The 55,242-nt window shown below is 39.6% G+C and carries 45 protein-coding genes, 11 tRNA genes and 5 pseudogenes (1 of these 61 cut by a window edge); 38 read left to right on the forward strand and 23 right to left on the reverse strand.

All coding sequences use genetic code 11. The features are described from left to right. The 9 genes from BG00_RS09300 to lolB all read right to left on the reverse strand — a co-directional run. Positions 1-17, reverse strand: a tRNA-Gln gene (locus BG00_RS09300) (it extends 58 nt beyond the left edge of the window). Positions 18-56: 39 nt separating this feature from the next. Further along, positions 57-141: transfer RNA gene (locus BG00_RS09305), tRNA-Leu, on the reverse strand. Positions 142-290: 149 nt separating this feature from the next. Beyond that, positions 291-367 (reverse strand) — tRNA-Met (locus BG00_RS09310). A gap of 321 nt (positions 368-688) precedes the next feature. After that, positions 689-1,780 carry a redox-regulated ATPase YchF gene (gene ychF / locus BG00_RS09315; protein ID WP_036982063.1) on the reverse strand — a complete coding sequence of 364 codons (1,092 nt, stop codon included), beginning with the start codon at positions 1,778-1,780 and terminating at the stop codon, positions 689-691. Positions 1,781-1,833: 53 nt separating this feature from the next. Then, a complete protein-coding gene (pth, locus tag BG00_RS09320; protein WP_008467968.1) occupies positions 1,834-2,418 on the reverse strand; it encodes an aminoacyl-tRNA hydrolase in 585 nt (194 codons plus the stop codon). Positions 2,419-2,436: 18 nt separating this feature from the next. Beyond that, positions 2,437-3,051 carry a 50S ribosomal protein L25/general stress protein Ctc gene (locus tag BG00_RS09325; protein WP_013465331.1) on the reverse strand — a complete coding sequence of 205 codons (615 nt, stop codon included), beginning with the start codon at positions 3,049-3,051 and terminating at the stop codon, positions 2,437-2,439. A gap of 149 nt (positions 3,052-3,200) precedes the next feature. Further along, a complete protein-coding gene (locus BG00_RS09330; protein ID WP_008115168.1) occupies positions 3,201-4,148 on the reverse strand; it encodes a ribose-phosphate pyrophosphokinase in 948 nt (315 codons plus the stop codon). An 86-nt stretch (positions 4,149-4,234) separates the two neighbouring features. Further along, the gene (gene ispE / locus BG00_RS09335; protein WP_036982064.1) at positions 4,235-5,092 is read right to left on the reverse strand and encodes a 4-(cytidine 5'-diphospho)-2-C-methyl-D-erythritol kinase; all 858 of its coding nucleotides are present in this window, start codon (positions 5,090-5,092) and stop codon (positions 4,235-4,237) included. Between the two features lie 2 nt (positions 5,093-5,094). Beyond that, a complete protein-coding gene (gene lolB / locus BG00_RS09340) occupies positions 5,095-5,682 on the reverse strand; it encodes a lipoprotein insertase outer membrane protein LolB (RefSeq protein WP_036983429.1) in 588 nt (195 codons plus the stop codon). An 83-nt stretch (positions 5,683-5,765) separates the two neighbouring features. Between lolB and hemA the strand changes: the two genes are divergently transcribed. The 12 genes from hemA (at position 5,766) to rlmM (ending at position 17,195) form a co-directional block, all read left to right on the forward strand. Further along, positions 5,766-7,022, forward strand: coding sequence for a glutamyl-tRNA reductase (gene hemA, locus BG00_RS09345; protein WP_024602657.1), 1,257 nt, complete (start codon positions 5,766-5,768; stop codon positions 7,020-7,022). A 7-nt stretch (positions 7,023-7,029) separates the two neighbouring features. Beyond that, positions 7,030-8,115, forward strand: coding sequence for a peptide chain release factor 1 (gene prfA / locus BG00_RS09350; protein ID WP_010388346.1), 1,086 nt, complete (start codon positions 7,030-7,032; stop codon positions 8,113-8,115). A gap of 2 nt (positions 8,116-8,117) precedes the next feature. After that, on the forward strand, positions 8,118-8,957 hold the full coding sequence (gene prmC, locus BG00_RS09355) for a peptide chain release factor N(5)-glutamine methyltransferase (protein WP_036982072.1): 840 nt from the start codon (positions 8,118-8,120) through the stop codon (positions 8,955-8,957). 55 nt (positions 8,958-9,012) lie between these two features. Continuing rightward, a complete protein-coding gene (locus BG00_RS09360; protein WP_036982073.1) occupies positions 9,013-10,566 on the forward strand; it encodes a DUF3369 domain-containing protein in 1,554 nt (517 codons plus the stop codon). A gap of 18 nt (positions 10,567-10,584) precedes the next feature. Then, positions 10,585-10,959 (forward strand): SirB2 family protein, encoded by a 375-nt coding sequence (locus BG00_RS09365; protein WP_036982075.1) that lies wholly within the window; start codon positions 10,585-10,587, stop codon positions 10,957-10,959. A 131-nt stretch (positions 10,960-11,090) separates the two neighbouring features. Then, positions 11,091-11,918 (forward strand): tetratricopeptide repeat protein, encoded by an 828-nt coding sequence (locus BG00_RS09370; protein WP_036982077.1) that lies wholly within the window; start codon positions 11,091-11,093, stop codon positions 11,916-11,918. A gap of 21 nt (positions 11,919-11,939) precedes the next feature. Continuing rightward, positions 11,940-13,193 carry a DUF819 family protein gene (locus BG00_RS09375; protein WP_036982079.1) on the forward strand — a complete coding sequence of 418 codons (1,254 nt, stop codon included), beginning with the start codon at positions 11,940-11,942 and terminating at the stop codon, positions 13,191-13,193. Positions 13,194-13,202: 9 nt separating this feature from the next. After that, on the forward strand, positions 13,203-14,057 hold the full coding sequence (gene kdsA / locus BG00_RS09380) for a 3-deoxy-8-phosphooctulonate synthase (protein ID WP_036982082.1): 855 nt from the start codon (positions 13,203-13,205) through the stop codon (positions 14,055-14,057). Positions 14,058-14,178: 121 nt separating this feature from the next. Beyond that, on the forward strand, positions 14,179-15,075 hold the full coding sequence (locus BG00_RS09385; protein WP_013465321.1) for a transcriptional regulator GcvA: 897 nt from the start codon (positions 14,179-14,181) through the stop codon (positions 15,073-15,075). Then, positions 15,075-15,731 carry an alpha/beta family hydrolase gene (locus BG00_RS09390; RefSeq protein ID WP_036982085.1) on the forward strand — a complete coding sequence of 219 codons (657 nt, stop codon included), beginning with the start codon at positions 15,075-15,077 and terminating at the stop codon, positions 15,729-15,731. The genes BG00_RS09385 and BG00_RS09390 overlap by 1 nt, the downstream gene beginning before the upstream one ends. Continuing rightward, positions 15,724-16,092 (forward strand): DUF423 domain-containing protein, encoded by a 369-nt coding sequence (locus BG00_RS09395; RefSeq protein ID WP_036982087.1) that lies wholly within the window; start codon positions 15,724-15,726, stop codon positions 16,090-16,092. Before BG00_RS09390 ends, BG00_RS09395 begins: the two co-directional genes overlap by 8 nt. Positions 16,093-16,109: 17 nt before the next feature. Continuing rightward, complete coding sequence (gene rlmM / locus BG00_RS09400) at positions 16,110-17,195, forward strand: 23S rRNA (cytidine(2498)-2'-O)-methyltransferase RlmM (RefSeq protein ID WP_036982089.1); 1,086 nt, start codon at positions 16,110-16,112, stop codon at positions 17,193-17,195. A 46-nt stretch (positions 17,196-17,241) separates the two neighbouring features. Here rlmM and cysZ read toward each other — a convergent pair whose 3' ends face one another. Next, positions 17,242-17,952 carry a sulfate transporter CysZ gene (gene cysZ, locus BG00_RS09405; protein ID WP_215908089.1) on the reverse strand — a complete coding sequence of 237 codons (711 nt, stop codon included), beginning with the start codon at positions 17,950-17,952 and terminating at the stop codon, positions 17,242-17,244. Positions 17,953-18,265: 313 nt separating this feature from the next. Here cysZ and BG00_RS09410 point away from each other — a divergent pair, with 313 nt between their 5' ends. From BG00_RS09410 to speB, 5 genes are all read left to right on the forward strand, one after another. Continuing rightward, positions 18,266-20,509 carry a putative bifunctional diguanylate cyclase/phosphodiesterase gene (locus BG00_RS09410; RefSeq protein WP_036982092.1) on the forward strand — a complete coding sequence of 748 codons (2,244 nt, stop codon included), beginning with the start codon at positions 18,266-18,268 and terminating at the stop codon, positions 20,507-20,509. 407 nt (positions 20,510-20,916) lie between these two features. Then, the gene (locus BG00_RS09415; RefSeq protein WP_036982095.1) at positions 20,917-22,476 is read left to right on the forward strand and encodes a BCCT family transporter; all 1,560 of its coding nucleotides are present in this window, start codon (positions 20,917-20,919) and stop codon (positions 22,474-22,476) included. A gap of 185 nt (positions 22,477-22,661) precedes the next feature. Then, the gene (locus BG00_RS09420; RefSeq protein ID WP_036982098.1) at positions 22,662-23,120 is read left to right on the forward strand and encodes a GNAT family N-acetyltransferase; all 459 of its coding nucleotides are present in this window, start codon (positions 22,662-22,664) and stop codon (positions 23,118-23,120) included. A gap of 144 nt (positions 23,121-23,264) precedes the next feature. Then, positions 23,265-25,178 (forward strand): biosynthetic arginine decarboxylase, encoded by a 1,914-nt coding sequence (gene speA / locus BG00_RS09425; protein ID WP_036982101.1) that lies wholly within the window; start codon positions 23,265-23,267, stop codon positions 25,176-25,178. Positions 25,179-25,181: 3 nt separating this feature from the next. After that, positions 25,182-26,105, forward strand: coding sequence for an agmatinase (gene speB / locus BG00_RS09430; RefSeq protein ID WP_036982103.1), 924 nt, complete (start codon positions 25,182-25,184; stop codon positions 26,103-26,105). 65 nt (positions 26,106-26,170) lie between these two features. Here speB and BG00_RS09435 read toward each other — a convergent pair whose 3' ends face one another. From BG00_RS09435 to BG00_RS09445, 3 genes and pseudogenes are all read right to left on the reverse strand, one after another. Beyond that, the gene (locus BG00_RS09435; RefSeq protein WP_036982104.1) at positions 26,171-26,461 is read right to left on the reverse strand and encodes a hypothetical protein; all 291 of its coding nucleotides are present in this window, start codon (positions 26,459-26,461) and stop codon (positions 26,171-26,173) included. Then, positions 26,458-26,928: pseudogene (locus tag BG00_RS09440) on the reverse strand (M48 family metallopeptidase); the annotation flags it as partial. The pseudogene BG00_RS09440 and the gene BG00_RS09435, both read right to left, overlap by 4 nt. A 37-nt stretch (positions 26,929-26,965) precedes the next feature. Further along, positions 26,966-27,406 (reverse strand): annotated as a pseudogene (locus tag BG00_RS09445) (YjgN family protein); the annotation flags it as partial. A gap of 170 nt (positions 27,407-27,576) precedes the next feature. Between BG00_RS09445 and BG00_RS09450 the strand changes: the two are divergent. From BG00_RS09450 to msrB, 8 genes are all read left to right on the forward strand, one after another. Continuing rightward, entirely contained in the window at positions 27,577-28,308 is a 732-nt protein-coding gene (locus tag BG00_RS09450; protein ID WP_036982106.1) for a TrmH family RNA methyltransferase, read from the forward strand. Between the two features lie 68 nt (positions 28,309-28,376). Next, positions 28,377-31,778 carry a chromosome segregation SMC family protein gene (locus tag BG00_RS09455; protein WP_036982110.1) on the forward strand — a complete coding sequence of 1,134 codons (3,402 nt, stop codon included), beginning with the start codon at positions 28,377-28,379 and terminating at the stop codon, positions 31,776-31,778. A gap of 73 nt (positions 31,779-31,851) precedes the next feature. Next, positions 31,852-32,598, forward strand: a complete 747-nt coding sequence (gene zipA, locus BG00_RS09460; RefSeq protein WP_036982112.1) for a cell division protein ZipA — start codon at positions 31,852-31,854, stop codon at positions 32,596-32,598. A gap of 78 nt (positions 32,599-32,676) precedes the next feature. Next, a complete protein-coding gene (gene ligA / locus BG00_RS09465) occupies positions 32,677-34,698 on the forward strand; it encodes an NAD-dependent DNA ligase LigA (protein WP_036982113.1) in 2,022 nt (673 codons plus the stop codon). Then, complete coding sequence (locus BG00_RS09470; protein WP_013465302.1) at positions 34,691-35,035, forward strand: DUF3392 family protein; 345 nt, start codon at positions 34,691-34,693, stop codon at positions 35,033-35,035. The genes ligA and BG00_RS09470 overlap by 8 nt, the downstream gene beginning before the upstream one ends. After that, entirely contained in the window at positions 35,032-35,532 is a 501-nt protein-coding gene (locus tag BG00_RS09475) for a DUF2919 domain-containing protein (protein WP_036982115.1), read from the forward strand. Before BG00_RS09470 ends, BG00_RS09475 begins: the two co-directional genes overlap by 4 nt. 6 nt (positions 35,533-35,538) lie before the next feature. Next, positions 35,539-35,985, forward strand: a complete 447-nt coding sequence (locus tag BG00_RS09480; RefSeq protein WP_036982118.1) for a hypothetical protein — start codon at positions 35,539-35,541, stop codon at positions 35,983-35,985. An 89-nt stretch (positions 35,986-36,074) separates the two neighbouring features. Next, complete coding sequence (gene msrB, locus BG00_RS09485; protein ID WP_033103821.1) at positions 36,075-36,515, forward strand: peptide-methionine (R)-S-oxide reductase MsrB; 441 nt, start codon at positions 36,075-36,077, stop codon at positions 36,513-36,515. Between the two features lie 125 nt (positions 36,516-36,640). Here the strand turns inward: msrB and BG00_RS09490 are convergent, their stop codons facing one another. The 5 genes from BG00_RS09490 to BG00_RS09510 form a co-directional block, all read right to left on the reverse strand. Then, on the reverse strand, positions 36,641-38,272 hold the full coding sequence (locus BG00_RS09490) for a response regulator (RefSeq protein WP_036983433.1): 1,632 nt from the start codon (positions 38,270-38,272) through the stop codon (positions 36,641-36,643). Between the two features lie 403 nt (positions 38,273-38,675). Further along, positions 38,676-38,751: transfer RNA gene (locus tag BG00_RS09495), tRNA-Val, on the reverse strand. Positions 38,752-38,800: 49 nt separating this feature from the next. Continuing rightward, positions 38,801-38,876, reverse strand: a tRNA-Val gene (locus BG00_RS09500). A 170-nt stretch (positions 38,877-39,046) separates the two neighbouring features. After that, positions 39,047-39,122, reverse strand: a tRNA-Val gene (locus BG00_RS09505). A gap of 149 nt (positions 39,123-39,271) precedes the next feature. After that, a tRNA-Val gene (locus tag BG00_RS09510) sits at positions 39,272-39,347 on the reverse strand. Positions 39,348-40,009: 662 nt separating this feature from the next. Between BG00_RS09510 and BG00_RS09515 the strand changes: the two genes are divergently transcribed. The 5 genes from BG00_RS09515 to BG00_RS09535 all read left to right on the forward strand — a co-directional run bounded on the left by BG00_RS09515 (position 40,010) and on the right by BG00_RS09535 (position 41,255). Next, positions 40,010-40,085, forward strand: a tRNA-Ala gene (locus BG00_RS09515). A 36-nt stretch (positions 40,086-40,121) separates the two neighbouring features. After that, a tRNA-Glu gene (locus BG00_RS09520) sits at positions 40,122-40,197 on the forward strand. A 143-nt stretch (positions 40,198-40,340) separates the two neighbouring features. Beyond that, positions 40,341-40,416, forward strand: a tRNA-Glu gene (locus tag BG00_RS09525). 180 nt (positions 40,417-40,596) lie between these two features. Then, positions 40,597-40,672, forward strand: a tRNA-Glu gene (locus BG00_RS09530). Positions 40,673-40,988: 316 nt separating this feature from the next. Next, on the forward strand, positions 40,989-41,255 hold the full coding sequence (locus tag BG00_RS09535) for a DksA/TraR family C4-type zinc finger protein (protein WP_036982120.1): 267 nt from the start codon (positions 40,989-40,991) through the stop codon (positions 41,253-41,255). Between the two features lie 90 nt (positions 41,256-41,345). Here BG00_RS09535 and gloA read toward each other — a convergent pair whose 3' ends face one another. From gloA to BG00_RS17390, 5 genes and pseudogenes are all read right to left on the reverse strand, one after another. Beyond that, the gene (gene gloA / locus BG00_RS09540) at positions 41,346-41,747 is read right to left on the reverse strand and encodes a lactoylglutathione lyase (RefSeq protein WP_024602990.1); all 402 of its coding nucleotides are present in this window, start codon (positions 41,745-41,747) and stop codon (positions 41,346-41,348) included. A 54-nt stretch (positions 41,748-41,801) separates the two neighbouring features. Continuing rightward, positions 41,802-42,833: a serine hydrolase domain-containing protein gene (locus BG00_RS09545; protein WP_036982122.1), complete on the reverse strand. Its 1,032-nt coding sequence runs from the start codon at positions 42,831-42,833 to the stop codon at positions 41,802-41,804. A 119-nt stretch (positions 42,834-42,952) separates the two neighbouring features. Continuing rightward, positions 42,953-44,863 (reverse strand): aminotransferase class V-fold PLP-dependent enzyme, encoded by a 1,911-nt coding sequence (locus tag BG00_RS09550; RefSeq protein WP_036982123.1) that lies wholly within the window; start codon positions 44,861-44,863, stop codon positions 42,953-42,955. A 221-nt stretch (positions 44,864-45,084) separates the two neighbouring features. After that, positions 45,085-45,322, reverse strand: a pseudogene (locus tag BG00_RS18070) (endonuclease III); the annotation flags it as partial. Positions 45,323-45,458: 136 nt separating this feature from the next. After that, positions 45,459-45,709, reverse strand: a pseudogene (locus BG00_RS17390) (tyrosine-type recombinase/integrase); the annotation flags it as partial. Between the two features lie 188 nt (positions 45,710-45,897). Here BG00_RS17390 and BG00_RS17860 point away from each other — a divergent pair. From BG00_RS17860 to BG00_RS18075, 8 genes and pseudogenes are all read left to right on the forward strand, one after another. Next, complete coding sequence (locus BG00_RS17860) at positions 45,898-47,301, forward strand: SNIPE associated domain-containing protein (RefSeq protein ID WP_150111314.1); 1,404 nt, start codon at positions 45,898-45,900, stop codon at positions 47,299-47,301. A 10-nt stretch (positions 47,302-47,311) separates the two neighbouring features. Continuing rightward, on the forward strand, positions 47,312-48,574 hold the full coding sequence (locus tag BG00_RS17145; protein WP_051498243.1) for an SNIPE associated domain-containing protein: 1,263 nt from the start codon (positions 47,312-47,314) through the stop codon (positions 48,572-48,574). 248 nt (positions 48,575-48,822) lie between these two features. Further along, positions 48,823-49,377 (forward strand): hypothetical protein, encoded by a 555-nt coding sequence (locus tag BG00_RS09565; protein ID WP_202807720.1) that lies wholly within the window; start codon positions 48,823-48,825, stop codon positions 49,375-49,377. A gap of 650 nt (positions 49,378-50,027) precedes the next feature. Next, complete coding sequence (locus BG00_RS09570; protein ID WP_036982128.1) at positions 50,028-51,407, forward strand: hypothetical protein; 1,380 nt, start codon at positions 50,028-50,030, stop codon at positions 51,405-51,407. After that, positions 51,407-52,210, forward strand: coding sequence for a hypothetical protein (locus BG00_RS09575; protein WP_036982129.1), 804 nt, complete (start codon positions 51,407-51,409; stop codon positions 52,208-52,210). The genes BG00_RS09570 and BG00_RS09575 overlap by 1 nt, the downstream gene beginning before the upstream one ends. Positions 52,211-52,219: 9 nt before the next feature. Further along, the gene (locus BG00_RS09580) at positions 52,220-53,635 is read left to right on the forward strand and encodes a hypothetical protein (RefSeq protein WP_036982132.1); all 1,416 of its coding nucleotides are present in this window, start codon (positions 52,220-52,222) and stop codon (positions 53,633-53,635) included. Then, complete coding sequence (locus BG00_RS09585) at positions 53,632-54,519, forward strand: V-type ATP synthase subunit I domain-containing protein (RefSeq protein WP_036982135.1); 888 nt, start codon at positions 53,632-53,634, stop codon at positions 54,517-54,519. Before BG00_RS09580 ends, BG00_RS09585 begins: the two co-directional genes overlap by 4 nt. A 253-nt stretch (positions 54,520-54,772) precedes the next feature. Continuing rightward, positions 54,773-55,242, forward strand: a pseudogene (locus BG00_RS18075) (transposase); the annotation flags it as partial.

A 55,242-nucleotide genomic window follows, 5' to 3' on the forward strand; every position in this document is an offset into this window, starting at 1 on the left:
CGCTTGGCGATATCCCAACAATAAACAATTGATAGTTTTAATTCTTATCAAGAATATGGTGCGGAAGGAGAGACTTGAACTCTCACATCCTAAGATACTGGAACCTAAATCCAGCGCGTCTACCAATTCCGCCACTCCCGCATCGAGTATACAGGTAACAATGTTTTAGAACCTAAATCCAGCGTCTAATTCAAGACAACTGCCAATTCCTCAACTCCCGCATTATCACTTTGAATAAATCAAAGAAATGGTAGTTATTTTAGACTCTTCATTGAGCAACAAAAAATAAATGGTGGCTAAGACGGGATTTGAACCTGTGACCCCATCATTATGAGTGATGTGCTCTAACCAGCTGAGCTACTTAGCCATCTTTTTTGTTAACACTTCATCGCTGAGTGCGGGGCGTATTATGCTGATATGCCCCAAATTCGTCAACACCTTTTTTGCAAAAAAACACTTAAGTTGGTTTGTTTGCAGGAAAAATAGGCTAACCGGCTACTTTTTAATTAAAACGTTGCTTTTTTAACACTCTTTGTGAGCTTTGTATTGTAATTTTGGCTTTGCCTTACAATTCAAAGCCTATAGTAAGGGTAGACTAATTATTACTTTTATTCGGCTGAAAAATAAAAAGGCTCGTAAAAACGAGCCTTTAAAAACAATGAGCCACTTAACGTGGTGCAATGTTTAATTATACGTTGAACAAGAAGTTCATTACATCGCCATCTTTAACGATGTACTCTTTCCCTTCTTGGCGCATTTTACCTGCTTCTTTTGCACCGCTTTCACCTTTAAATGCAATAAAGTCATCGAAAGCAATTGTTTGTGCGCGGATAAAGCCACGTTCAAAGTCGGTATGAATTTTACCAGCTGCTTGTGGCGCTGTTGCACCTACTGGGATAGTCCATGCACGTACTTCTTTTACACCCGCAGTAAAGTAAGTTTGCAAATGTAGTAGCTCATAGCCACCACGAATAACAAGGTTAAGTCCTGGCTCTTCAAGACCTAGGTCAGCCATAAACTCTAATTTGTCTTCTTCGTCAAGCTCAGATAGCTCAGATTCGATAGCTGCACACACAGGTACAACAACCGCATCCTCAGCAGCCGCTATTTCACGGACACGATCAAGTAGTGGGTTATTTTCAAATCCGTCTTCAGCCACGTTAGCAATATACATAGTTGGCTTGATAGTTAAGAAGTTAATAGGCGCAATGGCTGCTTTTTCTTCTTTTGTTAGCGCTAACGAACGTAAAGTTAAGCCTTCATCAAGATGCACTTTTACTTTTTCAAGTACCGCATTTTGCTCTTTTGCGTCTTTATCGCCACCTTTTGCTTTTTTCGCATTACGGAATATTGCTTTATCAGCACTGTCCATATCAGCAAGTACTAGCTCGGTGTTGATCACGTCAATATCGTCCGCAGGGTCGATAGTACCAGCAACGTGAATAACGTTTTCATCTTCAAAACAACGAACTACATGGCCAATCGCATCTGTTTCACGAATATTTGCTAAAAACTGATTGCCTAGGCCTTCACCTTTCGATGCACCTTTAACTAAACCTGCAATATCCACAAATTCCATACTAGTTGTAATAATACGTTGCGGGTTAACAATTTTAGCAAGTTCGTCTAGGCGAGGATCTGGCACCGGTACCACACCTGTATTAGGTTCAATGGTACAAAAAGGAAAGTTAGCGGCTTCAATACCCGCTTTAGTCAATGCATTGAAAAGTGTTGATTTACCAACATTAGGCAAGCCAACGATGCCACATTTAAAACCCATAGTAAGATACCTTGTTTAGATTCGTTTAATACGTGCGACCGTATACCCAAAAATTAGGGTTTAAACGAATGTAGTCTGTTTTGTGCTTTTAACACACCGTCTTTAGCAAGTATTTCCATACAACGAACTGCTTCATCAACTGCGGCATCCATTTTTTCTTGATCGTCCTTGGCTGCTTTACCAAGCACCCAACCGGTGACCATTTCGCGATGTCCTGGATGACCTACACCTATGCGTAAGCGCATAAAGTCTTTTTGATTTGCCATTTTTGCAATAATGTCTTTTAAGCCATTATGACCGCCATGTCCGCCGCCTTTTTTTAATTTAGCAACGCCCGGGTCTAAATCCAATTCATCATGGGCAACAAGTATGTCTTCCACGGGGATTTTAAAAAAATTGGCTAAACTACTCACCGCTTTGCCACTTAAGTTCATGTAAGTGGTGGGGATCAGTAATTTGAATTCTTTGCCTTGAATAATCACTTTACCAGTAAGGCCGTGATATTTAGGGTCGTGTTTTAGCGTGCAGTTGTAGCGTGCAGCGAGTTCTTGAATGAACCAAGCACCTGCGTTGTGGCGTGTATTTGCGTATTCGGGGCCTGGATTAGCCAGGCCCACAAGCATTTGAATAGAATTCAAGGTGCGAGACCTTAAATATTATTCTGCAGCGTCTGAAGCGTCGTCTTCAGTTGGAGCTGCTTTGTTAGCTTTGATAGTAACGATAGACTGATCGTGGCCTTCGCCTTTACCAAGCTCAACAGATTGAACACCTTTAGGGAACGCAAGATCTGTAAGGTGGATTGAATCACCAGCAACAAGATCAGATACGTCTACTTCGATGAATTCTGGAAGTGACTTAGGAAGACAAGAAATCTCAACTTCAGTTAACTGGTGAACAACAGTTGCACCTAACTTAGTTACTTTCTCTTCACCGATGAAGTGTAAAGGAACCTTAGTTACTAGTTTATGAGTTGCGTCTACACGTTGGAAATCAAGGTGAGTAAGCTTAGGCTTGAAAGGGTGACGTTGGATATCTTTTAAGATTGCTTCAACTTTCTCGCCACCTACATTTAATGTAAGGATGTGAGTGTAAAAGCCTTCGTCTTCTTGTGCTTTGATCATATCTTTATGAGCAAAAGTAAGCGATACCGCTTCTTTATCAGCTCCATAAAGGATTGCCGGCACTTTGTCTTCGCGACGTAGGCGGCGGCTCGCACCAGTACCAGTTTCTACGCGAAGTTCAGCGTCATAAGTATAAGTTGTGTTAGACATGATGTCTCCAATAATTAAAAGTGTTAGGGCCTTTGCGACCAAGGTCCCTAGCCAAAAGGCGCGCTATCATACCACTGCGGGTTTATAAAATAAACACCGCTTACAAAAAAAGCGCCAAAAGGCGCTTTTATACTCATTAATGTTTAACTTTAGTGTTCAAACATTGCCGAGATAGATTCTTCGTTGCTAATGCGACGAATAGTCTCTGCTAACATATCTGCAAGTGTTAATACTTTTACAATATCAAGCGCTTTTAGTTCGTCAGACAGTGGAATTGAGTCAGTTACAATCACTTCATCAATCACAGAGTTACGTAAGTTTTCTGCAGCTGTACCAGAAAGAATAGGGTGAGTAGCGTAAGCAAATACGCGTTTAGCACCATGCTCTTTAAGAGCTTCAGCTGCTTTACACAATGTACCACCGGTATCAATCATGTCATCAACAATAATACAATCACGACCTTCAACGTCACCAATAATATGCATTACTTGAGAAACGTTAGCTTGAGGGCGACGTTTATCAATAATAGCTAGGTCGGTATCGTTTAGTAGTTTTGCAATTGCACGGGCACGTACAACACCACCAATATCAGGTGATACAACAACCACGTCATCAAAGTCGCGGTTTTTCATATCTTCTAATAATACCGGGCTGCCAAATACGTTATCTACTGGTACATCGAAGAAGCCTTGGATTTGCTCAGCATGTAAATCAACCGTAAGAACGCGGTCAACACCTACACTTGATAAGAAATCTGCAACCACTTTAGCTGTAATTGGCACACGCGCAGAACGTACACGACGATCTTGACGAGCATAACCAAAATAAGGAATAACAGCAGTGATACGACCGGCAGATGCACGGCGTAGCGCATCAACCATAACGATAAGTTCCATTAGGTTATCGTTAGTAGGGGCACAGGTTGATTGTAAGATAAAAACATCCGAGCCACGAACATTTTCATTAATTTGAACACTGATCTCACCGTCACTAAAACGGCCAACAACAGCATCGCCTAATTCAATATATAAACGTTTTGCAACTTTTTGAGCTAGGTCAGGTGTTGCGTTACCAGCGAAGAGCTTCATGTCAGGCACGGTAGGGTTCCTCAGGCACTGAATTTTTGGACTAACTTACATTGAATGAACAAAGTAGGTTAACTTATGATTACTTGTACGTTACTTCATTTATCAATGATGGCGGCTAACTCCGTGTGAGCAGGAGAAGTATTAACGCTTGATGCGATAAATCCCTGCCAAGTATGGGGGAGATTAGCAAGTACATCTTGTGCTTGAACTTGACTAGCAAATTCAACAAAACAACATGAACCTGTTCCGGTCATCTTTGATGGGGCGTATTTTAGCAACCACTGCAGGGTTTTTTCAACCTCGGGACACAGCTTTTTCACTAAAGGCTCACAATCGTTAGTTAAAACCTGCTGTTGCCAGTCATCTAAAAGTTTGGGCGTGTCACGTTTTAAATCGGGGTGAGTAAATATTTGTGCAGTACTGACATGCTGGTTTGGAAAAACTACGCAGTACCATTTTTGTGGCAATTTAACATACTCTAATTGCTCGCCAACGCCATGTGCTATGGCACTTTTACCTTTAATGAATACAGGCACATCAGCACCGAGTTTCAAGCCTAAATCTGCAAGTTCATCTAGTGTAAGAGCGGTATTCCATAGTGTATTTAGCGCTAAAAGTGTTGTTGCGGCATCGGATGAACCACCACCAACACCTCCGCCCATAGGCAAACGTTTAGTTAAATTTATTTTTGCACCTAAATTCACTTTACACTGAGTTTGCAATAATAAAGCTGCTTTATAAATTAAGTTGTCAGTTAGTGCAATGCCATGAGTGTCACCGCTAATACTAATATTTTTATCATTAGTAAGCGTAAAATGGAGCTCGTCGCCATAGTTCAAAAATGTAAACAGGGTTTCTAATTCATGATAGCCATCATCACGGCGACCATTAATATGTAAAAATAAATTTAGCTTCGCCGGCGCAATCAGCGAAAGTTCAAAGGGAGTATTCATAATTAGTTAAACTGCCAATCGTAGAGTTTGATTTTAATTTTAATCTTTTCATGTGTTAAGGTTAGCGCGTTAGGTAACCAAAAACCGTGTTTTTGTATGTAACTGGTGTAGTTTATTTGCCATTTTTTGCCAGCGCCATCAAACCATAACACGCTTTTAGCACGGCCTAATTGATCGACTTCTAAGGTTTGATCGTCAATAGTGGCTTTTAACCATGGGCCGGCGTTATTTACCGGTAAAGTAAACCCCGTTAAGCGTTGTAAAAGTCTACTCGCATTAGTATCAAAATACGGTTGGTCATCAAATATTAATTCAGCCCCCACTGCGGTTTGTTTGAGCGATAAAATTCGGGTGCCAATAAATGTGGTTAACACTAAATGATTACTATTTTGTGTTTGTTGCCAATTTAAGTTAGCAGATTGGCGCTCATCAGGGCTAATAAACGCTAATTTACCTTCCACCTGCCAAGTTTTTTGTGTACTAAGACGTAACTTCCAGTCTTCGTAAGCTTCTGTATTGTAGTTGTTTTTATTGGCGCAGCCCGTTAAAAAAATAAATAACAGGGTTAAAATAAAATATTGTCGAGTCAAATGTTGTTCCTTACTTTCCATATTCCTGAGATTTTTGATAAAATTGCCGCCTATGTAGTAGGGCTCAGCAATATTTGGCAGATATGACCATAATAGCACTTGGTATTAATCACAAAACCGCATCCGTAGAATTACGAGAAAAAGTGGCCTTTTCGCCTGAGCAAATTTCAGAGGCGCTACAACAATTAAGTGGCCATGCCGACTTTAATGAAGCGGTTATTGTCTCTACCTGTAATCGCACTGAAGTGTATTGTAGCCTTGCGCAGCAAAATTCCCAAACATTGTTGCAATGGTTGGCCAGTTTCCATGGTTTAGATGAACATGAACTGAGTAAAAATATCTACTGTCATGAAGACAGCGCTGCAATAAACCATTTGATGCGTGTAGCCTGTGGGCTTGACTCGCTGGTGTTAGGCGAACCACAAATTTTAGGGCAAATAAAACAAGCCTATAATAGTGCCAAAACTCATGATGCGGTGGGCGTTACGTTTGATCGTTTGTTTCAAAAAACGTTTTCGGTGGCAAAAGAAGTCCGTACCGAAACCAACATTGGTGCCAGTGCAGTATCGGTTGCCTTTGCGGCAGTTAATTTAGCAAAGCATATTTATGGAAAGCTGGATAAAACCAAGGTGTTACTCATTGGTGCCGGTGAAACCATAGAGCTGGTAGCAAAACATTTATACCAAAATGAACCGCAAAAAATTACTGTTGCCAACAGAACAATAGAAAGAGCGCGCAGTTTAGCCGATGAAGTATCAGCCGATGTTATTGCGTTGGCACAATTGCCTGAACGTTTGCATCAAGCTGATATTGTGATTAGCTCCACCGCCAGCACTTTACCTATTATTGGTAAAGGTGTAGTTGAGCAAGCACTTAAACAACGCCGCTATAAGCCGATGCTGTTTATTGATATAGCTGTACCACGCGATATTGAAAGCCAAGTCGGTGAACTCGACGACGCCTACTTGTACTCGGTCGATGACTTACAAGCGATTGTTAGTGAAAACATGGCTGCTCGTGAACAAGCGGCTGAGCAAGCACAAATTATTATTAGTGAGCGCACCAAAGAGTTTTTTATGTGGTTGCGCTCGCTTGATTCAGTGGATTTAATTCGCCATTACCGTAATGATGTACAAACAACAAAAGCAGAACTTGTAGATAGGGCGCTTAGTCAGCTAAATACAGGTAAAGATGCAGAAAAAGTAATTTTAGAGCTGGCCAATAAATTAACCAATCGCTTAATGCACGCGCCTACCCGTGCCATCCAAGATGCAGCGAAAAAAGGTGAAGTGGCTCAGTTAAACCAATTGAAAAAAATGTTAGGTATAGATCAGGAATAACAGTTAAATGAAAGAGTCCGTTTATCGTAAATTAGAAACCTTAGTTGAGCGCTACGAAGAAGTTCAAGCGCTACTAAGTGACCCATCGGTCATTAGTGATCAAAACCGCTTCCGTACTCTTTCAAAAGAATACTCTGAGCTTGAAGAAGTGGTGAAAACGTTTTTAGCATACCAGCAAGCACAAGAAGACTTGAGTAGCGCTGAAGAAATGCTAAAAGATTCAGATCCTGAAATGCGCGAAATGGCACAAGAAGAATATAAAGAAGCAAAAGCACAGATTTCGACTTTAGAAGACGACATTCAAGTGCTTATGTTGCCTAAAGATCCGAGAGACAACAACAATGTATTTTTAGAGGTTCGTGCAGGAACAGGGGGCGATGAAGCTGCTATTTTTGCTGGCGACTTATTCAGAATGTACAGCCGTTACGCAGAAACAAAAAAATGGAAAGTAGAGGTTGTTACCACCAACGAAGGTGAGCACGGTGGTTACAAAGAAGTAATTGCTAACATCAGCGGTGAAGGTGTTTATGGGCAATTAAAATTTGAATCAGGCGTGCACCGTGTACAGCGCGTCCCAGAAACTGAGTCACAAGGGCGCGTACATACCTCTGCCTGTACTGTTGCTGTAATGGCTGAAGTACCAGAAGCAGAAGCCATCGAAATCAATACGGCCGATATTAAAGTTGATACCTTTAGAGCATCGGGCGCAGGTGGTCAGCACGTCAATAAAACCGACTCTGCCATTCGTATTACCCATTTACCAACCGGTGTTGTGGTTGAGTGTCAAGATGAGCGCTCTCAACATAAAAACCGTGCAAAAGCGATGTCGGTATTGGCGGCGCGTTTGCAACAGGCTGAAGATGAAAAACGTCATGCTGCTGAGGCGTCTGAGCGTCGTAATTTAGTGGGCAGTGGCGATCGTTCTGAGCGTATTCGCACATACAACTATCCGCAGGGGCGCATTACCGATCACCGTATTAACTTAACGCTTTATCGTTTAAACGAAGTGGTAGCCGGTGATTTAGGCGCTGTGGTTGAGCCGCTAATGCAAGAGCATCAGGCCGACTTATTAGCAGCGATGGGCGACGATTAATCGTGAACCTCACTGTTGAAAACGCTATTACTACCGGTGCTAATTTATTAGCATCAAGTAGTGATAGCGCAAAGTTAGATGCTCAAGTACTACTGCTTAATATTTTACAAAAGCCACGAAGTTATTTATTCACTTGGCCAGAAAAACAATTAACGGATGAGCAATCACAAGCGTTTGAGCGTGCATGTGAGCGTCGTTTAAACGGCGAGCCTGTTTCGCACATTACAGGGTATCGTGAGTTTTGGAGTTTACAGCTTGAAGTAAATCCAACAACGCTCATTCCTCGCCCTGATACAGAAACCTTAGTTGAGCTTGCGCTTTCATGTAATGTACCAAATGACGCCAAAGTGCTCGATTTAGGCACAGGCACTGGAGCAATTGCACTTGCGCTTGGTAGTGAAATGCCTACATGGGATATTATTGCCGTTGATCGTATTGATGATGCGGTAGCACTGGCCAAACGTAATCAAAAACGATTAGCGATAAATAATGTGTGTGTTAAACAAAGCAATTGGTTTAGCGCGTTAAATAATAAAAAATTTGATCTAATTGTAACCAACCCTCCCTATATAGAATATAACGATAAACACTTGCATCAAGGTGATGTGCGCTTTGAGCCTTTGTCTGCATTGGTTGCAGATGATGCTGGATTAGCTGATATTAAACAAATAATTACACAATCACGTGACTATTTACATTCTAATGGCTATCTTTTAATTGAACACGGATTTGAGCAAAGTGCAGCTGTTCGCCATATATTCAACCAAATGGCGTTTATAAATGTAAGCACAGTGAAAGATCTTGGTAATAACGACCGCGTAACTTTCGGACAATGGCCTTAACTTATTAAAAATAGCCCCGTTGTTTGTTTGCATATGTTTTAAGGAACTCTTTGTGATGGAAGATTTTTTATTTTCAAATGAACAACCACCTGAAGTAGTAAGTGAAGAGCAAGGAACATGGAAAGTTCTAATTGTTGATGATGAACCCGAGGTTCATGCTGTTACGCGTTTAGCGTTGAGTGATTTTAAGTTTCAAGATAGACGCTTGGAGTTTATTAGTGCTTATTCCGGCGCAGAAGCGAAAAAGTTGATTGATGATCATCCTGATGCGGCCATCATCCTACTCGATGTTGTTATGGAAACAGACGATGCGGGTTTGCAAGTAGCAAAATACATTCGTGATACCGTTAAAAATAATTATATTCGCATTATTCTACGAACCGGGCAGCCAGGCCAAGCACCCGAGCGCCAAGTAATCGTAAATTACGATATTAATGACTATAAATCTAAAACTGAACTCACCGCACAAAAATTATTCACCGTTATGATGGCAAGTCTTCGCTCGTATCGCGATATTATTTCGATTGAGCAATCGCGTGAGGGACTAGAAAAAATAATCACTGCTTCGCGCAATATTTTTGCAACCCATTCAATGGATAACTTTATTGAAGGCGTGATGCAGCAGCTTACTTCTTTACTAAACGTTGCTGATGAAGCCATGTATGCCACCACCTTAGTTGCACAAAATCCGTCAGAGGAGATGAATAAAAAACTGATTGTTTGCTCTGGTACCGGTGATTTTGCGAAGCGCGAGGGAGAAGAGCTAGAAACCGTACTACCAGAAGACCAACTGTTAGCGTGCCAAGAGGCCCTTGCTAATAAAGCAATTGTGTATAGAGATGATTATTTGTTTGCTTATTGCAGCAGTAAATTTAACCATAATTCAATGTTATTTGTATCGGGTGTGCCGTCAAAGTTGACGGATACACAGCGAAACCTAATTGAAATCTTTTCTCAAAATGTGCAGTTGGCATTTGAAAATGTGCAGTTACACACTGAAGTTGAAGCCACACAACAAGAGCTTGTTTATCGTTTAAGTGAAGCCGTTGAACAGCGCTCGTGCGAAACGGGTAATCATGTAAAACGGGTTGCTTATATTTGTTATGAATTAGCATTAGCCTACGGCTTATCTGAAGAGCAAGCGAATTTAATTCGCTTTGCATCGCCTTTACATGATGTGGGTAAAATAGGTATTCCGGATGCAATTTTAAATAAGCCTAGCAAGTTAAACAGCGAAGAGTGGGAAGTTATGAAAACTCATGCTGGAAAAGGCTATGCTATTTTGAAAGATTCACCGCGTAAAATAGTCAGCGCAGGGGCATTAATCGCACAGCAGCACCACGAAAAGTGGGATGGTTCTGGTTACCCTAGTGGATTAAAGGGGGAGCGTATTGATATTTTTGCCAGAATAGTGGCATTGGCTGATGTGTATGATGCACTGCGCCATAAACGTTGTTATAAAGGTGCGTGGACACTTGAAGAAGCGGTTGCGGAGATAAACGCAAATAAAGGAACGCATTTTGATCCTAAACTTGTTGATGTATTTAATGATAAACTTGAAGACCTCGAAGCGGTACTTTTACGCTTTCCTGACAAAACACATAACTAAACAGAAGTAACAATACCTATGGATTATTTAGCATTAAAACACTCACACATGGCCATTGCGCTAGTGAGTATTATTTTATTTTACGTACGTTCTTTTTCTCGTATGGGCAGTGGCAGCCTTGCCAAAAATAAGTTGGTTTTTATTGGTAGCCACAGTATAGACACTTTATTGATTGTTTCAGCCATCGGTTTAATGGCAATGGCTATAATAAACCCATTAGAGCAGCTTTGGTTATTAGAAAAAATTATTCTAGTTATCGTTTATATTGTTGTGGGTATTATTAGCGCTAAACAAACGACAACCGTTCCAAAAGTTGTATTTTTAGTACTTAACACCGCTGTTATTTCAGCTATTGGTTACTTAGCAACAGCTAAAGCCCCGCTGTTGTTATAATTAACAATGCCTATTTAAGCTTTGCACACCAAAGGTGTAAAGCTTACCTCTTCAATTCATTTCTGATTATTGGTATCTAGCTTTAAAATTAGGTAAACTACGTCCTCGTTTTCTAGAATGTTGTAGTATGAATGACCACCCTCGGGTTTGATGAACACGATGAATCTTATATAGAAGATGCTTACGATGATTTTTTGCCGCCGGCTATATATCGTTGTATCAAAGCGGAAGCTAAATGGGATTCTCAAATAGACTTAACACCAAGTCTTGAAATACTTACTGCGTTTGAGCAGCAAATAGAGGCTATTTGTCAGCAGATGCCGGACGAACACGATCGCCTAGATAAACTACTTGATAGCTTTTATAGTGAGTGGCTATTTAGTGCATCAAGCTTGAAAGTTCCTGAGTATAAGTTAAATAGCATCAGCTATACCTTGTCTATGCGCAGTGGCACACCGACAACCTTAGCTATTTTGTTATGCCACTTTTTACAGCATGCTAAACTCGATGCCAGTGTAAGTATAACTCAAGGCGAAGTGGGCATTCACGTCGCAATGAGTGATGAAGAGGGTTATCTTGTTGACCCTAGCAGTGGCCAACAAAGTTGGTACATCATTCCTGAAAATATTGATGAAGAAAATCCTCAAGAACAAGAGCCTTTAGAGCTTATTTTTGAAGACGAAGTGTATAAATTATTTTTAGCGCAGCAAAAATGGTCTTTCATTAGTGAAAATAAATTTGGTCATGCGTTAACTTGCGTCGATTTATTAATGGAAATATTAGGTGATGATCCCTATGAGCGACGCGACAGAGGTTATTTACTAAATCAGCTTGGCTGCCCTAAAATGGCACGAGATGATTTACAGTTTTTTGTTGATGAATGTCCTGATGATCCTGCTATTGAAATCATTCTACATCAAATTGAAGAACTTGAAGACAATCATAAAACTCACCACTAAGAATAAAAAATAGGAAATGTTATGGCTGATCCCCAAACTGCATTAATTACCAATGATGCCGTTGTACTTGGTTTATTGGCGATTATTTTAGGGTTTATTTTCAAAACCTCAAATAGTCAACGCCCAGGTCTTGTGGCATTTTATAAATATGTACCGGCATTATTGTTGTGTTATTTTTTGCCGTCATTGTTAAATACCTTTGGTATTGTTGATGGTTCTCAATCTAACGTGTATTACGTCGCTTCGCGATATTTACTGCCTGCGTGTTTAATTTTGCTTACCATCAGTATTGATTTAAAAGCGATTATTAATTTAGGTCCTAAAGCATTAATTATGTTTTTAACCGGCACCGCAGGTATTGTGATTGGTGGCCCATTAGCTATTTTAATAATGAGTGCTGTTTATCCAGAAGCGGTAGGTGGACATGGCCCTGACGCTGTTTGGCGTGGTATGACAACCATTGCAGGTAGCTGGATTGGTGGCGGTGCAAACCAAGCATCTATGAAAGAAATGTTTGAAGTGGGTGGCGATATTTTCTCAGCCATGGTCACCGTGGATGTGATAGTGGCTAATTTATGGATGGCAGTATTATTATTAATGGCAGCTAATCATAAAGCGATTGACGCTAAAGCCGGTGCAGATACCACCGCGATTGAAGACTTAAAGCAACGTGTTGAAAAATACCATGCAGAGCATGCGCGTATGCCAACGCTAAATGATTACATGATGATTATAGCTATTGCCTTTGGTATTACCGGTTTAGCGCACTTTTGTGCAGATATTTTAGGACCCTTCTTTGCCAATAATTATGCGTGGGCAAAAGAATACAGTTTAAACAGTAAGTTCTTTTGGCTTATTGTTATATCAACGACGATAGGTATTTGCTTATCGTTTACCAAAGTACGCCATATTGAGGCGTTTGGTTCATCGAAAGTGGCGTCAGCCTTTTTGTATATTTTAGTGGCATCGATTGGCCTGCATATGAATGTAATGGCGATTTTTGATTCACCGATGTATTTTGTTATTGGTGCAATTTGGATGTTAACTCACGCAAGTTTAATGCTCATTGTGGCTAAATTAATTAAAGCGCCGTTATTTTATATGGCTGTTGGCTCACAGGCCAATGTAGGTGGCGCAGCGTCTGCCCCTGTTGTGGCCGCTGCGTTTCATCCGTCACTGGCACCGGTCGGCGTATTATTAGCTGTACTTGGCTATGGTGTAGGTACATATATGGCATATATTTGTGGATTAATGATGCAAGCAGTTGCACCATAAGGAATTAAAATGAACAACCAAGTTATTAATATCAATGAAATAGAACTGGCAAATAATAAACCTTTTGTTTTATTTGGTGGCATGAATGTGCTTGAATCACGAGACTTAGCGATGCGTATTGCCGAGCATTATGTTGAAGTGACCACTAAATTAAATATTCCTTATGTATTCAAAGCATCATTTGATAAAGCCAATCGCTCGTCCATCAATTCTTATCGTGGTCCAGGCATGGAAGAAGGCTTAAAGATATTTGAAGAGATTAAAAATACCTTTAATATTGCGCTTATCACCGATGTGCATGAACCTCATCAGGCAGCACCGGTTGCAGAGGTTGTTGATGTTATTCAGCTACCGGCGTTTTTGGCTCGTCAAACAGACTTGGTGGTTGCAATGGCTAAAACAGGCGCGATTATTAATGTGAAAAAGCCACAGTTTTTAGCCCCACATGAAATGCGTCATATCATTACTAAATTTAATGAAGCCGGAAATAATAATGTAGCCTTGTGTGAACGTGGTTCAAGCTTTGGTTACAACAACCTAGTGGTTGATATGCTGGGCATGGATGATATGAAAACCATGGCTCCCGTTATCTTTGATGCCACTCATGCGCTGCAGCGTCCTGGCGGTCGAGCTGATTCAGCCGATGGTCGTCGTGCTCAAGCAGCAGAACTTGCCCGTAGCGGTATGGCACTGGGTATTGCAGGCTTATTTATTGAAGCACACCCCAATCCAAATGAAGCAAAATGTGATGGCCCCTGTGCATTAGCATTGAGCAAGTTAGAAGGGTACTTATCGCAAATGAAAGCGGTTGATGATCTAATCAAAAGCTTTGCTCCCCTTGATACCAGTGCTAGTGATTTATAAAGAAGTGATTAACTCATTAAAAAGCGACTTAGGTCGCTTTTTTTGTGGCTTGAATATACTCTTTCCCAGCATAGGTATATAATTCACCGCATAAGAAAAACTAATTCTAAGCTTGGTTGCCATGTCAAGACGAGTTCCTCCATTAAACGCGCTGAAAGCTTTTGAAGCTGCAGCACGTCATTTAAGCTTTACTAAAGCCGCAGAAGAGTTGTATGTCACGCAAGCTGCGGTGAGTCATCAAATAAAAACGCTTGAAGAGCATTTAGGCTTAAAGCTGTTTTTACGTAAAAATCGCTCGTTATTATTAACCGAAGAAGGCCAAGGTTATTTTTTAGATATTAAAGAAATTTTTACTCAGCTAATAGATGCAACTGAAAAGCTACTAGCCCGTGGTGCCAAAGGCTCGTTAACCGTAAGTTTAACCCCCAGTTTTGCGATTCAATGGCTTATTCCTCGATTGAGCTTATTTAACGAATTACACCCAGAAATTGATGTGCGAATTAAAGCTCAAGATCAGGATGAAAACTCGTTAACAGACGATGTTGATATCTCAATTTATTATGGTCGCGGTCATTGGAGTGGGGTGCAAGCCTATAAACTGCACACTGAGTATTTAGTGCCGTTATGTAGCCCATTACTGTTAAATGGCCCCAGAGCGCTTAACCAACCCAGTGATTTAGCAAACCATACCTTGCTACATGACACCACCCGTAAAAACTGGAAAACCTGGATGAAAACCGCCGGCGTACGTAATGTACAAGTTAACCAAGGACCTATATTTAGTCATTCATCTATGGTGTTACAAGCTGCGGTACATGGCCAAGGTGTTGCAATTGGTAACAGCGTACTAGCAAAACCAGATATTGATGCAGGACGTTTAGTGATCCCGTTCAATCACAGTTTAGAGAGTAAGAATGCCTATTACTTAGTGATCCGTGAGTCACAAAATGAGTTAGGCAAAATTGTATCGTTTAAAGACTGGATGTTAAGTTTAGTTGAGCAGGAGCAAGAATATTAATGAGCATCGAATGGGTTAGAAGTAGTCAGCAACCGGCAATCGCACAGTTTATATTTGCTCATGGCGCAGGGGCTGGCAGTGATTCTGAGTTTATGCAAATCATGGCTAAACATCTCAGTGAGCACGGTATTGACGTTGGCTTGTTTGATTTTGAATATATGCAAATTGCTAAACAAACTAACAAACGTCGCCCACCAGATCGAGCGCCTAAACTACTTACTTATTTTGAACATATAGTGACTCAAGCTGATGCAAATTTACCGCTATTTATAGGGGGTAAATCAATGGGCGGGCGCATGGCATCGATGCTTGCCTGTTCGACCTCTCATCCTGTTTTAGGTGTGCTTGCGTTTGGTTATCCGTTTCATCCTCCGGGCAAGCCAGAAAAACTGCGTACAGATCATTTTGCAGACATACCGTGTCCTTTTTTAGTATTACAGGGGGAAAGGGATACCTTTGGCACCCGCGAAGAGCTTGCCACAATGGTCATGCCAAAGCAGCCAAAGTATATATGGTTAACGGATGGTGACCACTCACTAAAACCGCGTAAAAAAAGTGGCGTGACTGAGCAGGAAAACCTGAATGCTGCAGCAATACAGGCAGCAAGCTTTATAAAGAATACGCTTGAAAATTTAAAAGAGGATAAACATGATTAAACTATTTTTATTAGCAGGCAGCTTTTTTTGCATGCTTTCAGTGATACTGGGCGCATTTGCTGCTCATGGTCTGAAAGGTCGTTTATCAGAGTACTCCATTGGTATTTTTAAAACCGCCGCTGAGTATCAAATGGTACATGGGCTGGCGTTAATTGCAGTGGCTATTTTAATTAAGTGGGGTATGCACCTCAGCATGGCGGGTGGCTTTTTTATTGCCGGTACATTGTTATTTAGTGGCAGCTTATACTTATTGGCCTTAACAGGGTTGAAGTGGCTGGGCCCAATTACCCCCTTGGGTGGGCTGTGCTTTATTATTGGTTGGATAGTTATTTTAGTGCAAGTTGCACGATTTAAGTTTTAAAGAGTTTAAGGGTTAATATGTCTAGTGTTGTGATTTACTGTCGTAGTGGTTTTGAAAACGATGCCGCTGCTGAAATAACGTTTCACGCTGCCGAACAAGGATTTGCTGGGTATGTAAAAGCAAAACCAAATACCGGTTATGTTATTTATGAATGTTTTGAAGCGCAGCACAGCGACGAAATAATCAAAAAAGTTGATTTTAAAAATATGGTATTTGCACGCCAATGGTTTGCCGGTAACCTAATTGAAAATATGCCCGTAGAAGATAGAGTAGGCGCTATTGTAGATGCTGCAAAAGATTTTACTTTGTGTTCTGAGCTGCGTGTCGAAACCCCCGATACCAACGAGGGCAAAGAGTTACTGACTTTTTGTAAAAAGATATCAACTCCGCTTAAAAAAGCCCTTGAGAAACAAAACACCGTATTGCGTGAACCAAAAGCAAATCGCCCAGTAATGCATGTGCTGTTTTTAGCTAATAATACTGCGTATGTGGGTTACTCATATAGTTATAACAATTCTCCTTTTTTTATGGGGATCTTACGTTTACGTATGCCAAGCGATGGCCCAAGTCGTTCAACGCTTAAGTTAGATGAAGCGTTTAACGTGTTTATTCCTGAGCAAGAGCGTGAGTCGCGGGTACAAGCTGGGATGCGCAGCGTTGATTTAGGTGCATGCCCAGGTGGCTGGACTTATCAGTTAGTTCGCCGTGGTATGTTTGTTAGCGCGATAGATAACGGCCCAATGAATGAAAGTTTAATGGAAACGGGTCAAGTAAAGCATTTTAGAGAAGATGGTTTTAAATACCGTCCAGAAAAAAGAAACATCACTTGGTTGGTTTGCGATATGGTAGAAAAGCCGACTAAAGTGACTAACTTGATGATTGACTGGGCTGTAAACGCCTATGCAAAAGAGCTTATTTTTAATCTAAAATTACCGATGAAAAAACGCTTTGATAGTGTGTATGAATGTTTAAAAATGATCAGAGAAGAAATGGCGAAGTACGGCATAAGCTATGAACTTCAAGCAAAGCATTTATACCATGATCGTGAAGAAATAACGGTGCACTTAAATGTAACTAAAGTGCCACAGAGCTTATATAGTTAATATATTAGCGAGCATAAAAAATGGGCCAGGTGGCCCATTTTTTATTTTAACTACGGTATTGTGGTCGGTAATTTTCAACCCATAATCGTGTGGCACCACATACCGCCACAGGCATAACAATTAAATTTACAAATGGGATAGCGGTTAGCAGCATCACGGCAAAGCCAAACCCATAAGATAACCCTTGTTTGCTTTTTAAGTCATTTTTCATTTGTGTAAAGCTAATTTTGTGATTATCAAAAGCATAATCTTTATATTGCACCGCATACATCCAGCAGGTAAAAAGCACCCATAGCACTTGGCCTATCACAGGTAGTACCCACAATAAAATAAAAAAGCCGATAGCGCGTGGGAGGTAGTAGCAAAGCTTAGTCCATTCCCGGCCCAGCATTCGCGGAACATCTTTAACTAAATCAGCTAATCCGTCGTCGTTAATTTTTTGACCAGTTAAATAAAGCTCTACCTTTTCACTTAGTAAGCCATTGAAAGGTGCGGCGATAAAGTTAGTAATAACGGTAAATAACATACTGTAAGTGAACAGCACCACCAGCACAGCAATTGGCCACATTAACCATTCGAGCCAACTTAGCCATTCTGGGAGCATGGCGGTTACGGCATTAAAGCCATCACTAAGCCAGCCAAATAAAAAGAATAAGGAGCTACCAAATAATAAAATATTAATAAGTAGGGGTATAAGTACAAAGCGTTTTAGCCCTTTTTGACTAATTAACTTAAACCCTGAAAAAAAATATTCCATACCTTGTGTTATTTGCACACTAACCTCATCGATTATTTATGTTTTAGCTATTATAAATAGCTTGATGATTTTAAACAGTACTTTTAAGTAACAAAGTATTTAATAAAGGGTATTTACAGATGGTATGTAAATAAATGATTTGTTGATAAGTACATTTCAAATCGCCACCTTGTATTGAATGACAAACGCGCGTGAAATAGACGAAAATAGCATAGATGCTGATTTCAATATTATGTATAGTCAAAAGACTATTATAAACAGGCCCTAAAATTGAGCGACGCATTTAGCGTTAGTGATTGTTGAGGAATATAATTTGATTGAAATAATGAGAGTCAGAAAGCTGCTTTCTCAGCAACAAAGTATATTATCGAAAATAGCACTCGGTGCGCCACTTGATGAGGTATTGGAAAATATTTGTTTATCTATTGAGGAGCTTATTGAAGACTCCTCTGCAAAGTGCTCTATATTAACGCTCAAAGGAGAACAGCTATTTCATAGTGCGGCGCCTAATATTGCACAGGGTTACTGCCAAGCAATTAATGGCGTGAAAATAGGGCCAACTGTCGGTTCATGCGGTACTGCAGCCTATGAAAAAAAACGTATTATTGCCGCAGATATTACAACATCGCCATTATGGGATGATTATAGAGCAATGGCGTTAAGTTATGGTTTAAGGTCATGTTGGTCTACCCCTATTATTTCAACAAAATCAGACATATTAGGCACTTTTGCAATTTATCATGACAGTGCCAAGTCACCGACACCACAAGATTTAGAGTTAATAGACTTTTTTGTTGATTTCACCAGTATTGCTTTAGAAAAGCACACAGAGTCACTAAGATTAAACGCGTTGCTTTTTGAATTACAGCAAAGTAATGAAAAGTTTAAAGCCTTCGCAAAAGTACTTCCCGATCTAACTCTTATTTTGAGTGAAGAAGGGGAGTATACCAACGTTTACGGCACTACTAATGAAAGTTTATATTTAAGCCAAGAGCATGTGATTAATCGTAATGTCAGAGATATTATGCCTCCTGAAGATGCAAATCCTATTATGGAGGTAATTGCCAAAACGCTGCAAACTAATGAAGTTCAAGTGTTTGAATATCAGCTCAATATAAAAGGTAAGCAGCTTACATTTGAAGGGCGAACAGCTCCCCTTGAAAGTTACCAGCCTAATAACCCGTCACTGAGACATGTGGTGTGGATGGCCAGAGATATCTCTAATCGCAAAGCTGCCGAAGAAGAAGTACAACGGTTAGCATTTTTTGATCCGCTTACAAACCTTCCTAATCGCAGAATGCTCAATGATAGGCTCAGTATGTATGTGGAGCAAATTAAGCAGTCTGATCACACGGGCGCACTCTTATTTTTAGATTTAGATAATTTTAAACGCATAAATGACTCACTAGGTCATAATGCAGGCGATGAAATACTGGTTGAGTTATCACAACGATTAACAGCTATTTTGAACCCGGCAGATACCCTCGCACGAGTCGGTGGTGATGAATTTATTATTCTTATCGAGCATGTCGGTGATAGCCACATGCAAGCTAATAGTGAATCTGAGTTGATTGCTAAAAAAGTACAAAGTGTCTTTTATGAAAAATTTGAAGTGGGCGATTTAGCGTTTCAGGTCAGTTGTAGTATTGGTATTTGTTTGATTAACACGAGCAATGCCATAACCGCTAATATTTTAAAATTTGCAGATACCGCTATGTATCTCTCTAAAATGAAGGGTGGTAATAGTAGTAGCTTTTACGACCCCGCACTGCAAACCTTACTGGAAAATCAAACTGAGCTTGAAACTGACATTGTTAGGGCTATCGCGTGCGATGAGTTTTGTGCTTATTTTCAGCCACAATTAGCAATTGATGGAACCCTTGCGGGTGCTGAGGCATTAATAAGATGGAATCATCCAACTAAAGGGCTTATCCCCCCTAATGCATTTATTCCAATTGCCGAGCAATTTGGCTTAATTCAAAAGTTACAAAATATTGTATTAAGAGATATTTGTATTTTACTTGAAACACTTCGAGATAATAACTTACTCGATGACAGTTTTAGCGTATCAATTAACATTAGCCAGTGTCAGTTTAATTCTTCCACTTTAAAAGGTGAGCTATTTAAAGCAATTGAAGCGTTTGACGTCTCGCCAACTCGAATTAAATTAGAGATCACTGAATCAATGTTAGCGGGTGACTTGATGGGGACCGTAAAGCAAATGGAAGAATTAAAATCGCATGGATTTGTGTTTTCAATTGATGACTTTGGTACGGGCTACTCGTGTTTAAAACATTTAAGCGTGTTTCCTATTGATGAGTTAAAAATTGATAAAAGCTTTATTGATAAAGTGCTCAATAGCGCATCGGGTCAAAGTATTGTGCAATCTATTATTGGCTTAGGTCATAGCTTAAATATTAACATTGTGGCCGAAGGGGTCGAAAGTGCTGAGCAACTAAGAATATTAAAGTCGATGGGCGTGAATGCAGTGCAAGGTTATTTATTTGCCAAACCATTAACGCACAGCAACTATTTAACATGGCATAAACAGCATTAATAACCCTGTATTTATCACTAACTGAGGCGACAGGTTTAGTTGCCCTAATCGATAAGCCGCGTTGTTTGCGTACCCACTGCGCAGCAACGTTTAATAACGTACCGCGCTTTTGCTAAAGCAAAAATGTATATTTTTTGTTTGTTTGATACCGTGATGTAATTTATCTTTTATTATTGTGTAACTACTACACAAATCATTCCTGAGGCATTGGTTTAGCGTTTTTAACGCGTTAAACTAGTCAGGAATTGGCAATAAGTCTACTTGTTGTGACATTACCTAAACGTGAACATAACAAGTACTTAAAACTCGCTTTTGAGTTGCTTTGTCGTTTGTTGAAACTAGGGTTTAGTGTGATGTCATGGTATGTCGCTATGTCGGTAACTTTAAAAAACCATTAGGAGCGATAAATGAATACCACTAAAGCAACTTTAAAGTCGGGTAAAACACATTCTTCCCGAGTTAAGTTTCTGGATGGGGTTGATATACCCGTATTTTTAATCAGTGGCGGTATATTAGTTTTATTTGCCGCGCTGGCCCTTTACGACATAAAACTGATGTCGGATTGGATAAACTCTGCCTTTGCCTTCTCAACCAAAATATTTGGCGCCTTTTGGCAAGTTCTGCTGTTATTAACCTTTGTGATAGGTATATTTTTGGCCGTAGGCCGCACCGGTTCAGTGGTGCTCGGCGGTTTAAAAACCCCTGAAATATCTACCTTTAAGTGGATAAGTATTATTATGTGTACTTTGCTTGCTGGTGGCGGCGTATTTTGGGCCGCAGCAGAGCCAATGGCACATTTTATTTCTCCGCCACCGCTATTTGGTGGTGAAACAGGCACTAACGATGCCGCCTATAACGCACTTGCACAAAGCTTTATGCACTGGGGATTTTTAGCCTGGGCTATATTAGGCAGCTTAACGGGCATTGTTTATATGCATCTTCATTACGAAAAAGGCTTACCGCTTAAACCTCGTACTTTGCTTTACCCCGTATTTGGCGATCGCGCAATGAAAGGGGCGCTTGGTACTATTGTTGATGCATGTTGTGTACTCGCTGTGGTTGCTGGCACTGTGGGTCCTATTGGTTTTTTAGGCTTACAAGTGAGTTTTGGCCTAGATAAATTGTTTGCCATTCCTGACACCTACACCACACAAGTAATTATTTTATTTAGTTTAATTGGCATTTACACACTTTCAGCAGTAAGTGGGGTTACCAAAGGTATTCAGCTACTAAGCCGTTTTAATGTGGTATTAGCTGTGGTGCTGATGTTGTTTATATTACTAATGGGGCCCACTGCGTTTATTATCGACAGTTACATTCATTCCTTTGGTTTGTACTTAGATAACTTTATTCCTATGGCTACGTTTCGTGCCGATAAACCGTGGTTAGACTGGTGGACTGTGTTTTTTTGGGGCTGGTTTTTAGGTTATGGCCCTTTAATGGCGATGTTTGTTGCGCGTATATCGCGTGGCCGAACTATTCGTGAAATGATTTTACTCATCTCTGTGGTTGCGCCAGTGATCACCTGCTTTTGGTTCACCATAGTTGGTGGCTCAGGCATCTTTTTTGAGTTAAATAATCCCGGCGTTATATCAGAACCTTTTGCTGGGCTTAATTTGCCAGCGGCATTGTTAGCCATTACTGAGCAGTTACCTATGGGGTTTATTGTGTCGGTATTATTTTTAGTGCTGACCACCATTTTTGTGGCAACAACCGGTGACTCAATGACGTACTCGGTGTCTATGGTGATGACAGGTACCGATCATCCGCAAACATCAATTCGTGTGTTTTGGGGGATTATGATGGGGGTAATGGCTGCATTACTCATCTCTATTGGCGAGGGCGGAATTTCAGCCTTGCAGTCGTTTATTGTGGTCACTGCGGTGCCAGTTTCGTTTGTGTTACTACCGTCACTGTGGACGGCACCACAAATAGTTAAGAAAATGGCAGACGAACAAGGACTTTAATAATTGATAAAGAGCGCTAATAAGCGCTCTTTTTCTGGGTACATCATATTCTCACCTTGTTATTGAGCTATTTATTATCCTAGCAATAAACTAACCCACTAAAAATAACTTAGCCTAAGTAGGTTGTTCATTCCTATCGATACGGTATAGTTTAAATATATTTAAGCATAACCTTGAGATAAACCATGCAGTTAGTCGACTTAGACCCTTGTGATCAGGATGTGATCAACGTATTTGCAGATATAGATCGACTTATTAGCTCATTATATCCTGTAGCAACTTCACAAGCGCTTACAGTTAATGAGCTTGGTTTACCGGGCGTTTACGCTGTAGGTTTAAAAAATCAAGACGGAATAGTTGCCTGTGGCGCAATAGTAAAGCAATTTGATGGTAGCTGGTATGGCGAAATTAGACGGCTTTACGTAAAACCTAGCTATCGCGGAAAAGGCTTATCGCGGCGTATTATGCAAATTTTATTGCACTATGCAGGCGAAGAAGAAATCCTAATCATAAAACTAGAAACAGGACCAAAGCAAATACAATCAATCCATCTTTATGAGAATTTAGGGTTTGTGCAATGTGCCCCTTTTGGTGAATACACAGAAAACCCGAATAGCTTATTTATGGAGCTTGCGCTCAGCTAATATTGCTTTGTTTGAAGCTTTTATTTATTAATTTCAATCCTAACTCGTTACGAGTAGAAATACTTGTTGGACATGAATCACTATTTTTCTTTTAATGCGCGGCAACTAGCCGGTTTGGCATTCATAAATAAAAGAGAAAGATAAATGAAAGAGACAACATCACTTGAACAAGCTCGTACGAGCTACAACGTTCGTCATTGGAGCCAAGGTTTTTTTGGTATTAATGATCAAGGTGATGTGTATGTTGCGCCCAAAGCTGATGCCCCACAGCAAACCATTGCATTAACAGACATTGCTAAGCAGCTTGAAGACAAAGGTTTAAGCTTGCCAGCACTTGTTCGTTTTCCACAAATTTTACATCATCGCGTGCATAGCTTATGTGGCGCATTTAATACCGCAATAGAAAGCTATGGCTATCCAAAAGACTATTTATTAGTTTATCCAATTAAAGTAAATCAACAGCGCGAAGTCGTTGAAGAAATTGTTGCCAGCCAAGCGCAAGTAGAAAAAAAACAGCTAGGTTTAGAGGCCGGTAGCAAGCCAGAGTTATTAACTGTATTAGCACTGGCTGAAAAAACCAGTGCGGTGATTGTATGTAATGGCTACAAAGATAAAGAATATGTGCGCTTAGCGCTGATTGGCGAGAAGCTGGGTCATAAAGTGTATATTGTACTTGAGAAATTGTCTGAGCTGGATATGGTGCTTAGCCAAGCCAAAGAACTTAACGTAAAACCGCGTATTGGTATTCGTGTGCGTTTAGCCTCGCAAGGCAAAGGTAAATGGCAAGCAAGTGGCGGAGAAAAATCGAAGTTTGGGTTGTCTGCTTCACAAGTGCTGTATGTAATAAACCGCTTAAAAGAAACAGATCAGCTTGATTTAGTACAGCTTGTGCATTTTCACTTAGGGTCGCAAATGGCCAATATTCGTGATGTACGCTTAGGTGTAAGTGAAGCTGCACGTTTTTATTGTGAACTACGCAAGTTGGGCGCGCACATAGAGTGCCTTGATGTAGGGGGCGGTTTAGCGGTTGATTACGACGGCACACGCAGTCAATCACACAACTCAATGAACTACAGTTTAGCTGAATACGCAAATAATATTGTTTACACCATCGGTGATATTTGTAAGCAGTATGAGCAGCCTTTTCCTACCATTATTTCAGAGTCGGGAAGAGCATTAACAGCGCATCACGCGGTACTAATTTCCAATGTAATTGGCACCGAAACGTATACACCGGAAGAAATAGAAGCGCCAGCTGATGATGCGCCGCAGTTACTTAAAAATATGTGGATTTCATGGCAACAATTACATGTGCTTACTGATGACCGTGCATTAATTGAGATTTTTCACGACAGCCAAGGTGATTTAGCTGAAGCGCATAGTCAGTTTGCGATGGGATTATTAGATTTAACTCAGCGTGCATGGGCAGAGCAAATAAACTTACGCGTGTGTTATGAACTTAATAAATTAATGGATAACAAAAACCGTTTTCATCGACCGATTATAGATGATCTGAATGCGCGTTTAGCGGACAAGTTTTTTGTCAATTTCTCATTGTTTCAGTCATTGCCTGACGCGTGGGGTATTGACCAAGTGTTTCCGGTATTGCCATTAAGTGGTTTAACGCAGGCTCCACAAAAACGGGCTGTGTTACTAGATATCACCTGTGATTCAGATGGCGCATTAGAGCATTATGTAGATGGTCAAGGCATTGAAAGTACGTTGCCAGTACCTGAGTTTACAGCAGATAAACCTTATTTAATGGGATTTTTCTTAGTAGGCGCCTATCAAGAAATTTTAGGCGATATGCATAACTTATTTGGTGATACGCACAGTGCTATTGTCAATATGGATGAGCAAGGTGTTGCTAGTATTACAGAAATTAATCATGGTGATACTGTGGCTGATATGATGCGTTATGTACATTTAGATGTTGAAGGTTTTCAGCAGTCATATGCGCAGTTAGTGAGTGCAAAAATTGCACCAGATGAACAGCAAAGCGTCCTCGACGAATTGCAAAGCGGCCTTGACGGCTACACTTATTTAGAAGAGTTATAAGCAATGTCTAGCTTGTTTGGTTGTGTTGACCACTCATTGTACTCAAACGGGATGACGTTTTTACGTCGTCCTATGGTACAAAACATTAATGCGATTGAAGCCGATGTAGTGGTACTGGGTTTACCGTTTGATTTGGCTACTTCAGGGCGCCCTGGTGCCCGCTTGGGGCCTGATGCTATTCGCAGAGCGTCGGTACATTTAGCATGGGAAGATACGAAATATCCGTGGACATTTCCGTTGTTTGAGCGCTTGACCGTGGCGGATGCTGGCGATTTTACCTATCCGGTAGGTGACCCTGAATATTTTACCGCGCAACTAGAAATGGCGGCAGAGCAAATACTTCGCCAAGGTAAAACATTGCTAGGCTTGGGCGGCGATCATTTTGTAACCTTACCGCTATTGCGCGCACATGCAAAAATTCATGGCAAAATGGCGTTAGTTCATTTCGATGCACATACCGATACTTACAGTAACGGTTCGCGTTTTGATCACGGTACCATGTTTTATCATGCGCCAATGGAAGGGTTGATTGATGTTAATCACAGTATTCAGCTCGGCATTCGTACCGACTTTGATCAAAGCAAGCATGAGTTTGCAGTGATTGATGCCATGCAAGCCAATGATCTGCATGCAAATGATATTGCAGCTCAGATTATTGAGCGAGTGGGTGATTTACCGGTTTACTTAACCTTTGATATAGATTGTTTAGATCCCGCTTTTGCACCAGGTACGGGCACACCAGTGTGTGGTGGTTTAACTTCTGATAAGGTACTTAAAATCTTACGCGCACTCAAAGGCATTAATATGGTGGGGATGGATGTGGTTGAAGTATCCCCGTCTTATGACCAAAGTGAGCTTACCGCCATTGCTGCAGCAACAATTGCCAGTGAATTGCTACATTTGTGGGCACTTAAGCATAAATATTAATTTGTGTTAATCTAGTTTAAAAAGCGCCAATCTGGCGCTTTTTTTGTATAAAAATAAAAGTACGATTAAAACTGCATATCGTGTTTCTTAGCATAAATAAAAAATACTGGAATTTCGATTATGACGTAAGTTAAAAAAGTAAACCAAAACCAATTAACTTCAAATATTAACCAGCTAAATTGCACGCCCGAGTTGTAATAAAGGCTAGATGCAATTAATAGCGTAATGCCTGTTGCAAATAAGTCTTGCACCGATACTTTTTTAAAGCTACTGCCTGCAAAGCGCGGATAAATAAATCCGTAGCCAAGCGTTATCATAATGATAACTAATAACAATAAACTCAGTTCAGGGGTCATTGTGGTTTATATTGCCTCGCATATTCTATTCGCTCTTGAGAGCTTGGGTGCGTTGATAAATACTTTAACCAAGTATCATCAAGGGTCGCCTCTTGTGCTTTTAAATTATTTTCCAGTGCTTCAATTGCATCAGCAAAATCGTGGTTAGAATAGCCTAATTTTAAAAGGTTTGTAATAGCATATTCATCGGCTTCTTGTTCCATATCTCGCGAAAACGCTTGTTGTAAAAAAGATGAACCAGAGCCAAGCACGACTTCTAATATACCATTTAAGTCACCAAAAATAACTGCAAATACAACGGTGCTCACTGCAGCTTGTGCTGCAAGGCGAATGCTGTGATGGTGCTGAACATGACCAATTTCATGAAGTAAAACAGCACGCAGGGCATCAGAATCATTTTTTAATAGCTCAACAAGTTCGTCAGTTACAACAACCCGACCACTTGGAAGAGCAAACGCATTAGCTGCTGAATTTCTGTTTGCTTTTAGCAGCAAGTTGAGATGGCTCTAAGGCAAAGCGTACATTACGATGGCGAGTCATACGCATATTAAAACGCAGACCTTGGTTGATGATCCACGGCAATAAAAATAAAAAGCCAATAGCAAATAAAAGGCCTATCGTCGGTGCGAGGCTGCTAAGCAGGGTGTAAATTAAAAATACAATGACCGCTAAAATGCGGCCTTTTAGAATTTGTATAGGCGTAGCTAGATAGTCAAAGCTAAGGCCGTCGATACGCGTATGACCGTAAAAATAACGGTAGGTGCGTACTTTTGCTCATGCAGAATAAATTCCTAAAGTAATAATACTAAGTAGTATATTAACAATCCATATGCCAAAAAATTCGGCGCTTTTGCCGCTAAAATTTACTATACCACTAAAAATGGGAGAGGCCGTGGGTGGTGTAGGGGGATTTGTTTCATTTGAAGTTGGGTGTATTGATTCCATTAAAAAAAGTCCTTGTAATTTTTGTAAACTTACCCTTTTTAGAGAATAAAAACAATCTTTATGATTAGCTAGCTTATTGTAAGTAGGCTAATTTTATTGCTTTTAATGTTTATAGGGCTGCACTTTAAGTCACCTCTGGTATACTGTGCAGATAATTTAACGGGGCTGTCATGATTTCAAAAAACCAACTTAAACTAATTCGCCAGCTTGGCCAAAAGAAGTACCGCAAGCAACTTAATCAATACCTCGTACAAGGCGAAAAAAATGTACTGGAGTTATTAAATAGCCCATTAAAAGTAACCGATGTATTTGCAACGCAAAGTTTTATTGATAATAACCAAAGCGCATACCCTCAAACGCATTTTATTACAGCTGATGAAGAGCAGTTAACAAAGGTAAGTACTTTGGTCAGTAATAATGCGGCTATTGCCATTGTTGATATGCCAAGCACCACATTACCCGATGAAAACAGTTTAATATTAGCCTTAGACGGGGTATCTGATCCGGGTAATTTAGGTACCATCATTCGCGTGGCTGATTGGTACGGTATAAAACACATTGTTGCCAGCACCGACAGTGCCGATCCGTATAATCCAAAAACAATTAGCGCCACTATGGGGTCATTTGTTCGTGTATCGGTAAGCCAAGTTGATTTACCTAGCTATTTAACATCTTTGGATGTGCCTATTTATGGTGCATTTTTAGAGGGCGAGAATGTCCATCATTGCCAGTTTGCTGGAAAAGGGGTGTTATTAATGGGCAGCGAGTCACATGGCATACGCCAGCAGTGTGCCGCGCTTGTGAGTAATAAAATTACTATTCCCGCCTTTGGCAGTGCTGAATCGCTTAACGTGGCAATGGCAACGGGTATTATTTTAGATAACTTTAAACGCCAAGCTTAACCTTTTAGCTATTTATGCGTTAAGTTACTTATAGTAAAAAACAATAATAAATCGGTAATAACAATAAAATGCGCTTAAGCACTATAAAATTAGCGGGCTTTAAATCTTTTGTAGAGCCCACTAAAATTCCATTTCCGGATCAAATGACGTGTGTTGTCGGCCCTAATGGCTGTGGCAAATCAAACGTGATTGATGCGGTGCGATGGGTGCTTGGTGAAAGCTCAGCTAAAAATTTACGTGGCGATGCCATGACTGATGTCATTTTTAATGGCTCCACTAACCGCAAGCCCATTTCGCAAGCCTCTGTTGAACTCATATTTGATAATACCCAAGGTAAATTACCCAATACCTTTGCTGATCGTAGCCAAGTGGCTATCAAGCGTTTGGTGACTCGCGATGGCCAATCGCTGTACTTTTTAAATGGTAGCAAATGCCGCAAACGTGATATTACCGATATATTTTTAGGCACGGGGCTTGGGCCGCGTAGTTACGCCATTATAGAACAAGGGATGATCTCGCGTTTAATTGAGAGCAAACCGCAAGAGCTACGTATTTTTTTAGAAGAAGCCGCAGGGGTCTCTAAATACAAAGAGCGCCGCCGAGAAACACAAACACGCATAAAAAGCACCCGAGAAAACCTAGAGCGACTCCTCGATGTTCGCCAAGAACTACAAAACCAGCTTGACAAACTGGCGGTACAATCGGTTGATGCTAAGAAATATCGCGAATTTAAAACCCAAGAACGCACCTTAAAGGGGCAAATAGCGGTATTAAAATGGCAAAAGCTGCATCAGCAACAAGTTGATAAAAGCGCACAAATAAAAAAACTGGATGAACAAATCAGCTTTTTTAAAACGGCGCATTCAGGCCATGATGATGTTCTGGCAAGTCTTGAAGCTCAAGTACAAGTTCAGCAAGATAAACTTAATGATGCACAGCAACAGCAGCACCATACACATACAGAATTGACTCGCAGTGAACAGCAGCAAATTAGCATTAAACAACAAACGCTGTCACTGAAACAAAATTTAGCCAAGTTAGAGCAACAAAAAAATCAAAGTGAAGAAGTCAAAACGCAGCAACAAAGTCTCTGCCAAGAGTTAGATGACAGCTTACAACAGGCTGTAGAGCATAACTTAATGTGTAGCGAGCAGGTTATAGAGCTTACCGAAGAGGTTAATCGGCTGCTGGAGATTAAAAATGCCGACACATCACACTGGCAATCACTAACAGAAGATTATCAACAATTGCATAATCAGCAGTTAGCGCATACCAACGCAGTAAAACACACAGAACAAAAAATCAGTTATGTTAAGCAACAACTAACGCAGCTTGATGAGCAAATAGATGAGTTAAAACACAGTGAGATAGAGCAGCTATTAACTCAGCAACAACAGCACAGACAGGCCCTGACTGAGCAGCTAGCGAAAGCGCAAACGGCTCACAGTAAAGGCCAAACTGCGCAAACTGCTCAGCAGCAACAGCTAGATGAAGCTCAGCAACAATGGCAGCATTTATTTCAGCAAGTTAATGAATTAAAAGCCGGCATAGCGGGGCTACAAACTACTCTTGGGCTTGAAAAAAGCAGCGATGAAAGTTTAACCTTATTTAAGCAGTTAACTGTTCAGTCGGGTTATGAGTTTTTAGTCGAGCAGGCGCTGTCATCACTTGAGCATATTCATATATCACAAGGTAAAGCAGAAAATAGCACGTGGGAAATTGCATCGCAGTCTGCAGCTAAGCACAGTATTGCCGCGTTTATTACCTCAGGCGTGTATCCTGAGTTATTAAATCATATTGCTTATGATGAAGCCGGCGATATAAGCGCACTTAACGACAATAGTTATATTGCGGTTATAGATAAGCAAGGGGCATTACACGGTCGAAACTGGCATGTAAGTGGCGATAAAAATACAGAAAATTCCTTATTATTAATGCACAAAAAACTCAAGCAGCAAGAAACCTTACTTGAGCAACAACAACAGGCATTGACGGACGCACACTCCACACTTGAAGAACATAAAACGCAGGCTGCATTAATAACCGAGCAGCAAAATGAGCGCAAAGACACTATTCATCAATTAGCACAACAACTTGCTGTAGCAACAACGCGTGGTGATATGCTTAAAGCGCAAGCTGATCAGCATCTGCAGCAGCTAACAAAATTACAACAACAGCGTCTGCCTCTGCTAGAGCAACAACAGCAGTTAAGCGAATTATTGAGCGAAGAGCTCGATAAAAATGAACAGCTTGCACAGCAGTTACAGGCCTTAGCTGAAGAGCTTAACCAAGCCGATAGCACACGCACAAATAGTGATGAGCTTTACAAACAAGCTTTGAGTAATGCTGAACAATATAAAACACTAGCGCATCAAGCAAACCTTAATGAGCAAAAAGCAAGAAGTGAATGGCAGCTCAGTCAAACTAAACTTAGCCATGCTGTACAGGCGTTTACTAGTGCCGAAGAGGGTGCGCAAGAGATAATAGAGCAGATTGAAGCGTTACTTATTCCTGAGCAAGAGCTTGCACTAAGTATTGAGCAATTATTAGTACAGCACCAACAAGGCGAACAAATGCTTGCGGATTTACAACAACAGCTAGCTCAAGCAAAACAAGAATTACAAAACAAACAAGCGAGTTTAAAAACGTCACAAGCTGAGCTGGTGGCACTGCAAGAGCAGCATCAAAAGCTGAGTATTGAAGAACAAAGCTTATTAATTAAAGCGCAAGCGGTACTAGAGCCACTTAGTGAGCTTAATCAAAATTTAAAACAGGTATTAGCAGAGTTTCCTGCAGAGTTGTCATTAAATGCGGCGCAAAATCAACTTGCTGGAGTAAGTAATCAGCTAGAGCAATTAGGAGCCGTTAACCTTGCAGCCATTGATGAATTTGAACAAGCGAAGCAAAGAAGTGATTATTTAAATAATCAGCTGGACGATTTAACCCAAGCATTAACAGCTTTAGAAGGCGCTATTCATAAAATAGATCGTGAAACAAAAACGCGCTTTAAGTCTACGTTTGATCAGGTTAACCACGATTTTGGCCAGCTTTTCCCTAAGGTGTTTGGCGGCGGCAGTGCTTACTTAGAATTAACCAGTGACGATTTACTCGAAAGTGGTGTTAGTATAATGGCAAGGCCACCAGGTAAAAAAAATTCGACAATTCATTTGTTAAGTGGTGGAGAAAAAGCGCTGAGCGCATTATCATTGGTGTTTTCTATATTCAGGCTCAATCCAGCTCCATTCTGTATGCTGGACGAGGTAGATGCCCCATTAGATGATGCCAATGTGGTTCGTTTTTGCCGATTGGTTGAAGAAATGTCACAATCTGTGCAGTTTATTTATATAAGCCATAATAAAATTGCAATGGAAATGGCGGGTAGATTAACGGGTGTAACCATGGCAGAGCCCGGCGTGTCGCGCATGGTTGCTGTAGATATTGAACAAGCGGTGCAACTTGCACATGCATAATTTTATAGTCATTTGCTAGTTGTTTTGGGTAAAATGATGGCAGTTAGGCATATTAATAATAAAAGGTGAGGGGATGGCCGAAGAATTAAGATGGGTTTTAATTGTGATCAGTGTGTTTGTCATTGGTGGCTTATTAATACACGGTTTGTGGTCAGTAAGAAAAAAAGAGAATGCTGAACTCCCTGCAAGCGAGCGAGTTGAACCTGTTCAAGAACAGCAGCCTTCATCTGTGCATACTGAGCCACAAGAGCCAACGTTAGCGCAACGAGAAGAGCCACAAATGAGTGAGTTAAACTTCAGCGCTGATGAGCCACAAATAGATGTTAGCCCTGCTGATACAGCTATTGAAGATGACCTTGAAGTGGTAACAGAAGAGGCTGTAGATACACAACAAGACGCCCCTAAAGATGTTGCAGACTTTGTTATTGTGCATATTCAAATGCCAGAAGGATTGACCATGCAAGGCAGTAAATTACTGCCAGCAGTTAACACGCTAGGTTTTAAGTATTCAGAAGAAGGCTTTTTTAATCGTCACCTAGACCCTGCAGGCCAAGGGCCGGTGTTATTTAGACTGGTAAATATGTATAACCCTGGTACGTTCGATATTGATAATATGGAACAGTTTAGTACCGCAGGCGTGAGCTTATTTATGACTCTACCATGTGATGGCGATGGCCTTGCTGCGTTTAATATGCTGCACAGCGCCGCTAAAAAAATAGCAGATGAATTTGGTGCCGATATTTTAGATGCAGAGCGAAATGTAATGACGGTAGAGCGTATTCGTCAATATGTTGAGCAGGTTCGCGCATTTTCTGCGTAATATACGCATAAGTTAAATTTTGTAAGCCACTGGGCGTTCACTCGTCAAAGTGGCTTTTTTTATGTTTTTGAGGTCTACATGGCAAGCAGCATTAGTGAGCAAATTAATCATCTTCGTACCACGCTTGAGCAACATAATTATAGTTATTATGTGCTTGATACACCCAGCATACCCGATGCCGAATATGATCGCTTGTTACGTACATTGAGCGAATTAGAAACCCAGCACCCTGAGTTTTTAACCGCCGATTCACCTACTCAAAAAGTAGGTGGGGCGGCGCTTGCCAAGTTTGAGCAAGTAGCACATCAAGTGCCTATGTTGTCGCTTGATAACGCTTTTGGTGAAGACGAATTTAATGGTTTTAATCGTCGTATTAAAGAGCGTTTAATGAGCACTGAAGAGCTTACATTTTGCTGTGAGCCTAAACTGGATGGCTTAGCGGTATCGATTATTTATCGTGATGGGGTATTAGTACAAGCTGCTACTCGTGGCGATGGTTTTACTGGCGAAAATATTACCCAAAATGTAAAAACAATTCGCAATGTGCCATTAAAGCTTCGCGGTGATGATTACCCGCGTGAGCTTGAAGTGCGCGGTGAGGTATTTATGGATAGCGCGGGCTTTGAAAAATTAAATGCCGAAGCAGAAAAACGTGGTGATAAAGTTTTTGTAAACCCTCGTAATGCGGCAGCGGGAAGTTTACGCCAGCTCGACTCAAAAATTACCGCAAAACGCCCATTGATGTTTTATGCCTACAGCACCGGATTAGTTGCCGATGGCACCTTACCTGAAGATCACTACCAGCAACTTGCTAAGCTTACCGATTGGGGATTACCGCTGTGTCCAGAAACCAAATTAGTTGAAGGTCCAAAGGCTGCGCTTGCTTATTACAATGACATTTTAACGCGTCGTAGCGAGCTAAAATATGAAATAGATGGCGTAGTAATAAAGGTAAATAAAAAAGCCTTACAAGAGCGCTTAGGCTTTGTAGCTCGTGCACCGCGTTGGGCTATTGCTTATAAGTTTCCGGCGCAAGAAGAAATAACGCAATTATTAGATGTTGAATTTCAAGTGGGTCGCACAGGGGCAATTACTCCTGTTGCGCGATTAGAGCCAGTATTTGTTGGGGGTGTTACGGTATCGAATGCAACGCTGCATAATGCTGATGAAATTGCCCGTTTAGGCGTTAAAGTGGGCGATACTGTGATTATTCGTCGCGCTGGGGATGTGATCCCACAAATTACCCAAGTAGTACTTGAACAACGCCCAAGCGATGCAAAAGAGATTGTATTTCCAACTATGTGCCCAATTTGTGACTCGCACGTTGAGCGGGTTGAAGGTGAAGCGGTTGCACGTTGTACCGGTGGCTTAGTATGCCAAGCACAGCGTAAACAAGCGATTAAGCATTTTGCATCGCGTAAGGCTTTAGATATTGACGGCTTGGGCGACAAAATTGTTGATCAATTAGTTGATCGAGAGCTGATCAAAACCCCTGCTGATTTATTTATTTTAAAGCAGGGACACTTTGAATCACTTGAACGAATGGGGCCAAAATCAGCAAAAAACTTAGTTGCCGCACTTGATGATGCAAAAACGACTACCTTAGCAAAGTTTTTATATTCACTGGGTATTCGTGAGGTCGGTGAGGCAACCGCGCAAAACTTGGCTAATCACTTTTTAACGCTTGAAAAAGTAATCGATGCCAGCATTGAACAACTAATAGAAGTAAGCGATGTAGGTGAAATAGTGGCAAAGCACGTGCGCGGCTTTTTTACTGAAGAGCATAACCTGACAGTGGTAAACGAATTAATAGCGCAAGGCATTAACTGGCCACAGTTAACAGCGCCATCAGAGCAAGAACAGCCGCTAGCGGGTTTAACTTATGTGCTAACTGGGACGCTTAATACGCTTAATCGCAATGATGCGAAAGCGCGCCTACAACAATTAGGTGCCAAGGTATCTGGCAGTGTTTCAGCCAAAACGGATGCGCTAGTGGCGGGCGAAAAAGCCGGCTCTAAGCTAACTAAAGCGCAAGAACTCGGTATAGAAATACTGACAGAGGATGATTTAATTACTTTGTTAGAGACTCATAATGGCTAGTTTTACAAATATACTTAATACGCTGTTAATTGACTTAGGCCAGTGGCTACAAGGCTATTTGCCGCATTTATCATTGCTTTTGATGGTGTGCTTAGTGTCGCTTTATGCGGATGACATTTTAAAGCTCACCAAAGGCGTGGTAGCTAGGCGCCACTTTATTATTAGGGTGGCGTGTTTTGTGTTGATCACCGCGTTTGGGTTTGGTTTATTAGTGGTGTGGTTAAGCCCATTACTAACTAAAGCTTTGCTGTTTTTTGGTACTAAGTGGTTGGGGCTCACATTATTAGCTGCATTTTTTATTTTGGGCACTATTGCCGATAGGAAAAACCAGTTGTGAGCCGTTATGGACCTGAATACTGGGATAAATATGGCAGCTATCGTACGCCAATAGCGTTTCATTTGAGTATTTTAGTGTTACTGCGGGCCTATTTTATTTGGGTGATTGCCGCGCTGAGCCGTCGTCCTGAACTTGATCTAATGTCATTGTTTTTTAAATCAAAAAATGATTTTTTTATTGCCATAGCAATTGGTGCCGTAGCAATTGTACCCACTATTTTGTTTTGTTTACGCAGACCCAGAGACTCGCATCAAGCTACGAAACGGTTAGCGAGTATTTGGCGATACATGCGTTGGCCGCTTATTGCTTGCGCGCTAATAGACTTGTCGTGGTTAAGTATCCAGGCGGCCCATAGTCATTATCGCTTTTCACTGTTTTTAGCTATACAAATGGTGATTGTATTGTGGGTATTGTGGTATTTGGCAAAAAGTCGTTATTTAAGTGTTTTTTTTAGTGATTGGCCCGAGCCAACAGAAAAAGCAACCGATAAAAAGTAAGAGATTATGCACACTATTAATAAAAAAATAGCGCAAGTAGTGGCCTTTATAGGGCTGATTATTATCTGCGTTGGCTATTTTTTATCATTAGGCGAACATATTTGGTTTAAAGGGATATTGTTATTGTGGATAGTGGTATTTTGTTCGTGCTGTTACCGATTAACGCCGTTATTTAAAATGCGTAACCCGCTGCGTAACTTTATTCAGCGTGATCCGCAGCATTTGTTTGTTTTTAGTTTAACCGGGTTGTTTGATAAAAAGAATGGCCCGCATTGGTTAGTCATCAGCAATATTGAGTCAATAGAGATAAAAGACGATGAGCTAATAGTGCATAGTAATAATGACAGGCAATTAAGCGTGAGTATTCCTGGTAGTCAAGCTCAATTACACGCTTATGTAAGCCGTATACTTACAGCAACAGAGAAGCACCGTATAGTGTTTAAATTGCGTTGATCGTGGTGTTAGCCACAGACGTAATGATAGGCTGTCAGTCAATGCTTTTGGTTCAGTATGAAGCAAATTAATAACGCAATGAGGTTGTTATGTTGAAATGGAACGATATTGTTAATTTTGCCAACCATGGCAATCCGACACCGGTTCAAAAAGTAGTTAAAACAGATCAGCAATGGCGTGAACTGTTAAACGAAGAGCAATATTACGTGACCCGTAAAAAAGGCACAGAGCGACCAAATAGTTCAACTAGTTGCACACTATTAGAACCGGGAAAGTACGTATGTGTGTGTTGTGATAACCTACTATTTGATGCAGATGAAAAGTTTGATAGTGGCACAGGATGGCCTTCATTTACACAACCTGCAACGGTTGATGCGATAGGGTATGTAATGGATAACAGCCATGGCATGGAGCGAGTTGAGGTTGTTTGTAATGTGTGTGATGCGCACTTAGGGCATATTTTCCCTGATGGCCCACTTCCTTCCGGCTTGCGCTACTGTGTAAACGCACTGGCAATGAAAAAGCTCTAGGGCCTGTTGGCCTTTCAAGGTTAAATTTGCAGCAGTCTGTTTGGGATTTAGGTAAGGCAGCGCCTATGTGGTGTGGTTACTCCCCCATAAATAGGCGATAACGTAGCATCAATTCCAAACAGGCCCTAACTAATCTCTAGTTTCATTTCTTTAGCAATCTGAAGTAGTTTATCGAACCGCTCCGATTGCTCTTCAGCTAAGGGGGATTTTTTTAATAGTTTAAAGCACTTTTGAGCCAGCACACTATTGAAAGAGTCACCCTGTTTTTTTGACTTATCCACTAAACATTGTAACAAGTTAAGCGCAATACTTGGATTGTGTGGCATGACCCTAAATGCTTGGCTGAATGCCTCTAAGGCAGCATTTAATTGGCCGCGCTCAAACTGCTTAACAGCATGATTATTGAGCTCTTTCGGCCCCATTTTAATATCACGTCTTTCACTTTGCTGTTGCTGTATATAACGCAAGTAAGTAGCATCGCTTCTACTTGGGTGACGTTCGCAATGATCAATAATTTGGCTAAATAGCGCTTGCGCCTTTTGGTGAAAACCTAATTCATGCAGTGCTTTTGCCTTGTCTAGGGCACCATCGACTGAACGTATTTGAGTATCGCTGTCATCAAGTTGTTCAATCAACTGTTTCGCTTTTTTATGTTCATCTTTTAAATAATAAAGGCGTGCATTGAGCACATCGATTTGAGTTTGCGCATTACTGGTTGGGAATTGTGTTTTTAGCTCATTAATATATTTATTTGTTTGACGGGAGATTCTGTTTATTTGGTCACTTTGATCTGTGGTTAGTGCAAAATCAATCCCAGCACGAGCGGCATTTAAATAAATGTCTGGGCTATCATGCATAGAGTACTTAGCATAAGTGGCAATATCTTTTTGAGTTAAGTAGCTGGTTTCATAATCTCTATTAATGAGCGATACGCTGTTCAGTGACTTTTGACGGTCTATATTACGTGGAGCAATATGTGCCGCTTGGCTTAAAAACTCTTGGGCTAGCTCAAATTGGTTTAGTTTTATTTCTAAACGCCCTAATAAGTCTAATGCAACTAGTCGTGTTTCATTACGTTCAAGCATAGTTTTAAGCATGCGTTGAGCTAAAATATGCTCATTGTTAGCAATTAAGGCTTCTACCAATCCTACTTTTGCCCATGCAAATTTTTGAATATTCAAAACTGACTTAAAAAAGTCTTTCGCTTCTTGGTTTTGTTTTAGCGCCAGTAAAATATTACCTTTTAATCTAAGCAGAATAGGGCTGTATTTATTACTTTTATCAAGCTGAGCATTAATTTGTTTTAATGCTTTAGATTGGTTATCGTCATCAATTAAAGTGTATATAGCTTTTAAGTCGCTTTTACGTTTGAGAATACGCTCTATGCGCACTCTTAACTCTTGTACAGAGAAGGGTTTTACTAAAAAGTCATCGGGTTGAAGTTCTAATACACTGTGAACTAACTCTCCGCTAGTTTCCGCAGATGTAAAAATAAACCCAGTAGAGTGTTTTATTAATGCTTTAGCGCGTAATTCTTCATAAAGCTGGTAGCCATCTTGGCGTTTGCTTAGATTAAAAGAGCAAATTACCAAGTCAAATTCTTCATGTAAGCATTGTTCTTTTGCCGCTAGAGCATGATCTGCAAAACGCATATGTCCAAAGCCAATTTTTTCGAGCGACTGTTTCATGTAGCTTTGAGCAAGTGGCTGCTCTTCTACAATCAGTATTTTTGCTTCATTGAAAATATTTTTAGACATTGGCTTAAGCGTAATTGAATTTAACACAGACTATAATCAACAGTTTAGACGCTTACAAGGTAATTTAAAGATTCGCCTCGAAGATGAGAGCTTATTAAGCAAATTAATTCTAAAGGTTTATATTTTTACCTTAAAAGAGCTAAAAACCCATTTAAAGTAAATGAATAGCACGCGTAATAAAGTAAGTTTAAACAAAATGATTTTGGAGATAATAAAACTCGGAAGATAGGTTTTGATATGTGATTGGAATACTGATTTTTTGAAACCGAAGAATTACTTGGTAACGAATTTCTAAATGGTAATTAATACTGAACGTGAACTAAAAGAGTGGAGGATAATGAAAATTAAAATGGAAGATGATACTAGAGGGTTTAGATTTTTGTAATATGCACCATTCAAAGAATGGTGGGTCGTACTGGACTTGAACCAGTGACCCTCGCCTTGTAAGGGCGATGCTCTCCCAACTGAGCTAACGACCCATATTACAAATTTACACATGCGACTATTTATATAATAAATTTTTATATGTGGTGGGTGATACTGGACTTGAACCAGTGACCCTCGCCTTGTAAGGGCGATGCTCTCCCAACTGAGCTAATCACCCACATATAAATTAAAACGCTACTATTAAAATAAGTAGTACTGGACTTTAACCAGTGAACCTCGCCGTTACTTGTAAATAGCGGTGATGCTCTCATTTTTTGTAACTGAGCTAACGACCCATATTACAATTTTAATACATATCACTATTAATATAATAATAGATTTTATATGTGGTGGGTGATACTGGACTTGAACCAGTGACCCTCGCCTTGTAAGGGCGATGCTCTCCCAACTGAGCTAATCACCCACATATAAATTCAAACGCTACTATTAAAGTTTAATAGTACTGGACTTTAACCAGTGAACCTTGCCGTTACTTGTAAATAACGGTGAGCTCTCTTTTTTCTAACTGAGCTAACGCACCATATAGAATATTAGATACGACACATTAAAATGTGGTGGGTGATACTGGACTTGAACCAGTGACCCTCGCCTTGTAAGGGCGATGCTCTCCCAACTGAGCTAATCACCCGCATCTAAACAACACCACATTGCTGCGTTGTTGTGGGGCGCTATTATAGATAGAGTTGCAAATGTGTCAACACTTGAATGATAAAAATGTGCTGAATGAAGCTTTTATAAACAATACAGTGCGAACGGTGTTCACTTTATCAACAAACTAATATTAAACGAACAATTGTTAAGCTTAATGTTTATTTAAAGTCGGCGGCGTAGACTAAATAGATATCATTGGTGGTGGGATAAACAATAAAATATTTATGTAATAAAAGGCTAACTTTCAATAATTGTATTGCGTGATACAAATTAGCGGGTAATAAAAGTTATTTAAAGTTTAACATGCCAATGAACAGCGCTTTTTTAGTAGTAAAACAGCACCAAGCTAATTTGCATATAAATGTATACCCTTTAAATCATATTCAAACTCATATTATCGGTTGAATAGGGTACTCAGTCGTATACATGTGGCGAGTACAACAACGTAAAGCGCAACGTGACATCTAAATTAGTATGAAAATCTGTTTTTTAGCACGTATGATAGCCAGTTTGTTGAAATTTAAACCATTTAAATAATGTCGCACAAAAAACTGTTGACTTTATTTTGGGGGGTGCATAGAATGCGCCCCGCACTAAGCGATACACGACGTGATTATCACCGAGCGTATTGAATAAGTTGGGGCTATAGCTCAGCTGGGAGAGCGCTTCGCTGGCAGCGAAGAGGTCTGCGGTTCGATCCCGCATAGCTCCACCAATTTTTAGTGTTTGTCCTAGGGTAACAGTTTTCTGTGTCCCCATCGTCTAGAGGCCTAGGACACCGCCCTTTCACGGCGGTAACAGGGGTTCGAATCCCCTTGGGGACGCCATTTAACTTTTAGTTAAAGGCGGTTTTACCGAGAAGATAGCGTAACACATAAAGCTCGAGTCTTTATTTGTACTATACGCCATTACCTTAAAAGCTCAGGATGTGAGTTAAACTAATCGATTGTCCTAGTGACACATATTCTGTGTCCCCATCGTCTAGAGGCCTAGGACACCGCCCTTTCACGGCGGTAACAGGGGTTCGAATCCCCTTGGGGACGCCACTTACCTATTTTAAATAGGGAAGTGCAGTGTTATTAAGCAGCTCGCCTGAAACGAGTCAAACCATTCAGTTGTCCTAGTGACACAGAAAATGTTTCTGAGAAGATAATGCCATTCGCCTCGCAGGCTCGGCTCATCTTACGCAGAAATAGCAAATCAGTGATTTGCAAATCAATTTCTGCGTCCCCATCGTCTAGAGGCCTAGGACACCGCCCTTTCACGGCGGTAACAGGGGTTCGAATCCCCTTGGGGACGCCACTTACTTACTTTAAGTAATATATACAGCAGTGTGACACCACACACTCTATCCGCAAATTTAAAAAGAGTGAAAATCTCTTGATACGCCACCTACTATTCATTAGTAATATAGCTTTTAATAAAAGTGTCTAAAATCAGTTTACCTACATTTCCATCACTACTTCAAAATTATCCAGTGAAGTTAAAATCTAAAAATTAAATGTTTTATATAATAACTCCTAAATATTATTAGTTTCTTTCCTTTCTTTATATTCAGCTTAAATATACTTCGCCTATGTTAGGTTACATATAAACGTCCAAATAAATAGGAGGTTATATGGCAAGTGGATGGGCACGCGATGGTGCAATTCAAGATCAAATCGACGCCAGCGTTAATGATGCTGTGCAATATGCTAGAAGTAATTTAGTTTCTGGAGCCAGTGCCGATCTATGTGAAGAATGTGATGAACCAATACCACAGGCACGAAGACTTGCGTTACCAGGTGTTAAGTATTGTGTAAGCTGCCAAGTTGAACTAGAAGGTAAAGGCGCACTTTCTAAAGGGCTTAATCGGCGTGGCAGTAAAGATAGTCAATTACGATAAAAAGGTGCATACAGCACCTTTTTTAAAATTGTATCAGAGTTAAGTTTAAATAATTAAAAAGCCGCTTAGTAAACCTATTAAATATATTTACTAAAATTTATTCATATTTTCTTTTTTCTGAATAAGTTCAATTGAGTAGCCATCTGGATCTTTTACAAACGCTATTTCTGTTGTGCCACCCTTTACTGGACCTGGTTCACGGCTTACGTTACCGCCAGCGGCCTTGATATCAGCACAGGCTTTATAGATATCATCAAACTCAATCGCGATATGACCATAGGCATTGCCTAAATCATAGCTGTCGGTATCCCAGTTATAGGTTAGTTCAAGCACTGTTGTATCAGTTTCATCACCGTAGCCGACAAAGGCGAGGGTATAGCGGTACTCTTCGTTATCAGCACGGCGTAACTCTTTCATACCAAGTACTTGAGTATAAAACGCAATTGATTTATCTAGATCTGCAACCCGTAACATGGTGTGTAGTAAACGCATTTAAATCCTCTTTAAAATTCATATAAATTTTTATAACGCAGCTAGTTTTAACTACTATTGCTGCGCAGTTAAAATATCAATAATCCGATTATAAATTATTTCTGTGAGCATCACAGTATCATCGCCATTAGTATTTATAAACTGCACAACGACTGTATCGATATCTTTATAATAACGAGCAATGCTTGAATACCCTAATACCCAACCTGTGTGTTCATACTTATAAAGTGATGCATACAAAGCTTGCTCTTGTTCATCGAAAAAAGTGCCTTTGTTTAAAGCAAAAATAAAGTCGCCTACATCTTGTGCGGTTGCCACATAGCCTTGATCGAGTGCTTTAAAATCATTCTCATAACCTACGTAGTAACCACTCATCAAATCTACTAAATTGATTTCATGTACAGATGAAAACGTATGCGTTAGGCCCAGTGGCGTTAAAATTTCATCTTTAATAAATTGGTTATGATCATAACCCAGCACGTTTGACATAATTTTTCGCAGCAACAAATAATTGGTATTAGAATAGCCATAGTCAGCATCAGGGCTAAAATCAGCGGGTTTATCGAGCACTAATATAAGTGGGTCAGGGTAGGTTATTGACCAATCGAAATTATCAGTGTCTGTGTAATTGGGTATACCACTTTTGTGCTTTACCATCATTCGCAATGTAATTTTATCTGCGTTTTCAATGCGTCCAATTAATGATGGAAGATAATCAGCCAGTGTTTTATCTACATCAATACGTCCAGCGGCTGAAAGTTTGGTTAAAGCTGCTGCATCATATAACTTTCGAATGCTGCCAATTTTAAAAAGTGCACTAGGGTAAGCGGGTATTTTGTGCTTTCTATTATGCCAACCATTTGCAAAATATTCAGGTTGCTGTCCTTGTTTATGAATATACACAATAATGCCATCAATTCCTTGTTCAATAGCCTCTTGTGTTTGTGCTTGAACATTAGCGGGCAGTGGGTGAAAGTAATATAAAGCAAACTGCCAAGGGGCAAAAATGTATATGCTAGTAAGAGTAACAATGAGAGCTGCAATCCGCAGAAGTGTAAGCGCTTTTTTGTTCTTCAATTGTATCATTGCATTCTGGCTTCATTTATTTTTGGAGTGTGAGGATCAGCTTTTTACTCTACTAAACAGCAATATCATGTGATATTGCTGTTTAGTTATGAGGAGTTCGACTGTATTAAAGTATATCTTTACTTATTAACTTTGCCCTTAAGAACATATATTTCGCCATCAAAACTGCCTTGAATTGTTAATCCTTGTCCTGCCAATTCTTTAAGATAGTCAATATGCTCTTGTGTAATATGCTGCCCCGGAACCAAAAGTGGAATGCCTGGCGGGTAGGGCGTAACTAAACCGGCACAAATGCGGTTATTGCTTTTACTAATAGGCACCGATTCTCGCTCGCCATAGAATGCTTCGCTTGGAATACAGGCTAAGTTTATAGCCGGTAAATTTTCCGGCAAGCGAGAACGTCGCGTTGATGTGGCTAGTTTAACCTTGCCGCTATCGAGTTTTTTCAATGCATTGTATAAACGAATGATCTTTGAGCGCGTGCCGCCAAGCGTCAGTAATACTAAGATGGTGCTGTGAGTGTATTTTTCTATTTCTAGGCCAATTTCATCCAGCAGGTATTTATGAATATCCTTTAATGAATAAGGTAATTCGCTAATATCGATGAGAATTTTTAGCGGATCGTGACCCATGTTATCACCACTAAAGTGCGGGAATATTTCCATAAAGTCTTGCTTACCTAGTACTTTAATTTGTTTGAGTGAAGCCATCTGTTGTTTAAATTCTTCCACATGGTTCAACAAAGCATTGAGTAACTTATAGCCTTCCATCTCTAATTGTTTTTGGCATACATCAAGCGACGCGATAAGCTGATATTTTGGCGATGTACTGGCGTAAATACTGTAAATCTCACGAAAGAAATCAGCATCGAAATCAGGGTCGTTAACATGAATATAAGACGCTTGAGAAAACGCCGATACCACTTTATGCGCCGAATGAGTGACGTAGTCAGCGCCAGCATGAATGGCGGAATAGTATCGTAGGCTTGGATGAAACAGCGAGTAAGCAAACCATGCCTCGTCAATAAATACTTTAATACCATGTTGATGGGCATAATCGACCACCTGTTTCAGATCGCTCAGTAGGCCATCGTAAGTACAACCGGTGAGGACTAGCAATTTCGCATCGGTATTTTGTTCTATCGCCTGTTTAATGTCGGCCAACGACGGCGGCGCGAAGATGCCATATTTAGGATTTAAAATACTCGACAAATAAACAGGTAAACTCGCTGATTGCAAAATGCCATAGTGCACAGATTTATGACAATTGCGGTCGATGATCACTTTATCGCCCTTACGCAGCAATGTCTGCAAGATGATTTTATTTGAGGTAGACGACCCATTGGTAACGAAATAGGTATGCTTGACTTCAAACGTCGCCGCTGCTGACTCTTGGGCACGGCCAATGGTATTGGTGCTATCTGATAATGATCCTAACGAATCAACCGAAACCGACAAGTCGCCCACAAACACATTACGACCATAAAACTGATAAAAATCTTTAATATAAGGAGAATTTCTAAAGCTGGAGCCGCCACTGTGACCTGGTGTATGCCAAGAATCGTTTGCTTCGCCAACATAACGGCGATACGCAGTCCAAAATGGGGTCTCTGAGCGGTCATCGAAATCGTTGATCATATAGCCTAAAATTGCTTCAGGATCAGAAATTACCTCATCTTTAAAAAAGAAAGACTCAATCTCCTCCGACTCATTAACGATTTCTAGCCCCTTCGTATCATCGCCAATAACATAAACTGGCAGCTCAAGGCGGATCCCTTTTAACTGCTCGATAAAGCGACTATAAGTGCGTTCGCCAACCTTATTTTGCAAATCCCAGCTAAGCACTACAGCCTGAATATCACCATCTTCCTCTACAATGTCCAACGCTTGTTTTAACTCAAGACGCTCAATAATATCGATATGAATATCATCTCGCTCAAAATTGACAATGGTCTTCGATAGATTCGTTGAAAGCTCTTGTAAGGTGACTGGATCTTGCTCAATTAACAAGATACGAAGTATTGGTAGCATAGGAATTCTCGCAATAAAATTTCATAATGCTCAACAGCATAACTAAAGGATTGACGCTTGTGAAATTAATACTTTGAAAATGTTCCAATAATTGCTCTTCGCAAGGGTGCAGGTATAAGCGTTTATTTAATTAATTTGCACTATAGAAAAATCAAGGTGCCTAAGTTTGGCACCTGCATTAAGAAATAGAATGTATTGGTAGAGGAACACTTGCCATATAGCTACTCAGTTTTACCTTTAAACTCACACAAGTCTTCACTAATACAGCTGCCGCATTTAGGTTTACAGGCAACACAGGTATAGCGTCCATGCAGTATAAGCTAGTGGTGAACATCGACTTTAAACTCTTTAGGCACTAGTTTTTCGAGCTTCTTTTCTACTTCAACAACGTTCTTACCCATTGCAAACTTAGTAAGGTTTGATACACGAAATATGTGCGTATGTCGGCCAGCCAAAGTATAATGAACGTAGAACGAAAATACTTACTTTTCCAAGACTGCTTTGACTTATGAAGAGACTGTCACGATAACTTTATGTAATTAGTTTTATTCTGCAAAGCCGGCTATCGGCTAACTCGTATTTGCCCCAAAACGAGCTAGAAAATTTTGCTCAAAGGGCTAACAACACCGTTTGCGCCTTGTTGTAAAACATGAATATATATTTGCGTTGTCTTCAAATCGGAATGACCAAGTTTACTTTGAACTGTGCGAATGTCTTCTCCTGATTGCTAAAGATGAGTCGCGAACGACTCTCTGAACGTATGTGGAGTGATTAACTTTGTAATCCCTGACTATTTTAAAGCAGCCTTCACCGCCTTCCTGACACAAGTGGATGAAAATGATGTCGAATTTCTTTTGTTGGCACTTTCAAGCCGCGTTGTCCTATGTTTCTCCTATCCGATAAGCAACAAGATATCCATAAGTATAGCGTCAGCTTGACGTTAATAAATGTAAAAGATGAACATGTTGATATGGTAGTTATGGTTTGGATTTCGACAAAAGTGCGATTAAGGAAGTTACTGTTAAGAGGTAGTGTTGAATATATTCCATACAAAAGATAAGGTAATCCAAAAGCATAATAAAATGAAGGGAAATATGATTGAGGGAATAGACATACACGTTTACTTATCGGCGCTATTTTGCGGAGCCATAATTGTTCTCGCCATCAAAGGGAAATCTAATCACACGAAACGAATTGAAAAAATTGCTGAAATTCAACGTCAAAAGGAAAACCTCGAAAAGGAATCTATTGAAAATCAGGTTGCCAAACTTGAAGGTGAGTTAGAAGAAGTGGAAAGGAAAATCACTTCTGGTCAAGAACATTTTAAAACACTCGAGGAATCCACTGAGAAGCTTGAGCTAGAGAGACAATATATCGAAGTTGGATTACAGCCACCTGTTTATCGCTTTGATGACAGAGAGGAACTTAAAGCTCAAATCAATAAATGTTATGCGGATCAGTATCGTGTCATAAGCAGAGGCCTAGCAACAAACGCATACTCAAAATGGGAATGGTTTGGCTGCGAAAAAACTGGTGCACGAATGGTCGAAGATTACCGATATCTTTCGCTCAAAGCATTCAATGCAGAATTTGATGCCATAAGAAAAACTATGCGCCATTCAACTTATGATACGGCGGTTAATAAACTACATCGTGTAAATGAACAACTTGGTAAACTGGGCGAGACGGCTAATGTAACAATCTCAGCAGAATTTTTTAACCTGAAAATCAATGAGTTAAACGCTTGGTATCGAGAGCTTTTATACAGAGAAAGACAGAAAGCGGAGAGGAAAAAACAACAAGCTATCCTCCGTGAGCAAAATAATCAATCCGGAGATGAAGCCGATGACCTTGAAGACGAAATATCTTACCGGAGCTCTGATCTGAAAAAAGCCCAAGCCTTAGCTTTAAAACTGCACGGGGCAAGCGCTAAAGTCATGGAAGAAAGAATCCAAAAGATGAAATCTGAAATTGCCAAGCTAGAAAATAAATTTCAACGCACAACCTCGCAAGCACAGATCACAAAGGTCGGCTACATATATGTCATTTCAAACCTAGGTAGTTTTGGAGAGGGTGTTGTTAAAATCGGAATGACTCGTAGACTCGAACCGATGGATCGCATTAATGAACTCGGTGACGCAAGCGTACCGTTTAAATTTGATGTGCACACGATGGCATTTGTGCAGAATGCTCCAGAAATAGAGAAGAAGCTTCATAGAAAGTTTGACGAACAACGAGTGAATGTGGAAAACAATCGAAAGGAGTTTTTCAAGGTAAGCCCCCAGCAAGTAAAAGCTGCAATGGACGAACTGAATGTGTCAAGCGACTGGTACTATGATGTAGAAGCAAAGGAATACAGAGAAAGTATTTTGATTCGTGAAGCAATGAACAAGCAATCGCACGAAAACCTAACTGGGTCAATTCCGGCATCAATATAAGGACATAACCATGCTCATAACAATTATATTATTCATTTGTGCATTAGGTGCATTTTTCTTGTGGAGGAAATCATGCGCAGCGCTTGAAATGGTCGAAGCAGATGGTAAGAAAGTTAGAGATGCGTACTTCCCTGTATCGAGGGCAGAAGACAAGCTAAAACAAATTAAAGAGAAATATTCAGACTTACAGATAAAGTACAATAAGACATTCAGCAGACTACGTGACAACAAAAAAAAGCTTTCATTGTACAACCTTGGCGTGGGTACCTCTGATGATACTTCTTACGCATTTATATCGGAAACGAAAGAAGTCAGAAAAATTGAAGCAGAACTTGCTCAAGTTAAAGAAGACATAAAGGAAATGGTAAAAAACAAAACAGCTTGTATCTGCAGTATGAGTAAAGACGTAAGAGTTAATGGCCGCAAAGCTGGCGCTACAAAACTATTTAATCGTGAAATAAAACTCCGGATCCGCTGTTTAGATAATGAGTTTAAAGCGGCATCTTCAATGGTTGATTGGAACAACATCAATAGGCTATCTCAACGCGCCCGTGAAACATTCGACGATATAAACAACTCAGGCCGTATAGTTAAAACGCAATTGTCTGAAAGTTATTTCCGGTTAAAGAATAAAGAGCTCCTACTAACATATGAATTGAACCAGATTAAAGCTGACATTAAAGAAGAACAACGTGAAGAAGCACGTATCGCGAAAGAAGCAGAGCGAGAAGAAAAGCGTATAATTAATGCTGCGAATAAAGCTAGGAAAGAGCGTGAGATTATGGAGCAGCTGGTTGCGCATGAATTGAGCAAACTAGAATCCAGCTCTGATGAGCAAAAGGAACTGTACGAGCTGCATAAATTGGAACTGGAAGTGTTGAAGAAAAAAGAGGCTCGCTCACAATCGCTCGCTCAACAAACACGAGCTGGTTACGTTTATATAATCTCTAATAGGGTGTCATTTGGGGAGGGGATGGTAAAAATTGGCATGACTCGAAGAGCAGATCCAGATGAGAGAGTCAAAGAACTCGGAGATGCTTCTGTACCGGAACTGTTTGATGTCCACGCATATATATATTCGGAAGATGCACCCAGTTTAGAGAAATTTCTACATAACGAATTCAGCAAACAAAGAGTCAACCTAGTAAATCATCGCAAAGAGTTCTTTAAGGTGGATGTTCAAAGCGTTGTTAAGGCACTCGACAATTACCAAGAAGGTTACGAGATCGAATTAGAGCCGCATAAAGACACTGACATGTTAGCAGTGGCATAGTGGCAAGCTGCTGTGCGATAGCTTTTGTATTGCGTTAGCAAGGCGTTATCAACATCTTTCTCTGGCACAGAGCGGTTCTTAGGCTCTAACACGTTTTTGTCAGGCGAGTTATCTGCTGACTCGCCTTTGCCCCAAAATTATATACTCGGAAAATTGCAGATTGGAAAACGATTGAAGAAGCATTAAAACCTGACCCAGCCGCCAAGCCTGAGCGAGTAACCGCTCGACTTGTGAGACCTCAAGTTTCATTGACTAATCAACATAAAGCTCTTTTCCCTACAGCGGTAACAGCTGAAAGAAAATTCAAGTATGACCCTGTGGTCTACCGCCAAATTGCGCTTTTTAAGGTAAATGAAATCGTTCAGGTGACGAATCGAAAGGGGCACAGTTCAACAATACATATTACGAATATAGTAAAATTGAGCTGGAACCAACTCCAACTGTTAGTCTCATGTGGTAACACTAAGTTCGAGAAACAGTATTTACTTTATAAGGAGTACAGTACAAAGCATAGAGCAAATAGCGTTTTGAAAGGGATGAGTTTAAGCCAAGGCGAGAATTCAGAAATTCAAGAATATATCGGTATATTTAAGGCAAATGGGTTCTCAAAACACACACAAGTAAATGATTATATAACTAGCAATAACTTGTGGGGAAACTACCCGATAATTCGATCACTTAACGATCATGGCGAATACAAAGAAATCGAAGGTATTGAGCCTCAGTATTTTGAAGTTGTTTGCCGTATTTTAAATATATCCAGTGAAAGTGGAAGGAGCTTAGATAACTTCAAAAAGTACTAATTTAGAACACACCTAACACGATTTAAGAGGGGTTCGGCACGCATGGCATTTTTACTATGCGTTGGTTTTAATGATTAAGAGGTATGTGACAGCATCAGTATTGTGTGCCTTACACCTTCAAACTACAGTCGAGGCTCTCAATCGCCTCCGTCAGCAAATGTCTAATTTCTCTCGTAAACCTCAATAAACTCCCAATGACCGCTATGTCGGAATAGCGGTTATCAAAGATGCTAACCTTAAAGACCGTTGTTCGCTCAAATAAGACCCTAAAAGTTGCTCATAGCTATTAAGGTTAACGTTTTCAAAAACAGAAGTATATTTCCGATAACTACCTTTGAAGTCCTAGAAACGGAAATTTGCTTCCGAAATATAGCAATATAGGCTTAAAAAACGGATGTTTACTCCCGTTTTGTACTTTAAAATTATAAGCCGGTGTCTATTGAAAGCTGGGAAGTCGATTGACCTAGAAGTCGCTAATCTACAATTAGCTAAAATAATTTATATGTCGCATTGCAAATATGACAAAATAATGTAAAGTCACTGGGTTATATGGACTTTTTTGTATTAGCATCGGAAGCATATTTTACTCAAGCTAGCTAAGTAAGAAGTTCTGATATTCAGAAAGACTTTTAAGTTAGATAAGTAACCAAATGTTAAATGCCCTCAGAAATAAAAAGTTAATTTCGATATACAAGCCGGAAGAATTTCCGATAATTGACAATGAAAAAATTAGTATCGAGCTAGATGTGGTAGCATCTGCAAGGCATCAAGCAAGTAAAGAACTGCCTAATAGCAATGCAAAATCACCAGACTCAAATGAAATTAAATATAGAAGCAAATTTCAGACTCAGCTTATTCAAAAATCACACAGCGTCCAGCAGTCACTTAACTGCCTTAGTGATGAGATAAATAACCTAAGCATTCAACATTATTTTTCCAATGCAACAAGTTCGCCTTGTGAATTCGAACAAACCGTTCGTTCAGAGATGACAATTTCTTTGCGTGAATTAAAAGACCTAAAAAAACAGTTTGATTTAGCTAATGAAGATTTAGCACAATTTAAGTCAATGAATAAATTAAACAGGGAACCTGATTATCCTGTCAGTAGTATTAAAACTTTTGGTTTACTATTTTTCTTTATGTTAATAGAGGCTATCGCTAATGGCTTCTTTTTCGCTGAGGGCAGTGATTCAGGTTTGCTCGGCGGTATTGCAATAGCCTCTGCAATTGCTTTTGTTAATGTAACTTTTGGGTTTTTAATGGGGTTGCTAGTCTTACGGTATAAAAATCATGTAATAAAATGGAAGTCCTATTTCAGTTTAATATTTTTTAGTGTAGTGATGTTTCTTGTGTGTATCGGCAATTTATTTATAGCCCATTATAGAGAAGCATTGAATAGTTACCCCGATAACGCGCCTGAATACGTGTGGAAATTGATAGAAAGTGGATGGTTTTCTGTTTCAGATATTAATTCTTGGTTACTATTCTTCGTGGGTATATTCTTCTTCATTTTGGCTACGTATAAAGGCTACAAATCTGACGATGAATATCCTAAGTATGGCAGATTTGCAAAACTTAAAGAGAAAGCACTTGATGATTTGATGGAAGAAAAACGTGCTATATTAGATTATGTCGATGAAAAATATGAGGAAGCCATCGAAACTATAGAAGCTAATTTCCATATAATAAAAAACTCAACCAAAGGGTTAGCTAACTCTATTAGTTCATTTGAAATGCAAAAAAAAATATTTGATAATTATGTCACTCATTCAGAAAGCGCGTTAACTTATGTCACAAAGTTATACAGAGATATTAATTCAGAAACCCGAACTACCCCTCCTCCTGAATACTTTGAAAATGACTTCAATTTTAAATTAAATTTCGAACCACTACATTTTAATTACAAAGATAAAAGAGATGAATTAATTCAATTAAAAGATAAGCTTGAAAATCAATTGCCTTCATTGAGAGAAAAACTCAACTCATCAAAAAATATGTTTCATAACGAAGTCGATAGGGCTAGCCACTAATGGGTAGAGCAAAGAAAAGAAATAAAAAAAAGGAAGATACTCAGGGTGTTTTATACCTTACATTAGCAATCTTAATACTATTAAGTCTTGTTGCTAGCTACTTTTTTTTAAAAACTGATCAAATTGATAGGGATGCGGTATCTCTTTGTCGGAAAGACGGTGTTATTAAAACAGATAATGTAATTATTATAGACGCAACAGATAGTTTTAACGAAACGCAATCACTTTTGGCAAAAAAAGAATTATTTTCAATAGTTGAAAACTCTTCAGTAGATTCCCGCTTTTCACTTTATGTAATAAATACTGATCTTACAGATAAGAAGCCAATTATAGAGGTTTGCAATCCAGGAGATGGAACAAACAAAAGTGAACTTACTTCAAATAAAAGAAGGTTATATCAACAATGGAAAGAGCAGTTTCATGATAAAATAATCCATCACTTAGATGAGTTAATTGATATTAATGTTGCTAATAGCTCTCCTATCATGGAAACCATAAAATATGCTTCGATCAATTCTTTGTTCAATTCAAGGGCAAGAAATAAAAAATTAATTATATTGTCAGACCTCCTGCAGCACTCTATTTCTTATTCACAGTATTCTAAAGCTGATAACTTTGAGCAATTTTCTAATAGGCCAATATCTTCTTTGTTAATACCAAGCTTGGAAGGCGTAGAAGTAGAGGTACTTTATCTTTATAGATTAAAGGATACCGGTAGACAAAACAGAAAACATATCACTTTTTGGGAACGATTCTTTGCAAAAAGTGGTGGCATACTTACTAGAGTAAAAAAACTAAGCTAGGAAGCATTTATGAGTGAGCTAGAGAATAACAGTGAAGAGCTAAGTGGTAGAAAAGGATACAACCTAGAGTCTTTATCTGTGAAGAATATGTTTATATTAACCCTTTTAATAGGGACTGTTGGTATTATTGCGGGGATTCTACTGACTTCAACATTAGTTTCTATACTTATCCCAATAGTTATCATGGCTATCTATATATACATAACTTTATCAAAGGACACTGACTTACCAATAACTATTATTGGAGATAGTTACTATTATCAAGGCTTTATTTTTACTTTGGTAGCACTTATGGGATCCTTGTTTTCTTTAGGGGTTAAAGAACAAGTTAATATGCACGCAATGGTTGCAAGTTTTGGCTCAGCCCTTGTAACAACTATAATAGGATTAGTTGCTCGTTTATATGTTACTTCATTTTCATTAGTGGCTCAAAAACGCAGAGAGAGGCTGGAGTATCAGATAGAAAAATCTCTAGACCGTTTTACCGGTCAAATAGATACTTTAACTCTGCAAGTTGTAAGTTCTATTAATAAAGTACACGGTCAAACTGAGAGTACATTGTCAGAAACTTTGAAAAAATATAGTGATGTTAATAGCAAAGTTCTTAATGATTATAATGAAACAATGCAATCTAATGCTAAGTTAATTAGCGAGAGTTTAGAGAATGTTTCACATAAAATATCAAGTATTGAAATTTCACCAGATTTAATCTCTAGCCCTTTACAGCAAGCATTAAAAGAAATAATTAATTCTATGCATGATTATGAATCAAAATTCATAGAAATTAACGTTAATTTTAAAGCGTTAGCAGACAAGTTGGTAAATCAGTACGGAAGAAGTGAAGAAACACTCCAATCTCATGTTACAAATTTAGAAAGTAAACTTAGTGAAACTATAAAAACTCACACAAAACAATACAACGATAATTTGAATAATATCAGTGAAGGAATCATAAGCAGTCTATCAGATATAACTGACTTAAAAATAACAACAGAAGAAGCTGTAGAAGCTCGTTTAGAAAACTTCACTAAGGGTATTGATACAGTTGTTGAAAAAATAAACTCATCTATAGAGCCTGTAGCCTCAGCATCTCAATCTTTAAGTCAAGTTGGAGAGCAGGTAACAGACTCTTTAGTCAAAATATCTAATAAAACATCAGACTTGACAGAGTCTATCAACAAATCAATAGAATCTTTTGATAACGTTGAAAGTGTCAATGCAGACCTATCAAAATTGCTAAGAACTATAAAAGACTTTAACTCCTCATTAGAAAAAGCTACTTCGATTAATGATAAAGCTTCCAATAAAATTTACAGCGCTGCGCAATCTACTGAAGATGCATCAGGCCAATTAGCAAATGATATTGCGGAAGTTTATAAACAGCTAACTCTTCAAATTAGAGCTTTACGGAGTTCTCAGAGTTGAGTGACTTCACACATGAAAGAGCTAATTCAATAATTGAAACTTCATTGACTGAGTTAGCATTTATATTTTTCTTTATATTACTTATTTTTTCTTCTTGGAAAATAAGTAATATATCAGAGCAACTTGACTCAAGGGCTGAAGATAAAAGTGAGCTTGAGGCAGAAATTAAAGAACTTAGAGAATCTTTGGAATCAACGTCTGATTTTTTTAGCTCTCAATCTAATATTGCTCCCGAAGAGTTATTTAATGAATTAGTTTTGGGGAGGAAAGCTATAAAGGAGCTAGAAGTTACAAAAATTGAATTACAAGAGGCAACCAGCTCACTTAACGAAATTGTTAATGTTTCATCAAGTGATGATATTGATAATATCAAAAGAGAAATTAGAGAGTTTCAAGAAGCTAAAGAAATAGTATTAAACGAGGGTTTTACTGATAGCTCTTTGCCTGAAGTGTTGCAAGAAATTGTAAAACAACATGCAAATGTTGAAGGTCAAAATAAAAACCTAAGGAATAAAATTGAAAAGTTAGGAAATGGCTTAGATCATCCACCATGCTGGGCTGATAAAAAAACAGGTGCCGCTCAATATGTGTTTAGTATAATTATAAATGAAAAGTATGTCGAAGTTTTAGAAGGTTGGCCTCAAAGTAGAACTACTGAGGCTCGTAGTAATACTAATATTCACAGTGTTATTGGAAAGTACACTACGAACTCAGAACTATGGAAAGCGTCTAATTCTTTATATAGAGAATCGGTAGCTAATGACTGCAGACATATAGTTAGAGTATTTGACCATTCACAGTCGAAAGCGGCTTTTAAGAATTACTTGTTAGGCATTGAAAATCATTTTTACAAATTTTTAAGTCGCGACTTATATGACAGATAAAAAGTTAGATAAATTATCTATAGACAGAGATAATTTTTTAAAGGAGCACAAAGAAACTTCTTTATATATTGCAAAATTGGCTTTGACGAGCACAGAAAATACATCTTCATTTAAGTCTAAGCTTGCTAATTTTTATAAAGCAATCTTTACCAAGAAGTGAATTGAAATTAGGCCCCATCAAAAAATAGTCGATCTTGGGTAGTGTTTAGAAATCTGTGTCATTTCAGTAATATTAAGAAAACAGGAGTGACACATGACTCAATCTTTCGACTTCAACAAAGCATTAGCTGAACTTCAATCTGGTAAAGGGTTAACTGGTGAAGATGGTGTTTTAACACCGCTAATTAAACAATTAACTGAAGCTGCACTCAGAGCAGAGCTAGAGCAGCATCTAGAATCTGATCTGCAACCAAACCGTAAGAACGGCACTAGCAAAAAAACCGTTAAATCATCTGTAGGTCAATTTGAACTTGAAACACCAAGAGACCGCGCTGGCTCCTTTGAACCGCAACTCGTTAAGAAAAACCAAACTAAGTTAACGCCAGAAATTGACCAAAAAGTCCTATCTATGTTTGCGTTAGGCATGAGCTATCGTGATATTCGCAGTCACATTCAAGAAATGTATGGCATTGAAGTATCAGAAGCCACAATAACCGCTGTGACTGACCAGCTAATACCAGAGCTTAAAGCGTGGCAATCTCGCAGTCTTGATGCACTCGACAA

Origin of the sequence: Pseudoalteromonas sp. SCSIO_11900 (genome assembly GCF_000576475.1) — a bacterium.
Classification (GTDB): domain Bacteria; phylum Pseudomonadota; class Gammaproteobacteria; order Enterobacterales; family Alteromonadaceae; genus Pseudoalteromonas; species Pseudoalteromonas tetraodonis.

Coding starts and splice junctions, on each gene's coding strand:
- BG00_RS09580 (WP_036982132.1), top strand. CDS start 52,220: ATGAGTGAGCTAGAGAATAACAGTGAAGAGCTAAGTGGTAGAAAAGGA.
- BG00_RS09545 (WP_036982122.1), bottom strand. CDS start 42,833: ATGATACAATTGAAGAACAAAAAAGCGCTTACACTTCTGCGGATTGCA.
- BG00_RS09435 (WP_036982104.1), bottom strand. CDS start 26,461: ATGACCCCTGAACTGAGTTTATTGTTATTAGTTATCATTATGATAACG.
- BG00_RS09575 (WP_036982129.1), top strand. CDS start 51,407: ATGGGTAGAGCAAAGAAAAGAAATAAAAAAAAGGAAGATACTCAGGGT.
- BG00_RS09415 (WP_036982095.1), top strand. CDS start 20,917: ATGAATACCACTAAAGCAACTTTAAAGTCGGGTAAAACACATTCTTCC.
- ychF (WP_036982063.1), bottom strand. CDS start 1,780: ATGGGTTTTAAATGTGGCATCGTTGGCTTGCCTAATGTTGGTAAATCA.
- speA (WP_036982101.1), top strand. CDS start 23,265: ATGAAAGAGACAACATCACTTGAACAAGCTCGTACGAGCTACAACGTT.
- kdsA (WP_036982082.1), top strand. CDS start 13,203: ATGAACAACCAAGTTATTAATATCAATGAAATAGAACTGGCAAATAAT.
- BG00_RS09390 (WP_036982085.1), top strand. CDS start 15,075: ATGAGCATCGAATGGGTTAGAAGTAGTCAGCAACCGGCAATCGCACAG.
- BG00_RS09420 (WP_036982098.1), top strand. CDS start 22,662: ATGCAGTTAGTCGACTTAGACCCTTGTGATCAGGATGTGATCAACGTA.
- cysZ (WP_215908089.1), bottom strand. CDS start 17,952: ATGGAATATTTTTTTTCAGGGTTTAAGTTAATTAGTCAAAAAGGGCTA.
- BG00_RS09395 (WP_036982087.1), top strand. CDS start 15,724: ATGATTAAACTATTTTTATTAGCAGGCAGCTTTTTTTGCATGCTTTCA.
- hemA (WP_024602657.1), top strand. CDS start 5,766: ATGACCATAATAGCACTTGGTATTAATCACAAAACCGCATCCGTAGAA.
- BG00_RS09385 (WP_013465321.1), top strand. CDS start 14,179: ATGTCAAGACGAGTTCCTCCATTAAACGCGCTGAAAGCTTTTGAAGCT.
- BG00_RS09450 (WP_036982106.1), top strand. CDS start 27,577: ATGATTTCAAAAAACCAACTTAAACTAATTCGCCAGCTTGGCCAAAAG.
- speB (WP_036982103.1), top strand. CDS start 25,182: ATGTCTAGCTTGTTTGGTTGTGTTGACCACTCATTGTACTCAAACGGG.
- BG00_RS09375 (WP_036982079.1), top strand. CDS start 11,940: ATGGCTGATCCCCAAACTGCATTAATTACCAATGATGCCGTTGTACTT.
- BG00_RS09325 (WP_013465331.1), bottom strand. CDS start 3,051: ATGTCTAACACAACTTATACTTATGACGCTGAACTTCGCGTAGAAACT.
- BG00_RS09570 (WP_036982128.1), top strand. CDS start 50,028: ATGTTAAATGCCCTCAGAAATAAAAAGTTAATTTCGATATACAAGCCG.
- ispE (WP_036982064.1), bottom strand. CDS start 5,092: ATGAATACTCCCTTTGAACTTTCGCTGATTGCGCCGGCGAAGCTAAAT.
- BG00_RS09455 (WP_036982110.1), top strand. CDS start 28,377: ATGCGCTTAAGCACTATAAAATTAGCGGGCTTTAAATCTTTTGTAGAG.
- BG00_RS09365 (WP_036982075.1), top strand. CDS start 10,585: ATGGATTATTTAGCATTAAAACACTCACACATGGCCATTGCGCTAGTG.
- BG00_RS09550 (WP_036982123.1), bottom strand. CDS start 44,863: ATGCTACCAATACTTCGTATCTTGTTAATTGAGCAAGATCCAGTCACC.
- gloA (WP_024602990.1), bottom strand. CDS start 41,747: ATGCGTTTACTACACACCATGTTACGGGTTGCAGATCTAGATAAATCA.
- BG00_RS09470 (WP_013465302.1), top strand. CDS start 34,691: ATGGCTAGTTTTACAAATATACTTAATACGCTGTTAATTGACTTAGGC.
- BG00_RS09490 (WP_036983433.1), bottom strand. CDS start 38,272: ATGTCTAAAAATATTTTCAATGAAGCAAAAATACTGATTGTAGAAGAG.
- ligA (WP_036982113.1), top strand. CDS start 32,677: ATGGCAAGCAGCATTAGTGAGCAAATTAATCATCTTCGTACCACGCTT.
- prfA (WP_010388346.1), top strand. CDS start 7,030: ATGAAAGAGTCCGTTTATCGTAAATTAGAAACCTTAGTTGAGCGCTAC.
- BG00_RS09480 (WP_036982118.1), top strand. CDS start 35,539: ATGCACACTATTAATAAAAAAATAGCGCAAGTAGTGGCCTTTATAGGG.
- BG00_RS09535 (WP_036982120.1), top strand. CDS start 40,989: ATGGCAAGTGGATGGGCACGCGATGGTGCAATTCAAGATCAAATCGAC.
- msrB (WP_033103821.1), top strand. CDS start 36,075: ATGTTGAAATGGAACGATATTGTTAATTTTGCCAACCATGGCAATCCG.
- rlmM (WP_036982089.1), top strand. CDS start 16,110: ATGTCTAGTGTTGTGATTTACTGTCGTAGTGGTTTTGAAAACGATGCC.
- BG00_RS17145 (WP_051498243.1), top strand. CDS start 47,312: ATGCTCATAACAATTATATTATTCATTTGTGCATTAGGTGCATTTTTC.
- BG00_RS09370 (WP_036982077.1), top strand. CDS start 11,091: ATGACCACCCTCGGGTTTGATGAACACGATGAATCTTATATAGAAGAT.
- BG00_RS09360 (WP_036982073.1), top strand. CDS start 9,013: ATGGAAGATTTTTTATTTTCAAATGAACAACCACCTGAAGTAGTAAGT.
- zipA (WP_036982112.1), top strand. CDS start 31,852: ATGGCCGAAGAATTAAGATGGGTTTTAATTGTGATCAGTGTGTTTGTC.